At 48.4% G+C, this 57,671-nt stretch carries 41 protein-coding genes, 1 pseudogene and 1 riboswitch (1 of these 43 cut by a window edge); of the genes and pseudogenes, 18 read left to right on the top strand and 24 right to left on the bottom strand.

The features are described 5' to 3' along the window. Window positions 1–386 precede the first annotated feature (386 nt). The 3 genes from AC6I7T_RS33010 to AC6I7T_RS33020 all read right to left on the bottom strand — a co-directional run bounded on the left by AC6I7T_RS33010 (window position 387) and on the right by AC6I7T_RS33020 (window position 3,936). A complete protein-coding gene (locus AC6I7T_RS33010) occupies window positions 387–1,124 on the bottom strand; it encodes a mechanosensitive ion channel domain-containing protein (protein ID WP_497794986.1) in 738 nt (245 codons plus the stop codon). A gap of 257 nt (window positions 1,125–1,381) precedes the next feature. Continuing rightward, window positions 1,382–2,383 (bottom strand): hypothetical protein, encoded by a 1,002-nt coding sequence (locus tag AC6I7T_RS33015; protein ID WP_497794987.1) that lies wholly within the window; start codon window positions 2,381–2,383, stop codon window positions 1,382–1,384. A 389-nt stretch (window positions 2,384–2,772) separates the two neighbouring features. Beyond that, window positions 2,773–3,936 carry a glycoside hydrolase family 27 protein gene (locus AC6I7T_RS33020; protein ID WP_497794988.1) on the bottom strand — a complete coding sequence of 388 codons (1,164 nt, stop codon included), beginning with the start codon at window positions 3,934–3,936 and terminating at the stop codon, window positions 2,773–2,775. A 323-nt stretch (window positions 3,937–4,259) separates the two neighbouring features. On the opposite strand from AC6I7T_RS33020, the gene AC6I7T_RS33025 reads away from it, so the two are divergent. The 5 genes and pseudogenes from AC6I7T_RS33025 to AC6I7T_RS33045 all read left to right on the top strand — a co-directional run bounded on the left by AC6I7T_RS33025 (window position 4,260) and on the right by AC6I7T_RS33045 (window position 11,401). Next, the gene (locus AC6I7T_RS33025; RefSeq protein ID WP_497794989.1) at window positions 4,260–4,844 is read left to right on the top strand and encodes an RNA polymerase sigma factor; all 585 of its coding nucleotides are present in this window, start codon (window positions 4,260–4,262) and stop codon (window positions 4,842–4,844) included. Then, a pseudogene (locus AC6I7T_RS33030) lies at window positions 4,844–4,963 on the top strand (zf-HC2 domain-containing protein); the annotation flags it as partial. The gene AC6I7T_RS33025 and the pseudogene AC6I7T_RS33030, both read left to right, overlap by 1 nt. A gap of 267 nt (window positions 4,964–5,230) precedes the next feature. After that, window positions 5,231–6,703 carry a hypothetical protein gene (locus tag AC6I7T_RS33035; protein WP_497795564.1) on the top strand — a complete coding sequence of 491 codons (1,473 nt, stop codon included), beginning with the start codon at window positions 5,231–5,233 and terminating at the stop codon, window positions 6,701–6,703. A 1-nt stretch (window position 6,704) separates the two neighbouring features. Further along, window positions 6,705–9,896, top strand: coding sequence for a TonB-dependent receptor (locus tag AC6I7T_RS33040; protein ID WP_497794991.1), 3,192 nt, complete (start codon window positions 6,705–6,707; stop codon window positions 9,894–9,896). A gap of 77 nt (window positions 9,897–9,973) precedes the next feature. Further along, window positions 9,974–11,401, top strand: a complete 1,428-nt coding sequence (locus tag AC6I7T_RS33045) for a PhoPQ-activated pathogenicity-related family protein (RefSeq protein ID WP_497794992.1) — start codon at window positions 9,974–9,976, stop codon at window positions 11,399–11,401. 109 nt (window positions 11,402–11,510) lie between these two features. Here AC6I7T_RS33045 and AC6I7T_RS33050 read toward each other — a convergent pair whose 3' ends face one another. Next, complete coding sequence (locus AC6I7T_RS33050) at window positions 11,511–12,023, bottom strand: hypothetical protein (RefSeq protein WP_497794994.1); 513 nt, start codon at window positions 12,021–12,023, stop codon at window positions 11,511–11,513. A 587-nt stretch (window positions 12,024–12,610) separates the two neighbouring features. On the opposite strand from AC6I7T_RS33050, the gene AC6I7T_RS33055 reads away from it, so the two are divergent. Together AC6I7T_RS33055 and AC6I7T_RS33060 are read left to right on the top strand one after the other, a co-directional pair. Beyond that, entirely contained in the window at window positions 12,611–12,841 is a 231-nt protein-coding gene (locus AC6I7T_RS33055; RefSeq protein WP_497795562.1) for a carboxypeptidase-like regulatory domain-containing protein, read from the top strand. A gap of 746 nt (window positions 12,842–13,587) precedes the next feature. Further along, a complete protein-coding gene (locus AC6I7T_RS33060) occupies window positions 13,588–13,785 on the top strand; it encodes a hypothetical protein (protein WP_497794995.1) in 198 nt (65 codons plus the stop codon). A 14-nt stretch (window positions 13,786–13,799) separates the two neighbouring features. On the opposite strand, the gene pnuC is transcribed toward AC6I7T_RS33060, so the two are convergent. From pnuC to AC6I7T_RS33075, 3 genes are read right to left on the bottom strand one after another with little or no spacing between them, the layout of a single operon-like run. Then, complete coding sequence (gene pnuC / locus AC6I7T_RS33065; protein WP_497794997.1) at window positions 13,800–14,393, bottom strand: nicotinamide riboside transporter PnuC; 594 nt, start codon at window positions 14,391–14,393, stop codon at window positions 13,800–13,802. Further along, window positions 14,393–15,559 carry a phosphotransferase enzyme family protein gene (locus AC6I7T_RS33070; protein WP_497794998.1) on the bottom strand — a complete coding sequence of 389 codons (1,167 nt, stop codon included), beginning with the start codon at window positions 15,557–15,559 and terminating at the stop codon, window positions 14,393–14,395. Before AC6I7T_RS33070 ends, pnuC begins: the two co-directional genes overlap by 1 nt. Before the next feature lie 14 nt (window positions 15,560–15,573). Further along, the gene (locus AC6I7T_RS33075; protein WP_497795000.1) at window positions 15,574–17,919 is read right to left on the bottom strand and encodes a TonB-dependent siderophore receptor; all 2,346 of its coding nucleotides are present in this window, start codon (window positions 17,917–17,919) and stop codon (window positions 15,574–15,576) included. A gap of 68 nt (window positions 17,920–17,987) precedes the next feature. Further along, window positions 17,988–18,084: riboswitch (TPP riboswitch) on the bottom strand. Between the two features lie 711 nt (window positions 18,085–18,795). Here AC6I7T_RS33075 and AC6I7T_RS33080 point away from each other — a divergent pair. After that, window positions 18,796–21,879 carry an Ig domain-containing protein gene (locus tag AC6I7T_RS33080; RefSeq protein WP_497795002.1) on the top strand — a complete coding sequence of 1,028 codons (3,084 nt, stop codon included), beginning with the start codon at window positions 18,796–18,798 and terminating at the stop codon, window positions 21,877–21,879. A 105-nt stretch (window positions 21,880–21,984) separates the two neighbouring features. Here the strand turns inward: AC6I7T_RS33080 and AC6I7T_RS33085 are convergent, their stop codons facing one another. From AC6I7T_RS33085 to AC6I7T_RS33095, 3 genes are all read right to left on the bottom strand, one after another. Then, window positions 21,985–25,146 (bottom strand): PAS domain S-box protein, encoded by a 3,162-nt coding sequence (locus AC6I7T_RS33085; RefSeq protein WP_497795003.1) that lies wholly within the window; start codon window positions 25,144–25,146, stop codon window positions 21,985–21,987. A gap of 77 nt (window positions 25,147–25,223) precedes the next feature. Further along, window positions 25,224–26,441 carry an HDOD domain-containing protein gene (locus AC6I7T_RS33090; protein WP_497795005.1) on the bottom strand — a complete coding sequence of 406 codons (1,218 nt, stop codon included), beginning with the start codon at window positions 26,439–26,441 and terminating at the stop codon, window positions 25,224–25,226. Beyond that, on the bottom strand, window positions 26,438–28,741 hold the full coding sequence (locus AC6I7T_RS33095) for a PAS domain-containing sensor histidine kinase (protein ID WP_497795006.1): 2,304 nt from the start codon (window positions 28,739–28,741) through the stop codon (window positions 26,438–26,440). Before AC6I7T_RS33095 ends, AC6I7T_RS33090 begins: the two co-directional genes overlap by 4 nt. A gap of 525 nt (window positions 28,742–29,266) precedes the next feature. Here AC6I7T_RS33095 and AC6I7T_RS33100 point away from each other — a divergent pair. From AC6I7T_RS33100 to AC6I7T_RS33125, 6 genes are all read left to right on the top strand, one after another. After that, the gene (locus AC6I7T_RS33100) at window positions 29,267–30,172 is read left to right on the top strand and encodes a response regulator (RefSeq protein ID WP_497795007.1); all 906 of its coding nucleotides are present in this window, start codon (window positions 29,267–29,269) and stop codon (window positions 30,170–30,172) included. Window positions 30,173–30,672: 500 nt separating this feature from the next. After that, window positions 30,673–31,527: a universal stress protein gene (locus AC6I7T_RS33105; protein ID WP_497795008.1), complete on the top strand. Its 855-nt coding sequence runs from the start codon at window positions 30,673–30,675 to the stop codon at window positions 31,525–31,527. 801 nt (window positions 31,528–32,328) lie between these two features. Continuing rightward, on the top strand, window positions 32,329–34,875 hold the full coding sequence (gene glgP, locus AC6I7T_RS33110; RefSeq protein ID WP_497795009.1) for an alpha-glucan family phosphorylase: 2,547 nt from the start codon (window positions 32,329–32,331) through the stop codon (window positions 34,873–34,875). Window positions 34,876–35,147: 272 nt separating this feature from the next. Continuing rightward, the gene (locus AC6I7T_RS33115) at window positions 35,148–35,858 is read left to right on the top strand and encodes a sugar transferase (RefSeq protein WP_497795011.1); all 711 of its coding nucleotides are present in this window, start codon (window positions 35,148–35,150) and stop codon (window positions 35,856–35,858) included. Further along, entirely contained in the window at window positions 35,858–37,042 is a 1,185-nt protein-coding gene (locus AC6I7T_RS33120; RefSeq protein WP_497795012.1) for a glycosyltransferase, read from the top strand. The genes AC6I7T_RS33115 and AC6I7T_RS33120 overlap by 1 nt, the downstream gene beginning before the upstream one ends. Before the next feature lie 4 nt (window positions 37,043–37,046). Next, a complete protein-coding gene (locus AC6I7T_RS33125; protein WP_497795013.1) occupies window positions 37,047–38,153 on the top strand; it encodes a glycosyltransferase family 4 protein in 1,107 nt (368 codons plus the stop codon). Between the two features lie 36 nt (window positions 38,154–38,189). On the opposite strand, the gene AC6I7T_RS33130 is transcribed toward AC6I7T_RS33125, so the two are convergent. The 5 genes from AC6I7T_RS33130 to AC6I7T_RS33150 are packed head-to-tail and all read right to left on the bottom strand — an operon-like array spanning window position 38,190 to window position 45,324. Next, the gene (locus tag AC6I7T_RS33130; protein ID WP_497795015.1) at window positions 38,190–39,038 is read right to left on the bottom strand and encodes a glycosyltransferase family 2 protein; all 849 of its coding nucleotides are present in this window, start codon (window positions 39,036–39,038) and stop codon (window positions 38,190–38,192) included. After that, window positions 39,035–40,324 carry an oligosaccharide flippase family protein gene (locus AC6I7T_RS33135; protein WP_497795017.1) on the bottom strand — a complete coding sequence of 430 codons (1,290 nt, stop codon included), beginning with the start codon at window positions 40,322–40,324 and terminating at the stop codon, window positions 39,035–39,037. The genes AC6I7T_RS33130 and AC6I7T_RS33135 overlap by 4 nt, the downstream gene beginning before the upstream one ends. Beyond that, the gene (locus tag AC6I7T_RS33140) at window positions 40,305–41,585 is read right to left on the bottom strand and encodes a hypothetical protein (RefSeq protein WP_497795018.1); all 1,281 of its coding nucleotides are present in this window, start codon (window positions 41,583–41,585) and stop codon (window positions 40,305–40,307) included. Before AC6I7T_RS33140 ends, AC6I7T_RS33135 begins: the two co-directional genes overlap by 20 nt. Further along, window positions 41,582–42,826 carry a GumC family protein gene (locus AC6I7T_RS33145; protein WP_497795019.1) on the bottom strand — a complete coding sequence of 415 codons (1,245 nt, stop codon included), beginning with the start codon at window positions 42,824–42,826 and terminating at the stop codon, window positions 41,582–41,584. The genes AC6I7T_RS33140 and AC6I7T_RS33145 overlap by 4 nt, the downstream gene beginning before the upstream one ends. A gap of 8 nt (window positions 42,827–42,834) precedes the next feature. Continuing rightward, complete coding sequence (locus AC6I7T_RS33150; protein ID WP_497795020.1) at window positions 42,835–45,324, bottom strand: SLBB domain-containing protein; 2,490 nt, start codon at window positions 45,322–45,324, stop codon at window positions 42,835–42,837. Window positions 45,325–45,575: 251 nt separating this feature from the next. Here AC6I7T_RS33150 and AC6I7T_RS33155 point away from each other — a divergent pair, with 251 nt between their 5' ends. The 4 genes from AC6I7T_RS33155 (at window position 45,576) to AC6I7T_RS33170 (ending at window position 47,875) form a co-directional block, all read left to right on the top strand. Beyond that, window positions 45,576–46,622 (top strand): hypothetical protein, encoded by a 1,047-nt coding sequence (locus tag AC6I7T_RS33155; protein WP_497795021.1) that lies wholly within the window; start codon window positions 45,576–45,578, stop codon window positions 46,620–46,622. Beyond that, complete coding sequence (locus AC6I7T_RS33160) at window positions 46,623–46,925, top strand: hypothetical protein (protein WP_497795022.1); 303 nt, start codon at window positions 46,623–46,625, stop codon at window positions 46,923–46,925. It abuts the gene before it with no gap. Between the two features lie 79 nt (window positions 46,926–47,004). After that, entirely contained in the window at window positions 47,005–47,364 is a 360-nt protein-coding gene (locus tag AC6I7T_RS33165; protein WP_497795023.1) for a cupredoxin domain-containing protein, read from the top strand. 1 nt (window position 47,365) lies between these two features. Beyond that, window positions 47,366–47,875: a c-type cytochrome gene (locus AC6I7T_RS33170; protein WP_497795024.1), complete on the top strand. Its 510-nt coding sequence runs from the start codon at window positions 47,366–47,368 to the stop codon at window positions 47,873–47,875. 53 nt (window positions 47,876–47,928) lie between these two features. Here AC6I7T_RS33170 and AC6I7T_RS33175 read toward each other — a convergent pair whose 3' ends face one another. The 9 genes in view from AC6I7T_RS33175 to AC6I7T_RS33215 are tightly spaced (at most 20 nt apart) and all read right to left on the bottom strand, a layout consistent with a single transcriptional unit that may run on beyond the window. Continuing rightward, a complete protein-coding gene (locus tag AC6I7T_RS33175; RefSeq protein WP_497795026.1) occupies window positions 47,929–48,999 on the bottom strand; it encodes a radical SAM protein in 1,071 nt (356 codons plus the stop codon). Beyond that, entirely contained in the window at window positions 48,996–50,198 is a 1,203-nt protein-coding gene (locus tag AC6I7T_RS33180) for an amidohydrolase family protein (protein ID WP_497795028.1), read from the bottom strand. The genes AC6I7T_RS33175 and AC6I7T_RS33180 overlap by 4 nt, the downstream gene beginning before the upstream one ends. 2 nt (window positions 50,199–50,200) lie before the next feature. Next, on the bottom strand, window positions 50,201–50,917 hold the full coding sequence (locus AC6I7T_RS33185) for a class I SAM-dependent methyltransferase (RefSeq protein ID WP_497795029.1): 717 nt from the start codon (window positions 50,915–50,917) through the stop codon (window positions 50,201–50,203). Then, window positions 50,914–52,377 carry a B12-binding domain-containing radical SAM protein gene (locus tag AC6I7T_RS33190; RefSeq protein ID WP_497795031.1) on the bottom strand — a complete coding sequence of 488 codons (1,464 nt, stop codon included), beginning with the start codon at window positions 52,375–52,377 and terminating at the stop codon, window positions 50,914–50,916. Before AC6I7T_RS33190 ends, AC6I7T_RS33185 begins: the two co-directional genes overlap by 4 nt. After that, window positions 52,374–53,378 carry a class I SAM-dependent methyltransferase gene (locus AC6I7T_RS33195; RefSeq protein ID WP_497795032.1) on the bottom strand — a complete coding sequence of 335 codons (1,005 nt, stop codon included), beginning with the start codon at window positions 53,376–53,378 and terminating at the stop codon, window positions 52,374–52,376. The genes AC6I7T_RS33190 and AC6I7T_RS33195 overlap by 4 nt, the downstream gene beginning before the upstream one ends. Before the next feature lie 2 nt (window positions 53,379–53,380). Next, window positions 53,381–54,214 carry a class I SAM-dependent methyltransferase gene (locus AC6I7T_RS33200; protein ID WP_497795034.1) on the bottom strand — a complete coding sequence of 278 codons (834 nt, stop codon included), beginning with the start codon at window positions 54,212–54,214 and terminating at the stop codon, window positions 53,381–53,383. Further along, on the bottom strand, window positions 54,214–55,623 hold the full coding sequence (locus tag AC6I7T_RS33205; RefSeq protein ID WP_497795036.1) for a B12-binding domain-containing radical SAM protein: 1,410 nt from the start codon (window positions 55,621–55,623) through the stop codon (window positions 54,214–54,216). The genes AC6I7T_RS33200 and AC6I7T_RS33205 overlap by 1 nt, the downstream gene beginning before the upstream one ends. Further along, window positions 55,620–57,134: a B12-binding domain-containing radical SAM protein gene (locus AC6I7T_RS33210; protein ID WP_497795037.1), complete on the bottom strand. Its 1,515-nt coding sequence runs from the start codon at window positions 57,132–57,134 to the stop codon at window positions 55,620–55,622. The genes AC6I7T_RS33205 and AC6I7T_RS33210 overlap by 4 nt, the downstream gene beginning before the upstream one ends. 20 nt (window positions 57,135–57,154) lie before the next feature. Next, window positions 57,155–57,671, bottom strand: partial view of a B12-binding domain-containing radical SAM protein gene (locus AC6I7T_RS33215; RefSeq protein WP_497795038.1) — the final stretch only. Its footprint extends 995 nt past the window's final position; the window shows 517 of its 1,512 coding nt (coding positions 996–1,512); its start codon lies beyond the right edge, outside the window; it ends in the stop codon at window positions 57,155–57,157.

Here is a 57,671-nt window from a genome sequence, read left to right on the forward strand (position 1 = left end):
AGGTTGAATTTTCGCTTCTATTATACAGATTCCAAATAAGTTGAGTCGGAACTGCTATTCGGAGGTGGTGTGATTCAGGGCCAGGATGTGAATATTTCAATGCAGAAATCGGACTGTAAAAGGGCCTGGCAGACAGACTTGCTGAAAACGTTTCACAATGCTCCCTCCTTTTGATATTTGGGGGATTATTTATTAAAGAAGAGTAATTTTTCCAGGGACCGCGACAGAAATACATTGTTTTGACTACGAATCGGATTGCATTGCTCCCCTTTGAAAATACTGTTTCCTAAATACCGTTTGTAAACCTCGAGCCCATTCCGCTGCAATTTAGAGCTATACGAAATGGGCCGTGGAGAGCATGCAAAGTAGCGCCTAGGACATTTCCCCTAGCCCTTTACTGAGGGCCGTAGGAGTGGCATCGACGTAACTGCTTCTTTCACATCTTTGTTTTCGCTAAAGAGCTGAATCAGAGCATGGGTCACCTGCTCATCCGTTTCAGCCGCCTGTTTAATTAGAACAGGGAATCGAGCCCATAATTGGAGTGCTCCGCTATCGAACTGTAGACGGGATTCGACCTTTGGTAGCCGAATGGATGTGTGCATCCACTGCTCGATGCTCTTTTGTTGCTGTTCGATTCGTTCCCGATATTGGCCATAAACAGAATCCAGTATTTGTATGATGGACTCGGAAGCAAACTTAAAATTGCCGGTTTCGGAAAGTTTAACTGTGAGTTCATGCCAAGCATACTCCGTCCCGGGAAGTTGCTTGTAAAGTGGCGAACCAGCCTGAAATAGAACGGCATTCGAGAATACCGCCACTCGTCCTGTAGGATTCAGATCGGTTCCTGTTCCGGCCAATTCCATCAGATAAAAGCGTACTAATCCGACTTCGATGACATCGCCGGTGACACCTGCAATAGTGATGCGGTCTCCGATTTTGATGCCATATCGTCCAATGATGAAAAAGTAAGCAGCTACTGATAAAAGTATTGTCTGTAAACCGACAGCGACACCAGCCGTAATGAATCCAGCAAAAGTTGCTAGTGAATTGAATTGTGTAATGAAGCCGAAAACAAGAACGATTGAAGAAAGTACTCCAACGACCGCTCTGCGCAGAACAATCAATTGCCGGCGACGCCGAGGGTCGCGAATGTATCTGTTCGTAGCTCGCGTCCAGAGGAAGCCCATGCCGGAAATAAAGGTGAGAGCAATAGCGATAGCCAGGAGTCGCAGAAGGAGTGCCTTTAGGAGTCCCTTGTATTCGCGATCGACGGCGGCGCGCCATGCTGTGAGATTTGCCTGATTCTGTTCGAGAACAATAATCTCTTGTGCTAAGGGAATGCTGGCTGAGCTTACAGCTTTGAATGCTGTGGTAATGGCCTTTATGTTTTCTGCATCAGTCTTTTTATCATTAATCCCCGGGGACTCTGCGTCCCGGCTTGGAGATGGAGTCGGCGTTGATGAGGTCTGAGGCGAACTGGCGATTGCAGAGGTTGTGCTAACTGACGGGCTCTCTGCATGAGTCCCCGAACAATACTGGTAATCGGAGTGCGAAGATCTTGGGCCTGTTGGTGAAGTGAATTGTTATCACGAATTAGGTCGTCGAGCGAGTGGCGGGTTCCGCGAAGTTGGAAGAGCACAATGGTCTGACTGGTAACACCGGCAGAGCGAACTTGATCGAGAGAAGACACTTGTTCAGTGATCGGAGCAGTTTTGCTGTCTAGCTGTGGAACTGAGCGCTTTAAAGTTGCTATATCTGAGGCAAATCCTGTGGAACCTCGAGCGTCAGAAATGTCGAGGATTTTTTGTAATGCATCTTTGGCGGCAACGTTTAGGTCGAGTGTGGCTTTGAGCTCTTCTTGTTGTTCCTTGAGTGCTGCTTCGTCTTTTGGTCGCGCGGAGAGAAGCTTCTTCTCTATCGTTTGAATCTGAGCTTTGAGTTCTGACTGACGCTGTTCATTCCGTTCTATGAGAGAGCGGAATTTTTGCTGCTCGGCGGGGGCTTCCGGATTAGTAGCATTTCCCTTGTGGTTCTGGTAAGCAGTCATCAGGTCAGCTTCAGCTTTTGCCGACTGGAATGCGAGTTCCGTAGCTCGTGAGGTCAGGGTTACAGCCTGGTTACGGTAAACAACATCGTTTGGTTCACCAACTGCCTGGACCGGTCCCGATGTCGCCCGATAGAGGCGTATGACAGCATTAAGATGTTTGACAATTTCCTTACTTCGAATCTCAAAATCGATGGGTTTCTGCGGTTGCTGGGAAAACGAATACTGATTACCAATGAAAAGGCCTACAAGGATAGTTCCCGCGATTCCACATATAACGCTTGTTCGACCTATCCAACTTGTCTTTGTGGTGCAATTGAGTTCTTTCTCTGCCGACATAATCTTTCATTACCCATGAAGCAAGACACTGGGATGTCGTTTACCTCGGATGGCATTCGACAGGGATGCGAGTCAATATTTTCTATATCAACTGTTGTCGCTGTGAGGCCCGGTTCTTCCATGTGTCTGCTGCAAATTTCTACTTCTCAACACACCCTTTGAGCCAATTCAGTAAGAATAAAATGTTTCAAGATCCGATCATTTAGCCAAGAAGGTGTCAAGATCGGTATGGTGCTCTTTCGTTATTGCTGTCGTCCGAAACTGAGCTATTTTTGATTATATTCTGTTTGGAAGAAGAGCTCAGCTCTGATCGCACCACAGAGCTGAACAGCCTCAATTCTTATTGGCAGCCGGAGACTCAATCCGGTGCTTTAGAGCGAACAAATAGGTCAGGGCAGGAAATGCAGATTCGGTTGCAATTTCAGCAAAACAACACCATGAGACTGCACTCTGGCTATAATCATATCCTCTGCGGAAGGAAGATCTCGGTGTTCCCAGAGATCACGGACTTCTACACTGTCGAGAAGGCCCAGTTCTCTCAGGAGAATATTAGCGGAGAGCTCCGATTCCCCTTTATTGAAGAAGGCAACTGCAGTGCTTCCCCCTGTCAAAGGTTTGGCCCAAACTTCAAGTGGGCCGTCTGCAAGAATTCGATGTCCTTGAACACCGTAGGGATCTTGATCGATGGCGATGACCTCGCGATTCGTAAGAACACTACGGGTTTTTTCTGACATTCTTGCCAAATCATTACCTGCGATCAGAGGTGCCGATAGCATGCACCAAAGACTCATGTGCGACTTATTTTCTTCAAAAGAGAGATCTCTGTTCCCAACCTCCAGCATGTCCGGGTCGTTCCAATGTTCGGGTCCTGCAAATCGTTCAAGTCCTGCTTGCCCGAATCCGATGGCATAAATACTTTCGACATACGGGGCAATATCTCCCGTTGTACGCCACAGTTGAGCACCGGTTGTAGGTCCCCATTTCCAAATTTCGTGCATACCATAGTTACTAAGGCTATAGACAATGGGGCGGCCGGTGGCCCTTAAGGCTAAACCCATTCGTCTAAAGATCTCAGGCTGTTGAGGGTATGGATATACGGTTTTTGCGCTACACCAGTCGTACTTAAGAAAGTCGACTCCCCATTCTGCAAAGGTTTTGGCATCGATCTCTTCATGCTGATAGCTGCCTTCCTGTTTTGCACATGTTTGGGGACCGGGAGAGGAATAGATTCCAAACTTCAGTCCTTTTGAGTGCACATAATCGGCAAGTTTCTTCATGTCGGGAAACTTGCTATTGGGAAATAGCTTACCTTCAGCATTCCTGCCACCCTGCCAGCAATCATCGATCACAATGTAGCGGAAACCAGCTTCACGCATTCCATTGTTTGCCATCGCGTCTACCTGAGCCCGGATATCTGTCTCAGTAATATTGCAGCCAAAATGATTCCAGCTATTCCAGCCCATTGGTGGTGTAGGTGCTAACGGGGTTCGCTGGAGCTCTCCGGCAATTAAAGAGGATGAAGACGTGATGAGCAGAAAACAGAGCCACCGCATCAGATACTTCTGCAATATTCTTCCGGCGATCTCTAGCCAGGAGAATTTCGTGTCTCTGGGGTTATCAAACTTGAGCATAGATCGGAGACGATGATGAATGAAAAAATGGGGACAACTCCAATGGCGTCTGTGATCATTTTCATCGTTAATTTACATAGTCTCTCTAGAGTTTTCCTCGCGGGATGGGTCGCTGTTTGATGGAATTGACAGGTCTGCTATTTATGTCAATTTGTCATCACCTTTTCACAATGCACTTGTCCCTTTCTTGATCTTCTCAATCGTCTTCAGTTCATACCGAACAGATATCAGCGGGAAAGAGTGCAATGGACGCGGATAGTCATGTAGATGCAATTCCGGGAAATTATTCCGAGCAATATGTGGAGGCTCGGGCCCGAGCAGATGGCGTCGAAGAGTATGTGATTGCGCTCTTTGAAAAGCATCGAGCCTCAGTATTCAGGCATGTAGCGATGATTTTGACAAGTGCCGCAGAGAGCGAGGACGTGACACAGGAGGCTTTTCTTCGACTGCATCTGGCCCTTATGGAGAAGAAGAGGATCGAGGATATGAAAGCGTGGATCTTCAAAGTTGCACATAACCTTGCTCTGGACCGTATACGAACAGCAAAGGCAGTAAATTCTCTTTCTGAAGAAGCTGTTTTAGCGAAGGCCGAAGCAAGTACGGGGCATAAGATTCCGAACCCCGAGCAGGAGCTGTTAAGTAAAGAACGTTTCGAACATCTCCATAATGCCATTCTTCAGCTTTCTAGCCGGCAAAGAGAGTGCCTCAGCCTAAAGGCCGAAGGATTTCGATATCAGGAGATTGCCGAGATTCTCGGTATCGGTCGTGCTTCGGTTATTGAGAACGTTCGTCGTGCAATGTCTCGTCTAGTAAAGGAACTTCAATTCTGATGTATGAACTCCGGTTGTTCCATTTCCGTCACCCGTCGGATACGGCTCTTGTCCAATATCTAGACCAGGAGCTTTCAGACGAGCAAGCGATCAGAATATCTTCTCATCTGGAAGACTGCCTCTCCTGTCAGAGTCGAGTGGACGAATATCGGCTATGCGGTTTGCGTTTTCAACAGTATCGGGAAATGATGCTCAACCGTCTCGGGGATCCTCCTCAAGAGTTTCGGAACTTTGGTCAATTGCTTGCTGCCCAGAGGCGAGAGCTGATATGCAACCACAAAAGCAGATATCAAGGTATTCTTGATCAATTTAGAAATTGTCTAGGTGGGATCAGGTCAACACCTATTCAGAGCGCTTTGGCTGTAACTGTGATGGTAGGAACTATTATGGTTGCCGTCTGTTGCCTACTATTTCGCGGTGGAGAAACTGTTTCTGCCAAGGAGGCTTTGCATCAAGCAGAGATGGCAGATAGCCGCTTACTAAGTTCTGTCACCAATCCGGTGGTGCACCAACGAATTGCGATCCATATTCAGGGAAAAACATCTGAGTGGGAAATATGGAGAGCAGCAAAGGCCAAGAAGACACATGCACAATGGGGGGCTACGGCCAGCTCTAGACAAGAACTTGAAAGGATCTATCAAACTAATCATCTGGATGTAGAGCAACCTCTTTCCGCGCGAGGTTTTAATAGCTGGCGTGCTTCTCTCTCTCAGAGAAACGAGCATGTCAACATTAATACCAAAGAGCAGTTGCTCCAGATATCTACTAAAAACGAACAGGCCTTTCCGGGACAGATTAAGGAGATGGACCTCATTGTTCGCCAAGAGGATTGGCACCCTGTCAGCGAAATAATCCGTGTTCAAGGAAGTACGGGAAGCAATATTGAATACAGCTTGCAAGAGATGAGTTACGCCGTACTGCCGATGGATCAAGTTCCTGCTGCGATCTTGGCGTCGATAGGTGCTATTCCTGCGACTCCGGGTACTCTGTTCTCTTCACAGTTTTCGCTTCATGCCGCATATCCCAGCAGGCCCAGTGAGCTACAACTGCTAAAGAGTGAGGTTGAGCTCAGCGAAGCTCTTCATCGGCTAGGGGCTGATACTCAAGAGGCTCCTTTAATCCACCGTAAAGAGAATCAGATTCAAGTCGAACTATGGACGGAGGACAAACATCGACGAGACGCAATAGAAGAAGCCACGAAGTGTATTCCTTATGTCACTATGGCAATACCAGAAGCAGAACACACGCTCAATTCAGAACAGACGAAATCTCTTCTGGCATCTGCACCCCACGCTTCCTACTTGACTACACCTCCTCTTGTTAAGGAGCTTTGGAAATACTCTGGAGGGGTTGAAGAGGCAAATAACCATATTGCTGCCATAAGCGACACAGAGAGAGTGCTATTTGCCGAAGTGGCTGCGCTCAACAGGCTTTCGCGGGAATACCCCGAAGAGAAATGGAAACACCTATCTCCACAGCTACAGGAAAGCTTGAATAGCATAGTCTTTGATCACGTAAATGCTATTCAAAGAGAATCTAAAAACTACTTCGCCCTACTCTCTCCAGTACTGGATGCGATGCTTGCAGAGCAGAGAATAAGTTCTCCCACTGAGGCTCATCGCCATGACTGCTTCTCTTGGAGAGTGGCGGCCAATCAAATCCAGGAAGATTTACCCCAGTTACAGCTTGCTTTCCGACGGTCTTTTATCGAAGACCATGTCGAGAGTGCAATGGTGAACCTTTCTGCTGAACAACTATTGAAACAGTCGAGCACTCTTCGGATACGAGTTCAATCAGAGCTGAGAACGCTCTGTGATTCTTCCGTACACAATTCAAGCCATACAACGGAAAAGGATTAACATGAAGAAACGTATCTTGCTGGTTCTTGTTTTCCTGTGTCTTTCCCCCGCCATGCGTGCTCAGGATGCGGCAGAGTTGTCTGGTCTAATTACCGATCAGACCGGAGCTGCAGTCTCTGGTGCAGAAGTAAACCTTGTTCGTCGTGATACGGGTACATTGCGCATCACCCGTTCCAACGATCGGGGTCTGTATGCACTTCCGGGACTGCAGCCTTCGGTTTACGACCTGGAGATTCGGAAGGCCGGTTTTCAATCGCAAACTCAAACCGGCCTTGTAATGAATGCTGGAGATCGAAGCCGGATCGATTTTGTTTTGAAGGTTGGTTCTAGCTCGTCGACAGTTAATGTGACGGGAGAGTCAAGCGTTGTCGAAACCACCGGTACCCTGCAAAATACAGTCGGACGGGAGCAAATCAACGAGCTTCCATTGAACGGCAGAAATGCTGCTTCTCTGATTGAACTCTCGCCCGGTATGGGGGCTGGTGGAACGGGGGATTCACACCAGATAGGAACCTATCCAAATGCAATGGCGATTTCTTCGAATGGTGGAAGAGCAGATGGAGTCAGCTACTATCTGGACGGCGGTGTTAATAGTGATCCATTTACAAATGTGAGCAATCCGTTTCCCAACCCTGACGCTCTGGAAGAATTCAGTGTGCAGACGAATAATTTCAGCGCAGAAAATGGACGGGCTACTGGGGCTGTGGTGAATGTCATTACACGATCTGGAGGGAATGATTATCACGGTACCGCCTTCGAATACATCCGTAATGGAGCGCTAAATGCCCGTAATTATTTCAGCACAACGAAAGACACCCTGGATAGGAACCAATTCGGCGGAACGTTGGGTGGACCAGCCATTCGGAACCGTTTCTTTTATTTCGGGTCGTATCAGGGGACATACATCAGTACATCAAATACCACAGGAAGTGCCTATGTCTTGACTGAAGCACAACGGCGAGGAGATTTCTCTTCCTGGTTGGCAGGGAATGATCCAACCTATTTGTATTATCCAGGTCATGTTGGTGAAGCTGCTTATAGACTGCCTGGGAATATTATCCCCTCCTCCTATCTCAGTGATACCACGAAGAACCTTCTGAAATATATCCCGACAGCTTCAGATCCAAGCGGATTATTGTACTTTACCGTGCCTGCTGAGAAACAACATGAGAATCAAGGTATGGGACGGTTGGACTATAACTTTAATGAGAAGCAACGGGTGTATTTTCGTTACTTTCAAAGCCGGTATGTAGAAGACCCAATCATGGCGGGAACCAATATCCTTGCCTCAAGCCATGGGGCGAAATTTATGAATCAGGTGGCCTCAGCTAGCTTGACATCGATTCCTACTCCCAGCTTAACGAATAATCTGATCTTTAGTTTTAATCAGACAGATGCAAATATCATCAGTGCTGCTACTTTTAGTGCTGCAGATTTGGGATCAAATATTGCGCATTCCAATCCTCCGGGACTTAAGGTAGTTGTTAACGGATATTTTAGTTTCAATACCAGAGAGCCCGGAGAGTTCAATCGCTACAACTTTCAGATGTCGGATGTAGTGCATTGGAACTATGGGAAAAATGAGTTCGCATTTGGAGGCGACTATCTGAGAATGAATGTAGATATAAGCAACCATTACGGACAAAATGGAGGCTTTTATTTCTACCCATCGTTTACCGGAAATTCTCTGGGAGACTTAATGATTGGCATGCTCACCGGTTTCCAGCAAGGTGGAGGCGAGTATGCAACCCGGCGAGGTAACCTTGGCGGAGGATTCGTTCAGGACAACATTCGTCTTAATAATCGATTGAGCTTCAATGTCGGCGTTCGCTGGGATCCATATGTTCCTTATGCAGATCAGCAGGGGCGGACTTTGTGCTGGAGCCCCGGGAAACAGTCAAAAAGATTTGTATACGCCCCCTTGGGTGTGCTTTATGCCGGAGATAGAGGTTGTTCTTCCGGTGGGAGTGAGTCGAGTGTTTGGCAGTTTGATCCGAGGTTGGGAATCTCCTTTGCCTTGAGTCCGAAAACAGTTCTGCGCGCTGGAGCGGGATTGTTCTATCAGCCTCCCTTCGTGGAATCATTTAACAACATGGTTGACAGCGCACCATTCAGCCAGCAGGAACTGATCTACGCCACCACATTTTCCAATCCCTATGAATACGCCGGTGTGGCGAATCCCTTTCCATCCTCGTTTGCGCCTAGCAAGCCGGCACGCGATGTAGCATTTTCGCTACCGATGAATACAGTGAGCTTTCAAAAGGATTGGAAGCCGACGCGAGTGACAAGTTGGAATCTGACCCTGGAACGAGAAGTTACAAATGCAATTCATACACGGTTGGCCTATGTCGGCTCGCAAGGAAGTCATCTGAGCTTCAATACCGATCTCAATGCACCGATCTATTCTCCTGGAGCATCGCAAGACAACATCCAAGCACGCCGGCCCCTGCAGAATTTCGGAACCGTTATTATGGATACCTCGGGTGGCACTTCAAGTTATCATTCTCTGCAGGTCTCTATGGAGCAAAAGCAGCTTCATGGAGTTAGCTTTGGGGCGAATTACACCTGGTCCCGTAGTATCGACTGGAATTCATATGCGACGGACCTCGATGGGGTCTCGATTGTCAATCCGTGGAAGCCTTGGGCCTATCGTGGGGTTTCTGATTTTAATGTCCCACATCGGTTTGTTTTTAATGGTCGGTGGCAATTGCCCGCTCCCAATAGCGGTTGGAGAAAAAGAGTCCTTGGTCAATGGCTTGCAACTGGCATCTGGACGTGGCAGAGTGGTTCTCCTCTTAACATCAGTTCTGGAGATGACAATTCCATGACTGGAATCGGCAATGATCAAGCAGATCAAATTGCAAAGCCTCGTTATACCTCAGGAAATAAAAAGCAACGGATTATGGAATGGTTCAGTACGGATTCCTTTACGACAAACGCAGTTGGTACCTTCGGAAATACTGGCCGTAATACTCTCATCGGTCCGACAAAGATTAATATCGATATGGCAGTCAGTAAAGGCATTCCAATCCGTGAGAGATATATCGTGAATCTCCGTTGCGATGCTTTCAATATATTCAATCATGCCCCTCTCGGAAGTCCTGGAACTACAGTAGATTCCGGCGGGTTCGGCAGAATTACCAGCGCTGGTGATCCGCGTATTCTGCAATTGTCAATCAAGCTGGTGTTTTAGATAGAGGCAGAAAAGAGAAAAGCTTGCAATCTTCTGTCTAGTAATGACAAGAAATCCAACAGGAGAAATATAAGAAAATGGTTGTTCGCCGGTTACTGTGCCTATGGGTTTTGTGTATCAGCTCCCTCTTTGCATTTGCTGAAGCGGGTTCTTCTGATTTTTCTACGGTACTGGATCGCTATGTTCACCTGCCGGATAATCACTATGGGTATGAACTGGTTGATAAGACCGGTTCTCCGGAATACACGGCATATCTACTTAGGATGACGTCGCAGCAATGGCGCAATCAGGACGAGGTGAATCAAAGCATTTGGAAACACTGGATGATCATCTATGTTCCGAGAACAGTCTCTTACAGCACTGGGATGTTGTACATCGGAGGAGGGTCAACGAGCGAGGAACACCCAAAGCCGGATGAGACATTGAGTGCAATTGCTACCAACACCCACAGCATAGTTTCCGAATTGTATAACGTCCCAAACGAGCCGCTTACCTTTGCGAGTGACTCATTTGGACCCCGAACAGAAGACCAGATCATCGCCTATACCTGGAGGAAGTTCTTAAGCACCGGGGATTCCTCTTGGCCTCTACGGTTGCCGATGACCAAGGCGGCAGTACGTGCAATGGATACCATAACGTCATTTGCATCAACCAAAGAGGCGGGAAGTCACCAGGTCAACAGCTTTTTCGTTACAGGTGCGTCAAAACGCGGCTGGACTACTTGGACGACTGCAGCTGTGGATTCAAGAGTAGTTGCGATTGCACCCATGGTGATCGATGTACTACATGTTGTTCCATCCTTTCGTCATCACTATAGTAGTTACGGATTTTGGGCTCCAGCGGTGAAGAGTTACTTCGATGAAAGTCTGATGGATGATTTAAATGGCAAAGGCTTTGACAGCTTAATGACCATAGAAGATCCTTATTCTTATCGAGATCGGTTTACGATGCCCAAGCTTCTGGTTAATGCTGCCGGAGATCAATTTTTCCTCCCCGATTCCTCTCAGTTCTATTTCCGCGATTTACCAGGGGAAAAGCATCTTCTCTATGAGGCAAATGCAGATCACTCACTCCGAGGTTCTGATGCGTCCAAAAGTATAGCCGCCTTTTACCTGTCCATATTGCATGGAACAAAAAGACCAAATCTTGAATGGAAATTTGCTGAAGATGGATCGATAGAAGTCAAAACCGATGTCACTCCGATTCAGGTGAAGTTATGGGAGGCTACAAATCCGAAGCATCGCGATTTCCGAATAGAGGCTATCGGACAGGCGTATCATAGCCACCCACTTCAAGAGGAGAGGCCCGGTTCTTATGTCGCGCGTGTGCGGCCGCCTGCAAAGGGTTGGACAGCTTTCTTTGTAGAAGTAACCTATAAGGGCGAAGGGGGAGAGCCGCTGAAGTTTACAACCGCTGTCCGCGTTCTTCCCGATGTCGAGAAATATGCTTTCCCGGAGAAGGGGAAATCCGTTATGCAAACGCAATCTGAGGCTGCCAGCTATTGAAAATTGCCGCCATATACCAAGAACTTGGCTCCATGTTGATAAAGGGGCATGGAGTCAAGAAGCTTTACTATGAGACGAAGCGCCCAGGGCTTAACGGCGCTTCACACTCCTAGACATATGACAACGAATCATACCAATCTCTCCACGGAGGATTGATGGTGATGCTTTGCTCGCAGAATATACAACGCTCGAAACGCTGGAATTTTGTCTGACCGTTACCTGACAGTTGAATATAGAGATTCAAAAATCCGATTGCCGGCCAGTGGAGATGCTCCTGAGGAAAGATCGTTAGTCCATGACTCAGAGCATCAAAATGTTTTTCGAGATTTGTCAGTTCCGCTGGAACAACAACAATACCCCAGAGATCGCGGCATTCTTGGTTACTTGGGGGATTTTGAAACCCTTGGAAGTAGTGTAGAGTTCTTGAATTACTTGAGGTAATGATAGTTCGACATTTACTCCAGGCTTCTCGGACCAGGCCACGCTCCTTCAAGTGAGTGGTTTCCAGTTCTTTTCCACGAAAGGAGAGGGAAGCCGTAAGCTCTGGATCTACCAGGAAGCCTGTCCAACTGGACTCCTGCTCGTTGACCTGATAAGTTGTTCGTTTCAAAAGTCGTTGCATGACATCTCATCCCCGTACTCTATTCACAAACTGACAACGTGCTACCAGTATTGGTCATCCTCGAATTCGTTTAACTTTGCCACTCAGTCAGATGCGGATTTAGCCTACATCTCCCCATTGCTGGCTTAAATTACAGCACAGCAATGACAGATTGTTCAGGGTGTCGTGTACCCGGTGCTGAGTGGACAATGACAATATAGACGCTCTGTGAATAAGAGGCAAAGAGAATCGGTTTTCTGCGATGTATTTTCGAGAATTGCATCATGCCTTGTGCATAAAACGCAAAACAAAACAGGTACAAGAGTTTTGACTGAAGAGGGAGTCTAGATTGTATTATTCAGGATGCGCCAATAGGCTATTCTTCTGAACAAATGGAGGATGACACACGCGGTTCGTGCATACGTTGTGACATAAAGCGCGATGTGGATCATGGATCAAATGTAGACACTGGCTTCAGTAACAAGTTTCCCTACGTATATCGGGAATTGCCTCATTTCGGTAATTCAATAACAGTTCTCTAACGAACCCCCGTTCATTGTGCTAAAGGATGGTTTTCATGAAGCGATCTTTAGTCCTGCCGTTTTGTAATTTTTGTTGTTGCATTATCTTCATTCCCGGTCAGTAGGAGCAGAGTTGCTGGCTCAGCTGCTCATCCGTCAGGTGCGGCCTTACTGGATGTGTCTGTGACCATTACAGATGAAAAGACCGGATCTCGGCGTGAAACTGTAGCCGCTGCAAACGGGCATTATACCTTTACTCAATTATTGCCTTCCACCTATCGGATAGTTGTTCGCCGCATGGGATTCGCAAACTTATGAAGAATCGAATATTATCCTTCAAGTTAGTCAAGAACTGGTTCGTCATGTCAATTTGCAGGTTTCGGGCAATAATACCACTGTGATGGTAGATTCAGGAGGGCTTGCTACTGTAGATACCAGAGTGCTCGCATCGGAATGAACGTCAGCGAAGGAGAAGTAGCACAGCTTCCTTTGAACGGATGGCAAATATCACAACTCTATTCACTCGTACCCTGCGCTATGAATTGTGAGAATCCTTCGATAATATTCGTTTCAGCGGTCGTTTCCTGTGGGACAGTACGCCACAAGTAATCCGTTGCTTGCTGTAGTAACTCTAGTGGGTCCGAACAGTGTTGATGAAGATTCAGGTGGCCTTCGTTTGGACTATGTCTTCAACAGCCGGTTTCATCTTTTTTGTACTATTTTAGGGATCAAGGATTTTCTTCCCAAACTCAGAACTCGATTTTGAGCAAATACAAAAGGGCGGGATACCGGTTCAAGGCTGTCGAAAAGTCTAAAATTATCATTAAGTTGAACGAAAACCAGAGAGGAAGCATCTGAGTTTGTAGGTGCGGTTTTGATTTGCCTAAAAATAGGATTGCCAGTCGGTTAAGCAAGATTTTTGGCTTTAGCGACTGGCAAGATCGAAAGGCTTGTTCATGGACATTTCTTTCACCTTACCTCTCCACTCAATTCCTCTATGGTTTCTCATCCTGTCCCTTTTCCTTCCGCGTCTATGTATCTTTGTCGCATGGCTGCAGCATAGTATGATTCACTTTATTCCCTCTGCAGTCGGTCTGATACCCATCATCCTCTGGGTGATTGTTCCTCGCATTCTGATTCTTCTCTGGATATATCAGGATCAAGGCATCACAATCTGGTTCCTGCTACATGTCATCGCTTTGCTTTGTGCTTGGGGCGGAGGTGGTACACGTGTGGTCCGCAGACGGGTTGAAGTTGACTAGAGCAGGCCTTGAAATTAAGCGCCGAGAGTCGAAAGATGTGATTCGCTGGATGCTTGTAGCGAACGTGTCCAGGATCTGAACCCGATAATGGCGAGGACGACGAAAATTGCGTAGAGTCCTGCAGTGAGATCGAGATGCTTGTACAGATAGACTCCTATATAGGTTATGTCTACCGCAATCCACATTATCCAGTTGGCGACATATTTTCTCGTGGACCAGAATTGAGCTACAAGGCTAAAACTGGTTAGGGAAGAGTCCATGTAGGGCAATGCGGCATTCGTATAACGGGCCATAACACTGCCAAGCAGCAAGCTACCACAAAGGCCCGCAGCAAAGCCTGCAATCCACCCCACCAACGAAAGGTTTTCGACTCGGACTGTTCCTTCTTCCTGAACTCCATGTTTCCAATGCCACCAGCCATAGGCACAAACAGCTACATAGACGCATTGTAGGAGCATGTCCGAATAGAGTCTGGTTCTCCAGAAAACGACAGCATAAAGGGCACAGGACAGAATCCCCGCCGGCCAAGACATAAGGTTCCTCCGGGTAGTGAGCCATACACCCAAAACGCTCAGAATGACTGCGATGATTTCCAGGGGAGACATCATTATTGGCTTTCACTCCGATGGCGCGGTCTGTCTGCCCAGGATTCCAGGTAGTCGAGAAGTTCTTGGCCTACTTCTGTATGAAACCATTGAGCGTGTCCGAGAAAATAGCCGTCCCAGGCAAGGGAAGCTTTCTCCGGTGACATTAGTTGACTGAGAAAATAATCAGTTTCAGAAAGTGCGAACTCCGCATGGATCAATGGCATTAATGCAGCCACGGCTTGAGCCTCTTCGCTATAAAGTGGACGTATAGCTTCATAGCCATTGAGGAGCGCATGGATCTGATCGAAGTGAATTACATTTTTTGCTTTGCGATCTATTTCCAGCCAGTCAACACCGCTTCGTTCGATTGCGGTAGCTATGTCATGAGCTGCGTTTGTGCGGTCGGCAAGACCGAAGTCAATAATGCAGGTTACTTCGGCTTCGGACGAGTCATCACTCCAGAGAAGATTCGTTCCGTGCAGGTCGTTATGAGTCCAAAGTGGAGTGAGAAAAGACAACCAGGGTTTGAGCTTGGAGTGAAAAGGAAGCAGCAGTTTTTCGGTTTGTTCCCGCCAGTTTAGGGCTTCAAGATAGTGAGAGAGCTTGGGACGAGATTCGATGTAATCTTCAAGCTTTTGCCATGGATTCTGCTGCGCAAAAATTGTGAAGCTCGTAACCAGGCTGCGAGCTTTACGGGCTGGAGCCTGGTAGCCTTCTGCGGCATTGTGTAATTTCGCTAACGCTTGACCTGCTGCATAGGCTTGGTGACAGCTATGAAAGGGAATCCAGGATTGTTCTTCGCAATAGAGATCCAAACCTGGAGCGAGCGAATGTACCTCGTAAGTCCATTCGCCTGAGGTGACTACAGAATCGCCATTCTGATCCAGGAGAACCTCGGGTACTCGGCCCCCATGTGCATAGAGATATGCAAGAAATCGATGTTCCTCCAGAAGTCCTTCGCGATCGCGAACCGAACAATGGTGCCGCTTGATGAAGTACTCGCCTCCCGGAGTGGCAGCCAGACTGGCTGCCGAAAAAGGACGCGGGCTCTGGGATAGCAGTTCTCGAGCACCTCCGGCACAGGGGAAGAGTCTCAAAATGCGGTCTGCTTCTTCCAGGGTGAAAGGTGGCCATTCCGGAGTCATCCAATCACCCATATAACCCAACGTCTTTACTTCTGTAGTCATATATGTCTTTGTCATTAAAACAGATATTGGGCGGAAAGACGTACGGTTGCGGGTGCGCCTACGTGAAGGAATGTATCTCCGTAGCTCGCTCCCGTATCCTTCCAGTATCGCTTGTTTCCAATGTTGTCCGCATAGAGGCGAAAAGTCATCCGGCTATGGTCCTTCTGCGGGGTGTAGCGCAAGGCAAGGTTGAAGAGATTGTATCCGGGAACACTGACCAGATCGTCTCTTGTGGCGGCCTTGCGTCCGGTGTAATTCCATCCCGGGACGAGGAATAAACCTGGGACACGAGGAACGGACAGGTCCGCCGTTACTGAAGATCTGAAGTGTGGAAGGTTAATGATCTGTTTGTTATCGAAGGACGGTGTTCCTGTGTTGTCGGATAATCCCTGCATCGCTGCCATGCTTGCCGTGAGTCGAAGCCAATTTGTTGCAGTACCTTGGGCACTGAGCTCGATTCCGCGGTGTGTCTCTCTGCCTTCCCTGACAAAGTGCAGCCCGTCGCTTTCCTCCTTTGGATAGAAGAAAGGGGCACGCATGCGAAAAGCGGCTGCAGTGAGCAGGAGCTTGTGGCCAGGGGCATATTTCACGCCTGCTTCCGCAAGCCGGGTAAAGAATGCAGGCAGAAACTCATTGGAATTTACCACCCAGAATGGGCTCTGCGGTCCGAGAGATAAGGCTGTACTGTAGGTGACATATGCGGTGAGGGAGTTGGTTGCGCGATAAAGAACCGAATACTGGGGTAGCCAGCTTTCCTTTCTATCCTTTGCCCAGTAGTGTTCCCCGGAACCTGGGTCGGTCTGCTTAAAGTTGTCGCGAAGTGCGTTGTACTGTCCCCCCACAATGAGGTCAATTCGTGCAGGCAGATGGATATGATCATTCACAATTAACGCATACTGATGCGCATCGTTTGCTGGAGTTGCACGTCCGGCCTTGTTGGGACTTGGTTGAAATTGTTGTAAAGGCTCATAAACATTGTCATTTCCGACCCAGTCATAAACCGAGGAAGGCAGATTGACAGCTCGTCTCATCAAGCTAGTTCCAACCACTAAATCCTGGCTGATTGCCCCAGTCTTCCACTGGCCGCTCAGGATACCCTGGAGTTGATCATTGACGCGCAATTCGCCGGGACTGCGGTAGTCATAGACGGCATAGCTGCCGTCCTTGCAGAAAAACCAATATGGAGTACAGCGATAGTAGTCTGCGCTATTGGGATCGACTGCTGAGCCATAAGCCCAAGCCGCATTGTCGTCTATAAGGGAACGACTGCGACCCACGGTTACGTATGCTTTCCAGTTTCTGGAAAGATATTGATCTAGTCGAATACTAGTGTTAAAGGCATCAAAAGTGTTTGGCTTCGTCCAGGACTGAGCCCCCAGCATTGTCGAAGGAAAGATGTGTGTTGGGACGATTGTTCCACCAAGCAACTGATATCCGCTCAGCGAGCGCTGCACCAAGTGCTGATACTCAAAATTTCCACGCAGAATTGTTTGCGTTGCCAGCTTCCAATCGGCCGCAAGAGCTCCAAATTCTCGGGAGCCATCCGCATGGTCCACATAAGAGCGGATGTGTTCTGCTCCCACGTTGGTTCTCAGCCCCAGTTGTTGTTTGCGTCCAAGGAAGTCACCCCAATCGATGTGCCCCAAGGCCGTTCCCCTGTGATCTGTAGCCAGTTCTACGGAGCGAATCACTGCAGGGCGCTTGGTCACATAATTAATGATTCCTCCCGGAGTGGTTACGCCAGCCTGTAGCCCGGCCAAACCGTGAAGAAACTCAACGCTTTCTTTGTTTTCGAGCGGAACCAACTGTTCTCCGGCAATTGTGATTCCGTTAATGCGCAAGCCTGTGGCTGTATCAATAGGAAATCCACGAATTTCGACACCTTGGAACCAACCAACAGGAGCGTAGTTTTCACCGACGGCCGCGTCGTTTTTGATGACATCCGTAAGCAGCCTGGCTTGCTGATCCTGTAATACGCTGTGGGTTATGACGAAGGTGGAGGAGGGAATCTGCTCAGCAGGAGCTTCTTCAAAACCAGCTAGAGCTACCTTGGAGGGCACATACGTCGTCTCTATTTTCCCTTGTACAACCACAGTGTCAGTGCGTTTCGGGAGAGATACCTGCCTGGATGCTTCCGTGGATAGTGAATTTCTGGGGGAGGGATCTGTGTTTTGAGCAATAACGGCTGTATGGCCTAATAGCAACGCCAGTGACATCCATACGGCTTTTGTGACGTGGAAGGAGATCGATAGTTTTGCCGAGGAAGAAGAGGAACTGAGGGTAGAACCCTGGCGCTCATCGCGCAAGCAAAATGGGGAAAGAAAGCATGAGATCTGAGTAAAAAACTTTGAACTGTGCATGAGAATCCTCTTCTTTACAACAAACAATGAACAGGAGAGCTCAAGCTACAGTTCACGAAGGTTGAAGTCCTTCGTCCCGAAAAGCTTCCCACGCCGGTATTATCCGGATCGGGTCAGAGGGTATATTCTCAGCCCCACTCTTGTGGAGCACCCCTGTTTCACTATCAATTCAAACACTAGTCGCCCGAACTTGCAAATCCGGGTGCGATTAAGGCCTTGATATGGAGTGATTTTAGGCTGGCCGACAGATTCCCAAAGAAGGCCCGATGCCAAGCTCCTCTGACAAGGAATCTCTGCTCTTTCCTCTGTCTCGGATGAATCCTATTCCAGACAAACAATCGTGGAATTCGGATCGCCTTCTTTATTCTCGAATTCTCAGATCCAAAACGGGAGTGTTCTGCCCCTTGGATGGAGAACTCGTAAGAAGACGGCATGGCTATGCCTTCTTGGTTATGAGTATGGGATTTATTAACTCAAGCATAACCCGATGAAGCTTAAGTCATAGACTCAGCATGTTTTCTGCAACACAGATGAGCCTATGTCGGAGATGAGTTAATTGTTCCCGGCAACTTACATAGGTAGAGTATTAAGAAATATTAATGCAAGGCGGCTATCCGATACCTAAGCGTCACATATTTCTCTTTGATCATATTTGTTCAGATGACTGCTACCAAACTTAAGTAATGTTGGCAGCCATATAAGTCCTCGTGCTATTGTTTCCCCACCAATACCAGGAATAGAGACAGGGATTCTTCATGGAGTCTCCCTTGAGTTGCGCATCATCCCTCTGCTGGGGATATGCGCCGCCCCCATTCGGAATTTGTTGTTGTAGCTGTTTTGTGCTTTGTTTCTCCCTCCGAGGAGGTAAGTCGCTCGGTGGGCAATGATTCTGCGGAAGTTTATGCCGGAAGTGTCGGATTGGGGTGTTTTATGTTTACACGAAAACTATTTTGCTTCTTGTTAGTTTTTACTGCGACGTTTGTCGTAGCACGTGAAGCTCAAGCAGCTTCTTCACTTATAATAACTACCGATAATCCACCCAATGGGCAAGTTGGCCTCGCATATACGACTACACTGACAGCGACTGGAGGATCTTCTCCTTACAAATGGTGGGTTTCAAATGGGTCACTACCATCAGGAATTAAATTAAGCTCGAACGGAGCATTATCAGGAACGCCAACGAAAAGCGGCACATATTACATGACGTTTGGTGTTGCAGATTCTGCGCGCTCTACTCAAATAAATTATTCTGCAATGCAGATTACCGTTCAGAGCGTAGTTGCCCCATTGGCAATTTCTACTGCTAGTTTGCCAGGTGGCACAGTCGGGACTGCTTATTCTGCGGCACTCGCTGCTAAAGGTGGACGGCAGCCCTACAAGTGGTCTCTGGCTTCTGGCTCGCTGCCAGCGGGAATTGGCTTAAGCAGTGCTGGAAAACTTTCAGGAACGCCAACCCAAAGTGGTACCTTCTCGCTCGCCGTCAAAGTTGTTGATTCCTCGTCTCCTGTCAAGACAGCACAAACATCTCTTACATTAGTCATACAGAAGGCCGTTTCACCACTGACAATCTCCACAACTACTCTTCCAGCTGGCACAGTTGGATCGGCATACTCCACCAGTTTTGCTGCGAATGGTGGCACTACTCCTTATACCTGGAGCGTAAGCTCGGGATCCTTGCCAACAGGATTGGCGTTAAGTTCAACCGGTGTGTTGTCAGGAATGCCGACCCAGAGTGGGACTTCCTCTTTCGTTATCAAAGTCATCGACTCTAGTTCTCCTGCGAAGACAGCGCAAGCATCGCTCACATTAGCTATACAGAAGGCCGTTTCACCACTGGCAATCTCTACAACTACTCTTTCCGGTGGCACAGTTGGATCGGCATACTCCACCAGTTTTGCTGCGAATGGAGGTACCACTCCTTATATCTGGAGCTTGAGCTCAGGATCCTTGCCAACAGGATTAACGTTAAGTTCATCCGGTGTATTGTCAGGAACGCCGACCCAGAGTGGGACTTCCTCATTCGTTATCAAAGTCACCGATTCTAGTGCTCCTGCGAAAACCGCACAAGCATCCTTCAGTTTGGCTATCCAGAAAGCTATTTCGGCACTGACTATAGCTACAACTAGTCTTTCCAGTGGTGCAGTCGGGTCAGCATACTCCACGAGCTTTACTGCGAATGGTGGAACTACTCCTTATACCTGGAGCGTAAGCTCAGGATCACTACCAGCAGGATTGACGTTAAGTTCAGCGGGCGTTTTGTCTGGAACACCGACCGAAAGCGGCGCTTTTAATTTCGGACTTCTGGTGACAGATTCTTCCAGCACGAAGCAGGATGCATCAGCGAACTATACCTTGCAGATCAATGCGGCTGGCAGCGGGACAACCTGGTATATCCGTCCGGATGGAGGAACCCGCTATTCTGATAACAAGACATCGGGGCAGTGCAATGGAAAAGCAGACGCTCCGTATCCAGGTAGTGGAATCAATCAGAATTGCGCATTCAATGATTTCCGTTATCTCTATACCGATGGAAAAAATAAGGCATGGGTAATTGCCGGTGGGGATACAGTCATCGTTCGCGGCGGCCCATGGCGTCTTGGCCAAGATGCCGCTGGAGGAGACTTTGGCGACAATCTGGGCTATGGATATCTGGCATACAACCCTGTCATTCCTGCTGGAACTGCCAGCAGGCATACTCGTATTCTCGGAGAGAACTACGCTACTTGTAGTACCAGTCCTAAAACTCAGCTCTTCGGTGGTGGAGGAGTTTATTCCGTTCTTTATCTAATAGGTGCACAGTACGTCGATGTGCAATGCTTTGAACTCACAGATCATTCACAGTGCCAGAATTGTATTTATTCAGTAGATGATTATGCCAAGAATGGCCTCATGACCGATCTGACGACAAAGAATATATGGCTGCAGGATCTCAATATCCATGGATTCACGAATAATGGCATCGATGGAATGATTGGTGGAGCCGTCACCGTCAACAATGTACGTATTGCCAATAACTCACTAGCGGGATGGGAATTTGATGACGGAAGTCGCTCATCTTCGGCAAGTGCTGCTGTGAACGCCAGTCACCTCACGGTCGAATGGAACGGGTGCAACGAGGAGTATCCGATCACTCATAACTATCCTGCCATTTCGTGTGCGGATGACAATTCTGCTGGTTACGGCGATGGCGTGGGTACACCCGATACGCAGCTGAATTTTATTTGCGACCACTGCCTGTTCCGGTACAACACTCAGGATGGACTGGATCTATTGCATGTGTCTGGTTCGAATATTACTGTCACGAATTCAGCCTCCTATGGAAACATGGGGCAGCAATATAAACTGGGTCCGATGACGAATATTGTCTTCCAAAACAACTTGGCGGTTACAAATTGCAATCGGCTATCGGCACCTATTGGAGACATTTCGCCTAACTTTAATGCATCGCTTTCAGATTATTGCCGTGCTAATGGCGACGGAATTACCATGGCAGTTCAGAACGGCGGTACTCTTAATTTTGTAAACAACAGCATTGTTGGATATTCGAATGTGACGCTGGATATCCAATGCGGAGGCAACAGCTGCAGCTCCAGTACACTCATCTTCCGCAATAATCTTATGCGCGGATACACTAATCCGAAATACAACAATGGACAGCAACCGGCATTCGCCTATTTCTCGTCGGGTGTCAACTTCACTCAACGGGATCACAATATTATCTACAACCTGAAAAACAGTGGATGCCCTTCAACCGGAAATGCTAACGAACTCTGTGTCGATCCAAAACTCGCAAATGAGCCGACTAGCATGTCTGCTGAAGGTACACTCGATGATTTCGATTTCCATCTTTCGCCTGACAGTTCGGCAATCGGCTATGGTGCATCATTACCAGGGATAACGCTGGACTACTATGGCATCACGCGATCCAATCCTCCAAGCGTAGGGGCAGTCGAAAAATAGAGTAGAACCATAACGGGAGCACGATTACAAGATAAAAGCAGGTGTAAAGTGGAAGGTTTAGACCCTCACTTTGCACCTGTTTTTTTAGTGTGAAATGAAAACAATCTACTGGGAAGGCTCAGTGCCGAGTGGCAGGCGTATAAAGAAAACAGTTCCTTGTCCCTCTTCGCTTTCGAACCAGATTGTTCCACCATGACGTTCCACGATTACGTTGTGAGCTAAAGCCAGCCCTTGTCCCGTACCTCTGCCAGGTTCCTTTGTTGTAAAGAAGGGCTCGAATACTCTAGCGCGAATGGTCTGTGGTATGCCAGCACCCGTATCCGAAATTGCTATTTGCGCATGATTGCCGATTCTAGAGGTGCTAACTGTGATTTTGCCTTTCTTTCCGGGATCATCTTGTATGGCTTGGGTGATAGCGTGAGCTGCATTTGTAATGAGGTTGAGGATTACCTGATTGAACTGACCTGCATGGCAAGGTACTAAACCAAGATCAACTGCAAAAGACGTTTGAAGTTCAGCGACATATTTCCATTCATTTCGGGCAACTGTAATTGTTATTTCAATTGCCTTATTAATATCGATAGGAGTCTTCTCCTCTGTTCCTGGGTGAGAAAACTCCTTCATGGCCTGAACTATCTTCGTTACTCTTCGAATTCCTTCCAGCGATTGTTTGATGGCGGATGGAATTTCGTGGCTCAGATATTCGAGATCTGCTGCATTACAGGCTTTCCGCAACTGCTCCAGGATCTCGTGATCGAGCTCTTGCGCAGAAGTTTGCGTGGGAGAATGCAATATAGAAAGGATTTCCTCTAGAGAAGCCCACGCCGATTCAAGGAATCTGGTATTGTCTCCGATGTACTGCATCGGGGTATTAATCTCATGCGCAATACCTGCAGCCAATTGGCCGATCGCTTCTAGTTTTTGGGCCTGACGGAGTTGTGCTTCCATCGAGAGTTTTTCTGTAATATCTTCGTTGAGTCCTAGAAAGTGAGATATTTCGCCTTGCTGGTTTTCAATTGGCCGAATGACTGAAGATTCCCAATAAAGATCTCCGCTTTTTTTGCGATTATGAAGGATCCCCCGCCACTCCTTACCGGAGGTAATGTTTGCCCATAACTGCCGGTAATCGTCTGAAGACGAGTATCCCGATTTCAAGATGCTGGGCTTTTTCCCTAGCACTTCTTCTGCGGTATAGCCGCTCGACTCACTGAACTTCTGATTGACGTAGGTAATTGTCCCTGTGAGGTCGGTTATCACGATAGATGCCGGGCTTTGTTCGACAGCTAGCGATAGTTGCCGCATCATATTTTCGGTCTCTTTGCGCTCAGTTATATTGCGGAAGGTCCATATCCTTCCGTAATATCTTCCTGCATGGCCTAGAACTGGCGATGAATAACGTTCCAGGATTGTGCCATCAATCAATTCAATCTCGTCGAGACTTGTTTCATCTCGATGTGCATACAGGTAACGAACTTTCTCCGCAAAGCTTTCAGGGTTCTTAATGCAATCTCTAATGTATTCGAAAAGTGGCTTATCATCGTTTTTGTCAGAGATGAGCTGCGGAACGTTGAATAGTTCCAGAAGCTTCTGGTTTTGAAGAAGCTTTTTCCCTGCATCGTCGACGATCAGAATTCCATCCCCTGTTGAGTTTGTCTGTGCTTCCAGGAAAGCTGTCTTCCATCGCAACTCTTCTTCCGATTGCTTTCGTTCCGTGATGTCTGCGCCGACGATCAAGAGCTCAGAGTTCTCGCACGTAAAGGGTCTTATCCAACGTAGGGTTAGGCCCAAAAGCCGCTCTTCTCCGTTTCTTTCGAACCTCAGGTGATCCAGGCGGACAGGCTCGGTCTTAGTTGAGAAGAACCGGATAGCAGAATCAAGCTCATTACCAATCCACTTAATTCCACATTCGCTGAAGTGTTTTCCCGAAGCATCATTCTTTGAGACGCCAAACGTTTTTTCGGCTGCATTATTCCAGCGCTTAATAAAACCCTCGGAATCGAGGCCTATGAGAATCGAGGGCACTGAGTTGATAAAGAGTTCTGCTTCTCGATGTGCATTACTTAGTTCGTTCTCGGCGGCTTTTCTAGCGGTAATGTCCACAAATGTCACCACAGCACCAATGAGCACTCCATCATCTACGATAGGGCGTGACCAGTACTCAGAAGCGAACAAAGTCCCATCGGCACGCCACATCACCTCATCTTCAACATGAACAGAATGTCCTTGGGCTAGCGTAGAAGCAATGGGGCAGTCCTTCTTCTTATAAGGAGAACCATCTTGATGTGCACAGTGAATCAAATCATGGGCATTTTTACCCAATACTTCATTGGGTGTCTGGAAACGAAGAACTCTCAGGCATGCAGTATTACAGAAGGTAAAGTTGCCTTGTAAATCAAGTCCGAATATTCCTTCAGCTGTAGAATCAAGAAGTAGCTGAAGGCGTTGCTCACTGTCTTTTAGTCTTTTTTCGGCAGCTAAACGGTCATCTACTATCCGTCCGATGACAACAATGCGCTCAATCTCTCCTTCACTGCTGCGGACTGTACATCCATGTGTTTCAACATAATGGTATGAGTCATCCGCAGCCCGCATCCGCACTACAGCAATGCTACCGTTTTGCGTTTCTCTAAGCACATCGTCTACCGCGTGAAAGACTGTAGCTCGATCATCTGGATGGATGAGATCGAGAGAATACTCTCCTACAAGTTGTGACACCTGGTGACCAAGTTGAGACTCTACCGTTGGGCTTGCATAACGGATAATGAAGCTGGGGAAGTCCAGGAGAAAGATCAAATCGCCAGCATTTTCTCCTACTGTGCGGAATAGGGCTTCACTGCGTCGCAGGGCTTCTTCAGCAGCCTTTTTCCGTGTAATATCTTGAATATGTCCTGCAATGACGATGCTTCCATCTGGAAGCCGTACTCTTGTGGCCGTCAGCTGTCCCCATATAAAGCGTCCTGACTTGTGCAGATATCGTTCTTCGAGCTGGTAGCTGGTGATTTTCCCTTCCACGAGTTGTTGGAACGAATGCATCGAGATTGAGATATCTTCGGAATAGATCAGCGATGCTAAGCTACGGCGCATCAACTCCGTTTTATTGAAGCCCAGGAGATTACATAAGGCGTGGTTTACACAAATCCAGTTTCCATTGCTTTTCAGGATGCCCATGCCGATAGTAGCTGTGTGGAATGCTAATTCGAACAGATCTGCGCCATTGGATTGCGTCATATCGGCTAATGATCTGTCTAGGTTTTGTTCTGGCAGCATGGTAACTCCCTGTCCAATGTGTCCAACCGTTTCGTTGGACAGTTACTAGCAAGTAATCGGTCCTCGTTCCTCATTCCTCATGTGGCGAGATTGGAAGATCTTGCAAGATATTGACGTGCCTGTTCCTTCAGTGAAGGAAATTCATTAAGAAGTCCCATGGAGTCGAGTGCTAGACGGTCATCTTCACTAAGCTCAGATCGGGGTGGGAACGTTGGGTTGTCTTCAAGTTCATGTGCTAGGAGGTCTGCAAGATAGATAGCTGCCGAAATATCGAGGTCCGGATGAGATATTCGAGTTGGGTGATGATGGTGAGCGATCGATTCCACCACAACGCTGTTGATACCCCATAAACCCAGAAGATAAGCTCCGACCTCCGCATGGGAGGTTCCCAACATCTCCTCCTCTGCTTCGTAGCGGCGGCATTTATTCTTTTCCACCAGAGAGAGTATGGAATGAAATTGGTCGGGCAACTGGCTAGCCAGGATCAGCTGCCCAATGTCATGTAATAGTGCGGAGATAACCACTATTTCATGCTTCTTGGAATCAAGCGGGAGCATATTCGTGATGGAAGCGGTGCGTAACGCATGTTGTTGCATCGTTTCAAGAATCGATTTATGAAAGCGCCAACCAGGTGCAAAAGTCCTGAAAATGTCCGATGTGAGTGCCAGATTCTTGATTGTTTCTACTCCTAGATATGTAACTGCACTCTGAATGTGTACTACCCTATGAGATATTCCAAAGAAAGCACTATTTACAAGCTGCAATATCTTTGCCGCCATTGCCATATCCTGTTCGATGATCGCGGCAATTTCTTCAGTTGACGTTGAGGGGTTGTCAACTGCGCGAGTCAGGTTTTCATAAGTACTGGATAGGGAAGGCAAGTTAGCAACTGTGCCGACGATCTTCCGAATGGCCGGGGTGCTTAGGACTTCCTGAAGGGTACAGACTCGCTCGATAGCTGTCACTAATTCATCGGCTTGACACGGTTTACTCAGGACCTGATGGGCAACTGAAACGGCATGGGTAGATAAACTCGGTTCCGAATAACCAGAAAGAATAAGACGTGCGGTATCAGGCGCAATATCTCGAACCTGTTTGAGCAATGTGATTCCGTCCATCTCAGGCATCCTCATATCCGAGATGACGACATCGAAGCTGCTTGTTTCAAGGGCTTGCAATGCGGCGGCTCCGCCAACTGCAAACTGCATGTCCCAGCGATGCCGGTTTGCGTAAAGCATTCGTCGGATTCCGTCCAGGATCCTGGTTTCATCGTCTACAAATAGAATGCGTTTCATTGCGTTCTGGCCTTTTCCATGTGGGCATCCTCTGCCACGGGAAGATTGATAATAAACGTCGTGCCTTTGCCTTCCTCTGTCTCGAATTCTAGGGTGCCCTGATGATGATCTACGACAACGGATCTGGCAATAGCGAGTCCCTGTCCCGTGCCTTTCCCGATTTCCTTTGTGGTGAAGAATGGATCGAAAATTCGAGACCGGATTCCTTCGGGAATTCCGGAGCCAGTATCCTGTATGCGGATTTCCGCATAAGGCGGAAGATACTGTGTCTGAATCGTGATCAATCCCTTAGTTGTGTTTTTAGTCTTTACCTTGTCGGCGATTGCATGGGCTGCATTAACAATAAGGTTCAAAATAACTTGATTGAATTCATCAGGTTGGCACGAAATAGGAGGAAGGGAAGAGTCGAAGGACGTCTCCATATCGGCTATATACTTCCATTCTGTCCGCGAAACGGTGATTGTGCTTTGAATCGCGTGATTTAGATCCATGGGAATCTTATTCTTTGTTCCTGGATGAGAAAATTCCTTCATGGCGTTGATCAAAGTGGAAATTCTGTTGATACCTTCAAAGGCCTGTTCTATTGCTTTAGGAATTTCTTCTAAGAGATAGCTTACGTCGATGCGCTCCGAAATCGCCGCGACGGCATCGATTGCTTCTTTGGTCAGAATATTTGTTTTTATCGCATCCGCCAGTTGCTCATAACAGGCAATTAGATGAATGAGATCCGGGAATATATCTTTCAGAAAACGTACATTATCGCCGATGTACTGTGCTGGAGTATTGATTTCGTGGGCGATGCCCGCAGCAAGTTGGCCGACCGATTCCAGTTTTTGCGCATGGAGCAGACGGCACTGTAAAAACTTTCTTTCGGTAATGTCCTGGCTCATCCCTTCATGGCGTACGACAACCTCATTTTGCCGTATCACTCGGATGCTTGACGACATCCAGATCTTCTTCCCATCTTTGCATAGAGCCTCGCATTCGAAGTTCTTTAAACACTCCATGGTTTTCAAAGATGAAGCGTATAAGTCACGATCTTGCAGATTTGCAAAGATCTGGCTAAAGTCGCTCCCGACAATAGAGAGGAACTCTTCCGGCGAAGAGTATCCCAGAAGTGTGGCCATTGCAGGATTGGCGGTCAGTATGCGTCCGTTTGGCAGGGTCTGGAATATTCCGACAATTGCCTCGTCAAATATTTCTCTGTATTTTCGCTCTGCTTCTCGAACTGTGTCCTCAGCCCATTTTCGCTCGGTAATATTATGTCCGATACCCGCGATCCCTATCACCTCGCCATTTGTGTCTCGCAGAGGTACTTTGGTAGTCAGGTAATGAATTTCTTTACCGGTGGTACTATCGATCAGCTTTTCTTCATGTCCATATAAAGGAATTCCGGAAAGTATTAGCTGTTGTTCGTCTGCGAAGAACTCTTCAGCAAGCTCGGCTGGAAAGAAGTCGAAATCTGTCTTTCCGAGTAGGTCCTCGGGATCTTTTAGTCCAACAGCATGGGCAAGAAATACATTAGCGACCAGGAACCTGCTTTGAATATCTTTCACGTACACGAAATCTGGGATGTTATCGATAAGCGAACGAAGCATATTCCGTTCGCTCCCCCTTGCCAGATGGGCTTTGTCCAGGATTTCATCTTCTCGATTTCGTAAGATTGTACGAACCCACGATCGTATACAGAAAAACAAGGCGACTATAACCGCAATGAGTACGATCATTTCTAGAATTTCTTGAACCCTAAGAAGTCGATTGACAAAGGATAGTTCGTCGCGAAAGTCACTTGCCAGGTCGTTCTGTAGTGTTTTGAGTTCTATTTCTATAACGTCGTTTCCCCGGAATAGAATTTCAGGAGGTCTGGGGTCAGTTGGCGGAGTCCTGTTATTGGGGATTTGGTCTATTTGCAGTTGTGACTGAAGATTGAAGATTCGATGTTGTAATGAGAGAATCTGCCGCTGGCGCTGCTGTTTGAAGGCCATTGCGTGGCCTGCAGCAGCGAGAGCTGAAATTGCAGTGAGCGCTTCGTGATTGGCGCCCTCCAGATCTATTCTGTTTTTTGTCCTAAGCGCTTCATTGTACTGGCCTTTCATGCGAACGAAAGCCATGGCCGCTTTCTCTGAATTGAGTGCTGCAGGGAAAATCGAAAGTGAAGCATCGCTGATATGTTTGCGCACAGCGGACGCCGTCCACAGTATGATGGACAGAATTCCAACCGCTCCAAGTGTTGCAACTGCAATACAGGCTTTGATCGGATTGGAGAGTTGAGAATGAGGCTTCGGGGTACTCGATTGCATATGAGCCTCGCTCCGATCATCCTTTCGATTGGGATCTAGGTAAGGACGGCCAGCCTGCGCAGTTAGCCATCGCTGTGCACTCTATCGGCTTTATGCACAGCTTTCTTGAGAGATCTATTTTGCTTTATTTAGGGCGCGGAATAGGTAGTCCAAATGTGGGATAGCAGTGTGCATCTTGCAGTGGCTACTCTGAGGTTAAGCATGGCAGCTGTTCCTAAATGGGCTCCGCATAGACATCTTCTAAGTCTATGAAATTACTTGATAAGAGGTATTGCTTAAGGATAGCTTGCTGGGTGTGAGGATCCGCCGTGCCATTACCGGAAAATTTTGCGGAGACGGGGTGGATTTCAGTATAGGGCAATGGTCGGGAGAAGGTATCATCCCGGTAACTCGACCAAGTCATATATTTAAGTGGGCAACTGGAGCTTTGGCCACAAGCAAAGAAATCGCCCGGAGACGATATTGGTAGCGTCACGAATAGAGAAGTGCGCTTCATGAAGCAGGTCGAATTGTAGGGGAACTATTGTGTCTGACAAGATACTTTTTGTAGACGACGAGCCGTGTGTTTTGGAAGGCTATGAGCGGCTATTGCGCAGAGAATTTCATGTGCATGTTGCTTTGGGTGGAGAGCTAGGGTTGCAGGCGGTCCAGGGAAAGGGGCCATATGCCGTTGTGGTCTCGGATATGAGAATGCCTGGGATGAATGGTGCTGAGTTTTTAGCGCAGGTGCGCGAAATAGCGCCGAATACTGTAAGGATGTTGCTAACAGGCCATGCAGACGTAAATGCCGCGATTGATGCTGTGAATAAAGGAAACATTCTGCGTTTTCTGACAAAGCCTTGCGAAAAGGAAGTTTTGATGGAGGCTCTGAATTTGGGGCTAGCCCAATATCGTTCGATAAACGAGGAGAAAGATCTTGTCAGAAAAGCAAAGGTAATAGAGCATGCCACATCGGTTCGCAGCAATAAGGATATCTGCCAATGGGACAATTTTGAGGGACCAACCGGCTTGCCAGGGCCTTCGCAAGCCAAGGCATATTTAGCTCCACGGCTTGGAGCTGATCGTCAATGCTATATCGTGCTGCTCAAATTTACGGCCTTACGGACCTTGGAGGAGCGTTACGGGGAAGAGGCTTTTGGCGATTATCTGAATGTAGAGGCCCAATATTTGATGCAGGCATTGCGCTCAGATGATCGGTTGTTCCACTGGGGCCGGGATATTCTCATGGCGGTACTCCATCGGCAGATCTCTCTAGCATCTGTGCGGACAGAACTCTATCGTTTGACGGCAGGGAATCGAGAGCATGCACTAGAGATCAACGGAAGAAGAGTAATGGTTACAAATACAACGGTATTCGATGTACTTCCTGCATTTGAGTTTGCATCTCTCGATGATATCCTGTTGGCCTTTGATCCCAAATTGACGTCTTAGTTTGTGTCATACTGCTTCATCTTTAGCGTTTATTGCCGAGTTGAACCGGTGTTGTATGATCAGTGGCGTTTAAAACAAAAGTGTGTCGGACAAGGTTCCTCCTTTCGTCAGAACGGCGGAAGCACAAACTGGAATTGCCGCGAAACAAGCCACCTCGTTTCCCCAAAATATCGTGGTTACGGCTGCTGAATCTGCTTATGGAATCGGTCCGTTCATTGTGTGATTCTTGCGCTTGCAAATTCATATGGACGAGATCAGCTGTGCTGCAATGCGGACTGCGTGATTCCTCGAAAAGGATTCTGCTTGCTTCTCCCCTTCGCGTTTGAATATCATAATGATGAGTGAGGTAGTATCGCGTAAAGGCATTTGAGTTGTTGCCATCATCGGTGACGGCTATGCGGCGTGAAGCCGCGTAAGGAATCCTCTGTTTGGGAATTCCGGCGCACTCCATACTACGTTGAACGTAGCCGGTATTGGGCAAGAATGTGGGCTGGCAAATCATGAATACCAATATTCCGTTACGGTCAATACTCTTATCTACGAATATTTCCGACATTGAATGGCTTCTTCCTTTTGTCCGGTCATTGGCAAATGAGAGTGGCGCGGCTATCAAAGTTCTTCATGTGATCACCGGCCTCAATGGTATGACTGTAGATCCGGGTGGGCTCCCTTATTTTTGCCCGGAAGGTGCTGCTGATGCCTTAAAGGATCAGTTGGTGGAGTTTTGTTCAAGTCCCACGGATCCACCTTGCGAAGTATTGATACGTGTCGGAGATCCCGTTTCCGAGATTCTTGCTGTGGCAAAGCAAGTACATGCAGACATGCTTGTGATGGGGACAAGAGGGCATCGAGGAGTTGAGAAATGGATTCTCGGGTCGATTTCTGAAACGGTTCTTCGATCATCACCTATTCCTGTCATCACTGTCGGTCCGAATGCCCGTATGGCCGCGGCTGCAGGAAAGCCTGTGACTTCGTTACTCCTAGCGACAAGTCTAAGAGAAGACGCCTCCGCAAATATTACGCTAGCCTACAAATGGAGTAAGCGACTTCAGGCCCGATTAACGCTTCTGCATGTAGTGAAGGAAGACGGAAGAAAAGACAAACTCCTGGAGATACAGGCATGCGAGGACAAGCTCAAGTCGCTACTCCAGGGAATAGGCTGCAAAGACGGAGAGGTGGAAATCAGGATTTGCAGTGGGAAACCTACTAAGGCCATTCTCTCAGCCTCAGCTTGTGTCCATGCCGTTATTCTGGGGGCCAACTCCAATCCAGGATTGGGGCGATTGGCTCCAGAGGGTACGTCCTATCAGGTTCTTCTTGATGCCCGCTGTCCTGTCATAACGCTTCACAATTAAATAAGGCTTATCCATTTGTTCGCATACCAGTGGCGTGTCATCTCATCGCGAGAGATGACACGCCGCTAGAGCATTCTCATGCCCGTTTAATTATCGATTGGCGTTTGGCAATTTATTGCAAACTGGAGCTCGATAGACCTGTCTTTGAAGTTGTTGGCTTGAAGAGAAACCTTCACCTCTATCTGTCAGCGGCATGCATCGATGCAGGTATGATCCAAGGCCTCCCCTTGCCAGATTGGGGCCAGCCGCTGTTTGAAATGCTCAGTTATATATTCCGAATAATTCTATCTTGTTTCTTACCCCCGATGATGACCGACAAACGATAGCTATATTTTCTTGCAGGCACCTCTGAGCGCAAACGTGGCTAAAGGTTCCGCGTCTAATAGATGTGGCCTTGTTCGTTATGTGAGCCAATACACATCGTAATCGTCGATCTCACCATTTGTCGGATCGTAAATCAAAACACAAATGGTTGTGACAAGAACTTACCCGGATGCGCTGAGGATGAGACTGTTTCTATATCTGTGCTGGATGTTCTCTTAATAAATCGAGAGTACACTGGCTTGTTGCTATTAAATGCCACATCACATCAACCATGATTAACAAGAGCAGGTGAATATAGGATGAGTACCTTCGCAGAAGCTCGACAGCAACAAGTTCAAACATAATCTGGATAAAAGCTGGAAACCTGTCTGGAAAGGATTGGAGGCACTGTTTTCTCCATTCAAACTGTATCTCGTCAAATATTGAATCTTCTAGGATTCATGAGCATTGTAGGAATACAACCAGGAAAGGAATTTCATGTCAGAACCGGCGAAGCTGAGGAAAGCTTTGGAGAATATATCGGGAGCAGAAGAGCTAGGTGAACTTGCCCTTGATATGCGTTGGTCCTGGAGTCACGCTTCCGACACATTATGGGGAAGAATTGATCCTGAGCTATGGGAAATTACGCATAACCCGTGGGTTATCTTTCAAACGGCTTCTCCTTCGAAATTGCGGACTCTCTTGAATGACAAAGCTTTCAAAGATGAGGTTGACAGACTTCGAGAGATGCAACTGAAGGCCGGCACCTCTATAGAAGGAGCTGATACATCAGCATGGTTTCAGCAGTCTCAGCATACGTCGAAGCTCAGCTGCGTCGCGTATTTCAGCATGGAATTCGGATTGAGCGAAGCCCTACCCATCTATTCCGGAGGATTGGGGAATGTCGCAGGCGATCAGTTAAAGGCTGCCAGCGATCTCGGTGTACCGGTGATTGGCGTTGGGCTCCTTTACCAGCAGGGGTATTTCCGTCAAATCATCGAGGCCGATGGTTCACAGAGAGCTGTCTATCCATACAATGATCCATCACAGATACCGGTTTTGCCTTTGCGTGACAGTACAGGGGAATGGTTGAGGGTCCGTGTTCAACTTCCTGGCTACGCCGTTTGGTTAAGGACCTGGGAGGTCAGAGTAGGGCGAGTTAGATTGCTTCTTCTCGATAGCAACGATCCTGCTAATCCTCCGGCCTATCGAGGTGTAACGAGTGAGTTGTATGGTGGCGGGACGGAATTACGTCTTCAGCAGGAGATTGTTCTTGGGCTGATCGGATACCGCATGCTGCATATTCTTGGTATACATCCCGAGGTCTGCCATCTGAATGAAGGGCATGCTGGATTCGCGGTCTTTGAACGTGCTCGCGTATTTATGGAGGAATCCGGCCTGTCGTTTGAAGAGGCGTTGTTAGCCACGCGGGCAGGGAATCTCTTTACTACCCACACGCCTGTAGAAGCCGGTATCGATCGTTTTCCTGCATCTCTTGTCGAAAACTATCTGCGGGAATATGCGACCGAGCTCTTGCATATTGATGTCAAAGATCTGCTGGCCATGGGGCGGAGTAATCCGGGAGATCCCAATGAGCCGTTCAACATGGCCTATCTTGGAATCAGGGGCTGTGGTGCAGTAAACGGAGTAAGCCAACTGCATGCCGAAGTCAGCCGAAAAATGTTCAGTAACTTGTTCCCAAGATGGCCTATTGCAGAGGTCCCTGTAGCTTGTGTTACGAATGGCGTGCATGTGCCTAGCTGGGATTCGAGTGTATCGGACGATTTATGGACGAAGGCCTGCGGTGCTGACCGATGGCGTCAAAATCTTGGAGACGTAGAATCCCGGATTCGTACGGCCTCCGATGAAGATCTATGGAGAATGCGATGTGCCAATCGAAAGCATCTTGTCGAAGAGGTGAGGCGTCGTCATCGGAGACAAGAGCACTCTATTGGACATTGGTCAGAACCAGAACGCGGCGTTGAAGATATCTTCGATCCAAATATCCTGACGCTGGGCTTTGCCCGTCGGTTTGCGACCTACAAGCGTCCAAATCTTCTTCTCCGTGATCCCGATCGTCTGATTCGTATTTTGACCTCCGCTCAAAATCCAGTACAGCTGGTTGTCGCAGGAAAGGCTCATCCTCAGGATAGGGACGGGCAGGCGATGATTCAGCAATGGGTTCAGTTTGCTCGCAGGAGTGAGGTTCGTGCACATGTCGTTTTTCTTAGTGACTATGATATGAGCCTCGCAGAAGAGCTTGTGCAAGGTGTAGACGTCTGGATCAATACTCCTCGCCGTCCTTGGGAAGCATGTGGGACAAGTGGAATGAAAGTGTTGGTTAACGGAGGGTTGAATCTGTCCTCTTTGGATGGCTGGTGGGCCGAAGCTTATGATCCGTCGCTCGGCTGGAAGGTCGGAGATCATCAGAGCTATAGGAATGAATCGGAACAGGACGTTGAAGAGGCGGATCAGTTGTATTCAATCCTTGAAAACGAGGTAATTCCTCTCTTCTATCGCCGCGATTCTTCAGCTGTTCCTTCTGATTGGGTTGCCATGATGAGAGAAAGTATGGCACGCCTCACCGGTCAATACTCAGCAAATCGCAGCGTGCGTGAATATACGGAGAAGTTCTATTTACCCGCAGCCAACGTTTACAGGCAGCGCACTCAGAACAAAGGAGAATTAGCCGTCAAAATACGCAGATGGCAATCTGCATTGCACTCCCACTGGAAAGAAATACATTTCCATAGAGCAGATTCCTGTGAACAGAATGGCAGTTTATTCATTCGTGCACAGGTTTACTTAGGTGCTATTCCGGCGGAACACATTCGCGTCGAAGCCTTTGCGGAGAATCCTGAAGGTGCTCCATCGATTACAGAGATGGTTCCTGTCTCAGAGTTGGTCGGTGTAACCGGCGGATTCATTTTCCAAGCAGAGCTTCCAAATTCAAGACCGGCTAGCGATTACACGATCCGTATCGTGAGCAATCTCGATACACTGGCCACTCCGCTTGAAGAGCCAATGGTTTTGTGGCAACACTAGAGCTTGTGAGAGTATTTGCTGGATACATGGATAGACCGCTTCACTAAAAATGCGTCCGTCCAAGAGGGTCTGAGCGCGGTTTTTCCGCCAAGAAGAGCCGCGCTTAGCATCTCACTCCGGTTCTTAAGAAACGGAGTGAGCGGGGGCTTCATCGGGCGGAAAGCATCGCTATTTCGTCTCGACAGGCTTTTTATCTGCCAAAGACAAATTGATGACATCTTCGTGACATCTTTGTTCCTGCTTTCTATCTACTCTAGTTTCGAGAGGGAGAGATGGCGGGCGATATCTATTCTGCAGAAACCTGGAATTCAAGTTTCGGAGATTTTAATCCAGACTTAGCTGATTCCTTATCTATTCCGGTAGGCTCTGTGCGATACCGCATTGCCAAACGAGCACTGGATATATTTCTTGCCATTCTGCTTCTTCCCGTTATTCTTCCTGTTCTCTTGATACTGGCGGTTTTCATAAAGTTCACCTCCCCAGGACCAATTTTTTATAGACAGACGCGAATCGGGCAGTATGGACGGCCATTTCGTCTGTGGAAGCTGAGAACCATGTGGACGAACAGTGAGACGATGCTGGCTCTTTATCTCTCACAGAACCCCGAGGCGGCAACACAGTGGAACCGACAATACAAATTACGAAATGATCCAAGGGTGACACCTTTTGGCCATTTCTTGCGAAGAACAAGTCTGGACGAAATTCCTCAGCTATTCAATGTTTTACGAGGCGAAATGAGTTTCGTGGGCCCACGGCCGGTTATCGATGCCGAAATGTCCCGTTACGGTGGAGGCTTGAAGCTTTGTCTCTCCGCAAAACCTGGACTGACGGGGCTCTGGCAAGTGCGTGGACGTGGAAGGGTTCAATATGAAGTTCGTGTTTCTCTAGATTTGGAATATGTAAGTACCTGGTCTCTTGGAAGGGATCTCATACTGATCCTCAAAACCTTTCCTGCTGTGTGGAGTGCAGAAGGGGCATTCTGATGTGGACGAAAAACAGCGCCAGATGGCCCCTTTCATCAAGGAAGCGACCACGGATCGCAATAGCTCACCACTGGTTTGTCACATGGGGTGGCGGTGAGAAGGTGGTTGAAAATCTAGCCGAGATTTTTCCATCGGCAGATATCTTCACGCTTCTTAGTGATCGCCAGATTCTCCCTTCAAGACTCCTCAACCATCGTATATCCGAATCCTTTCTGCAAAAGATTCCTGGGGCGAGGAAGTTTCACCGCCACCTTTTACCTCTTTATCCCATTGCCACAAAACGGTTGGATTTGACTGACTACGATTTGGTTATAAGCTCTGATAGTGGACCCATAAAAGGAGTGAAAACAAGCCCAGGCAGCATCCATATTTGCTACTGTCACTCACCGATGCGGTATTTGTGGGATCAATACAACTCATATGCTTCTGCCATGAAGGGTGTTACTCGGCCTCTGTTCGAACAAGTTGCTCCTCGCGTGAGGGAATGGGACTTTTTAGCCGCGCAGAAGGTTACTCATTTCTTGGCGAATTCTCGATTTGTAGCGCAGCGCATCCACCAATATTACAGGCGGGAAAGTAAGGTGGTCTATCCCGGTATCGATACCTCACGGGGATGGATTTCAGGAGAAATTGGCGACAGCTATCTGTTCGTCGGGCGCCTGGTTGAATACAAAAGGGTAGATCTATTAATCGAGGCCTGTAATAGATCGGGCCGTAAGCTTCGCATCGTCGGCACGGGTCCAGAGGAGAGGCGCCTTCGAAGTATGGCGGGTAATACGATAACCTTCTTGGGCTATCTGGATACTCCGAGTTTATGGCGTGAGTATGCAAGATGTAAGGCATTTCTTTTTGCGGCTGAGGAAGATTGCGGCATCGCACCACTGGAGGCCCAATCGTGCGGCCGGCCCGTTATTGCCTATGGGAAAGGAGGTTCTCTTGAAACGGTTGCCGCTTGGGAGGAGGGGGTCTCACCATCACAGAAGGATGTTTCAGGCATCTTCTTTTATCAGCAAACCGCGACTGCCATTGAATCAGCAATACGTACGTTCGAAAAGATAGAGAACATCTTTTCTCCTGAGGTGATTCAATTACGTGCACGTTCCTTTGATACTTCGCATTTTGTTGCGAAGATTCATGAGTTTTTATACACGGTCGCTCCGCACATTATGGAATTCGGAGCCTGAAATCATGCTCGGCCCGGCTGTGTGTCTGGACGCCCGCTGGTTGAGAAGCGGCATCGGCAGATATACTCACGGAATACTGCGAAATATCAAAAGGCATCTTCCGGATGTTGATTTCTGGTGTGTGGCTAACACCTCGTCACGCAATTCGGTCAGTCAATTCTGTGACAAAGTTTTGCTTGCGGATACTGAGATCTATACTCTTTCGGAGCAGCTAGTAGTACCTTGGCTCGCTCGGCAGGCGGATATCTTTCATGCTCCTCACTACAATGCTCCCATTGCCTGGTCCAAAAAGTTGGTTGTTACCATTCATGACCTGAATCACATCCTGGATGCTCGATATCGTAATACCTGGAAATCTAAAATCTATTCGCAGCCGCTGCTTAAATATATATCCCATCGTGCAGACCGCATTATTACTGTCTCTGAGTATTCTCGTACAAAGATCATGGAACACTTGCATGTCGAGAGTGAGCGAATATCTGTCATCGGTTGTTCCGTGGCTCCTGTCTTTCATCCTCTAGGGGAAGAGGAGATTTCGATGCAGCTCCGTGCTTATTTCAATGAAGTGAGACCGTATTGTCTATTCGTCGGAGACATGCGTTCGAATAAGAATCTCCCTCTTCTTTTGCGCGCTTTATCTCTGTTTCGTATGAGGCGCAAAGAAGTTCCAAGAATTGTTTTTGCGGGAGGAGATAACTGCGGCTGGGAGAAGCTCTTTGCTCTGGCGGCGGAGCTTGGTGTTTCCAACGATATACTTTGGTTGCCTACTGTCTCCGATGATGTGCTTGTGGCTCTATATGGAGGAGCTGAGATGACGATTATGCCGTCATTGGAAGAGGGCTTTGGCCTGCCTGTCATTGAGTCAATGAGTTGTGGCACTCCCGTACTTTGTGCCAACGCTGCTTCTCTACCAGAGATAGCTGGTGGTGCAGCGCTGCTATTTGACCCATACTCGCCTGAAGATCTGTTTACAAAAATCGAGCATGTATTGGATTCAACGGAAGTGCAGCAGAGGATGATATCACTTGGACTTAAGCGAGCATCTTCATTCACGGTGGAGAAGCAGGCCATCTTGCATTCTCAGGTTTATTGTGAACTTCTTGGCATCTAGACAACTCGAACAGCGTGTGTATTACGGATGTGGGTCCTAGAAGAGGTATCCAATGAGACGTCCGGCAAAGCTGGCGATATAAAAAAGCGATCTTTGAGAGCGGCCTCGAAATAACGAGTAAAAAGCACCACCCAGAGCGCGCATACATGTTCTAAGAACCTGGTTAGTTGAGTATTGATGCTTTTTTAGCAGATGGCCAAAGCCGCTTCCATAGAAGAAGCCTCTTGCCAAGTCCAACCGCGCCTGTCTCGGATCTCGATTAGGATGATGTACAAACAGGTTGTGCTCGTACCATCCTCGTTTGCCGGCTGCCAATAATCGAAGTCCGTAGTCCGTGTCCTCTCCTGAACCATAAAACCCGGAAGAACCTAAGCCAAGATTTTCATCGAAAGGTCCAATCACCCGAGCAGCAGAAGCTCGGACGAAGAGACCGAATGAGATACATGCGCCGAGGACATTACTCCGATTGACTTCTCCTGAGAATCGCGGCCATCTGGCTGATGAGAGTTTCATCTGTTCGTCACGTGCACAACAGAGTAAGAAATCATGGTCGTATTCATCAAACCAGGCGGAAATATCGTTCAGCAGTCCATCCGGATACCAGCAGTCATCGTCGGGAAAGGCTAGAATCTCTCCCTTGGCATGGAGCGTGCCCAGGTTGCGTGCGCGCGAGAGCCCTTTACTTGATCGTAGCCAGACGTAGGGAAAAGGAAGATGCATCGCCTCAAGCATGGAAAGAAGACGGCAATCGGAATTCTGATCGATGAAAATTACTTCAAATGAGTCAAAGTGTTGGCATGCTAGAGAGCGTAGGAGAGGTTCCATTTCCCGGGTTCGTCCTAGCGTGGCCACGATGAGCGAGAAACGAGGGCTGTCGGCACTCATCTTGCGGCTCCTTCCGTAGCAGGCAGAATGGCTGCTGTCGAACTTCTTTGCAGCGATAGCGTGAGGAGCATAGCCAACAACAGAACGATGTATGAAATATCTGTTGCCCAGGCTGCTCCGAAAGCATGCCAGTGGGGAAGCAGGTACAGATTCAAGACGATATTGGTGATCATGGCCGAAGTAGTTGAGATCAATACTCTTCGTGAAAGCCCCCAGGCTATCATCGCATTGCAGAGATAGGAAGTAACGAAATCGAGTGGGAGAATAATGAGCAATATGCGCAGCAGTGGATAGGAGGAAAGGAACTCCTGGCCATAGAAGAGCACCAAAAGACGTGGTGCAACAATGTTCAGAAGGACGGCCAGGAAGGCTCCGCATAAAAAGAGCACCAATAGCTGTCGTTTGAGCGAGAGCAGAGTACGCTTCTCGGGAGATTGCTTTGCCAGTATCGGGAAAAGACTTTGAGTCAATAGATAGTAGACGGCCAGTAACATGAGAATGAGGCGATAGGCGGCATTGTAGAGTCCAACATCATGGCTGCTGGAGTATGCACCCAACAGAATAAGGTCGATGTTATTAAAGGCTTGGTTGAAAAGAAGAGCCAGTCCCATCGAGAGTGAAGCACGCCAGCTGATCTGCCTCTGAAGTTCCAAATCATCCCGTCTACAATTCTCCGATATAGGTAAGAAAGCCTTCCCCCATAATCTCCATAGCAGATAAGCTGCACCCAGGTACCCGCCTGCATTTCCAATGGCAATTGCTATGACGTCCATGTTTGAGCAGAGTACGAGTGACACGCTTATCAGAAGGGTTAGGAGGGAAGCAGAGGCCCTCCATATCGACATCCATCGAAACGCCTTTAACCCCCATGCCAACCAGTCGAGTGAAAAGGCATATCCGGCCATAGAAAGAGCGAAGAGTGAAACAAGTTTTCGAGCGTCATGAGGGATTGGACCAAATTGTCCATAGAGAAATCCGGCAGTGACCACCAAGACCATCATGTATATGCGTTTTTTTTGAATGCCTCGCAAAATTGCAATCACCTGCTCAGGGTTATCTGCTATCAGCCGGGCGCCGATATGACGAAGTCCTAGATCAATTCCCAACATGAGATAGAGAGCTAATCCTTGAGCAAGCGCAAAAGCACCTGTAGTTGCTACTCCAAACCTGTGGCTGACAAATATGAGGAGCAGAAGATTGCAGAGACGGGATACTCCTTCGCCCATAGCGAGGGAAAATAACGAGGGGAAAAGCGCGAGAATCTTCCTATGTAGGCTGTCGAACAAGACCGCCTCCATTCAGGGCATAGGTCTGTCGGGTGTGCATGTTGCAATACAAAGCCGCAATTGCGAGAAATGCGCTTTCCCATTTCCAGTTTGATTGAAGACTATTAGCCAGCAGGAGACCAAGAAATAACGCTGCTCCAGGGATTCCACTGTGCCGCCATAGCGTAACGAGAAAGAGTACACACCCGGCTGCAATCAAGGTGAAGCCTGCCACGCCCCATTCGGAGAGAATCTCCATTATGGAGAACTGCATGGTTACGGAAGCAGGGAAGTATCCCGTTTCCGCTGCATACTCTCCATACCTTCCCGGTCCGAGTCCGAAAAGAGTCATTGGGGGTTCGGAGGTAAGAAGCGTAAGTGCATAACGGGTGTGAAAAGTGCGTTCCCCGATACTGCTTCCATTGATGTACAGTGCGGATGAGGTGCCGGCAAATTGCTGACCTTTTACAGATATCGACCGAATGACCAGGCCAGAGGCGAGGGCCAAGGCCAAGAGAAGAATGGGCCAGAAGTACCAGGACTTTTGTCGATTCAGCGAAGGTAGTGCCAGGCCTAGTCCCAGCGCTGCTCCCAGAAGCACCTGGTCTGTTAAGGACAAAACTGTTCCGAGGATGGAAACCCAGATTCCTAGTTTGATAAGAAATGATTTGTACCCACGTCGCCATCCGCACAATAGGACGATTGTTGCGGAGAACATGAATAATCCAAAAGGCGGCGCTTCTATAAAGAGTCCGCCCATGCGAGGAACGGGAAAGCCATCTACCCAGATTGCCTGACGTAAGTAATAGATGCGTGCATATGTTATGGTTGTTGCATTTGCGGGAAGCTGTCCAAGAACAATTCCGTACAGGTACAGGCCGGAAATCAAAGCGAGAATGACAGCTGCAGCCGTGCAGCGGAAAACCATTTTGGGATTCTGATAGAGAAACCAACATCCAGCAATGGTCCAGACTAGAAGCAGCCAATAGCGGATAGGCTCACGCACAATGTCATAAAGCAACGGCGTCGGACGCAAGAGAAGCCCGGAGATCATGGCGGGCACAATTGCAATAGCTAGTCCTACGCCCCAGAGGAAGGCCGGCCGCAGCTTATCGGAAAGAAGCTCTCCCCAGCGTGGCAATAGAAGCAGAAAAGCCATTGTTCCCAAAAGCAAACTAGGATCAATCCATAGGGTATTCTCCAGACCTAGCAACGACTTTGTCGCATAGCTCACAGGCATCAAAGTGATTGCTGTGCCAAAGAGTGTATCTGCTGTCTTCATAGCTGGGCTTTTGCTGCCAATTCTGCGCGAATTTCTGCTATACGGCGACTATTGTCTGGCTGGGCTGCCGCTACTTTCCATGTCTCACGGAGAATTGCTATACCGCAGCCGAAGAAAAAGAAGAGTACCAATGACAAGAGAATAAGCAGTATCCGAGGTGGCCATGTCTTCTTGCGAACTGGAATTGCATGATCGACAATCTGTATCAACGGAGGAGACTTGGCCTCGTCGACGCGTGCAATCTCATATTGCTTTGACAAAAGTTCATTGAGTGCTTCATGGTAACGGAGATCGCGGACCTTTCGTAGATACTCAAGGCCAGCTTGCGGAGCTTTAGACGTTGGAACAAGACTATTTTCTGAAAGGTTCGCGCTGCTACCTTTCTCGAGTTTTTCTCGCTGCTGTCGCAGAGCTGCGATTTGTGTTTCAAGATTGAGCACAGTGCTATTCTCTCCGGTCGCAATCGAGCGCAGCGATTGAAGTTGCACCTCACGGCTGGTGATTTCGGCGCTTAGCTGGGCTATTGAACGCAATGTCAGGGCTGTTTGGCTGCCTAGCTCAAGGATGCCGGTTTTTTCCTGCAACTGTTCCAGCGCCGTCTCGGCATTTGCGAGCAGTGGACGCTCTTCCGCCAACTGCTGCTCGAAAAAGACTCTTCGTTGCGAGGCTTCCGTCAGAGCCAGTCGTTTGTTTTGTTGATACAAGGACTCCGCATATCCATTTGCCATATCTGCAGCGCGCTGTGGATCGTGATCGTCGACGGAAATGCGAATAAGCCAGCCCCTGGTCGCTTCTATTCGTGTGTGGCGTGCGAGAGCTTTCCAAGTGCTGATTGGATTTGAAGTGTGGTAAACATGCTCGAGATGAAATTTACCAATTAGTTCATCTGCGACCGTACGGCTATTGAGAATTCCAATATAGGTATCTTGCGATGACCTTACGGAGAGTCCACCCTCCATTCCGCCCAAGCTCAGATTGGAGAGCATGCTGATTTGCCCAAGCAATGCCGTTGACAGCGAAGAGGATTGCTGTGGCGGGAGAATGATGGCAGTTGATGTATAGCTTGCGGGAACAATAAAGACGACCAGCGTAGTCAAAAGCGCAGCTCCTAGACTGCAATAGGCAATGAGTAGACGCTGCCGTACGAGCATCAAGACAAATTCCAGAACATGTCTCTTCACTGGGGCTTCTGTCGCAAAGCCGCTATGGTCGAATGAGGATGAAAGCTGATTCTGATCCATATTCTTCCTCACCGAATCACGTTAACCGCGGCTGCTCCGAGAGCAAACTGCGAGAAGATCGAAGACCAATCGGTCAGGCCCCGCAATAGCGTAGATTTGTTGATCTTTTCCGGAACGACGATGGCATCGCCGGGATTCAATCTGGCTGATTGCAACGATCCCTGATGACGAACATGCGAACTTGTGCTGATCACTGAGCCATCCGCGCGTATGACAAACATGCGGCTTCCGTCTGCATTTCTGGTAAATCCTCCCGCCAGATCGAGATAATCTTTCGTGTGAGAAGAGGCTTTATATAAAAATGAGTTCTGGTCGTACACCGCTCCGATGACAGAGATATTTGATGGGATGGATGGGACAAGGAAGGCGTCTCCGTCCTCCAGCGGAATATCGGGAATGTCGGCAGAATTGCTTGCGTCCGGGCCTATCCCCAAAACAATTCTCCCGGTTGCCTTCAACTGCCGAAGCTTTGTTATCAGTGTTCGTTGACTTTCAATTGTAGCTGCGGTAACAGCGGCTTCCGCAGGGGTAATGACAGATCCCGACTTGTTTGCGGCTGCTCGTTGAATGTCTGCGTCGAGACGAGTTGCATAGTCATCTAGTCTGGCCTGCTGCTGTATCCGTGTTGATTCACGGGAAAACGTAGATCCGTACAAATATGCCTGAGATGTGAGCCCCCCGGCACGCTCTACAAGTTGGCGTAAGGTTTCTCCCGGATGAACACTATAAACACCAGAAGACTGGAACTCTCCTTCCAGTCGAACGAGCTTTGTTTGCCGTTGTTGCGGAACCAGAAAATCTGCCTGAGAAAAGATTGTGACGATATCTCCCGGATGAAGTTCCATGTTCTCTTTGTCATCTCCCTGTAGAACTAAACGACCAAGATGAAACGGGAACAGAGAGCTTGTCAGGTCATTTTTGTTCAGACGTTCCACGACCGCATAATCCCAATCAATCGTTGGGGTGGTGGGGCCAACGTGATTCTTGTCGGAAACAGCAGATATCGGTTCCTTTGTGGCGTCATCTGGCTTTGCCTCGTCATAGCTGGAAGAAGGGGCTAGCTTATTGAGATGCTGCGTTGCCATTGCCTCCGGTGTTGTGGTCTTTGAATCGGAAATAGAAACCTTGTCTGCTATTGGCTCCGATAGCGGTTGACCTAAAGAGTTATGCTGCTTCCAGTATTGCCGGGTTAGGAGAGATTCTTTGTTAGGAATCAAGTCGCGAATCCGCATTCCAGGATGCCAGGCAAAACGGCCAGGATTAGCGACGTTTCCTCGCAGGGTGACAGCATTGTTGTATTTGGGAACGACGGAACGTATCCAGAGAATATCCCCATCCTGAAGTTTTGTTTGAAGACCGCTGCCACTAAGGGGGACGTCTTCTACATGTTGTCCATCCTGTCCGTTGAAACGCTCTAGTTGTGCAAATTGATCGGTTGCCAGAGCAGTGAGACCTCCCTCCATGTCAAGCAGACCTCCCATCGTTTCACCATGCTTGATCTCGTAGATCGCTGGTTCGTCTACACTGCCAGCGAGGGCAATTCGAGGTCCTGCAGGTGGAATGTAGATGATGTCTCCCGGCAGGATACTGATATCTGACGACCGGTCACCTTTCAGCAAAAGCCCGTATAAATCTACTTCGGCTACAACTCGTGAATTTCGTTTTAGCTGGATCCTGCGCATCGATCCGGATGCACTTGGACCACCTGCAGCAAACAGAGCGTTGACAACAGTGCTAAGGGAACTAATGGTGTAGGTGCCAGGCCTTCTCGCCTTTCCAACCACAAAGACCTGTACCGAGCGCAGATGCCCCATCTCGACACTCAGATGAAAACGTTGAAAGACACGTCCAATCTCTGAGGTGAGAAAATCATTGGCATCCGCGAAGCGAATTCCGGAGACTTGTATCTGCCCCACGTTGGGGATGTAGATATAGCCGCTTCGATCAACCGTTCGGCGCAAATTGAAAGTGATACTGCCCCAGGATCTCAGTAACAATTCATCCCCAGGACCGATCACGTAATTTGAAGGGACCGGGGCATCAGCTAGTGGTGCAAAAGTAGAGGGGACATCGAGGAAAAGGCTGCTTCCATAGAGAGGTAGCATTTTGCCGAGAGAACCCTCTACGAACCTCTGAAATTCTGTCGGGAGTTCGGGAGGAAAGGTCTGATGTTGCACCGTACTGGGGAACGATTCTCTGGACGTTGGCTGCGGTGCTAGCCTTTCCTGGCGGTCGTCGTTGCTAAAGTCAAAGCGATAGATGCTGTCGTCAGTCCTATTAGGAACTGTGGATGTGACAGAATTTTGTCCTGATAAGGTATTTGCACATGCAGGATCGAAGACGGCAGCAGGTGTTGAACAGTTTGGAAGTGGGGAAATCTGGCTATTATCTGGGCCATTGTTGATTCTTCCCTGTTGGGTCTGCGCTTCTGCTATTTCAGGGATACCACTCAGCACCAATGTCAATATCAGCAGCATACCCGGCAATTTTCGATTCATCTGAAACACTCGGACTTACTCCTCGATCCAAGAAGGTCGTAAGCCAACGATAGCCAACTTTCTGTGGCGTAGAAAGGGGAGAATGGTGGAGTGACAAAACAATGACAACTCCCTGACAAGGAGCATATGAGGACGTTTCTATACTGCAGGAGTAATGATCTTCTAGCTTGCTTTGCTACCTTGCAGCCCTCCGATCTTAAAACATGAATGGCGAATTAAGCAGAGTTCTAGAGTCTTGAGGAGTAGAGAAAATGACGCGATTACGATGGATATTAGCGTGCCTGATGCTGATGCCCTCACTTCTATCTGCACAAGAGGGTGACATTAAGCAGAACAGTGCCGGATATATCCCAGTTATATCCGGAGGTATGGGATATGTCACAAATGTCAACGGGGGAATCAAGAGTCTTGAGCCTCAGATTAATCCCGTGTTACTTCTGCCTTTGGGCAGACATTTCGAAATCGAATCACGTACCGAATTTACCGGGTTCTTTCAACGAAAAGACCAAAATAAAGGCCCCTATAGTGGAAAGGTCTTCAAAACCGTTGAATTTGCTGAACTAAACTGGCTGGCTGATTCCCATGTAAATGTTGTCCTTGGAAAATATCTTCTGCCCTTCGGTATGTACAACGAGCGCCTCGGTCCATTCTGGATTCGCAATATGCAGGATTTTCCAATTACTGCCTCTATTGGAACCAGGACAAGTGGTGCCGGCGATGGCTTCATGCTTCGAGGTATGGCAACAGAACATCCTGGATGGAGCATTCAATATGCCAGCTATTTTTCGGCGCGGAGTGGCATTAATCAGCTTGGCGCCGCGAGAACTGCTGGCGGAGATGTGAGTGTCTATTTCCCCAATAAGCGTTTGGAGGTGGGTACTTCCTACCAAAGATTTCTTCAGAAAAAAGAGATCAATTCTGAAGCCGTTTACCTGTCGTGGCAACCACATGCTGTCCCAGTGGATGTGAAGGCGGAATTCGATCAAAGCTACTATGGGCGAGGCTATTGGCTTGAGTCGGCATACATGCTAAGTCAGGTTCCCAAGGGAAGGCGTTTCTTCGAGCACCTGCAGGTAGCTGCACGGATGCAGCAATTCTATGCACAGCACGGCGGAGGAAACTCACTTCCGTCCGCCGACACGCAGAAGTTTGATTTTGAAATGAACTACTACTTGAGAGATAACCTACGGCTGGTATCCAGCTATGGTCGCCAATTTAGCTCACAAGGCAATCTCAATGCTTGGAATATTGGATTTACACATCGCTTTTTGTGGCCGCTGTGGCCGGGGAGGAAATAAGTGAAACTTCGCGATATGCGCTTGAGTGCCCTTGCCCTTATGGTGCTGGCAATTGCTGGCTCACTTTTGTCTATTACCAAGATTTGTTTTGCTAGTGATAAGCCAGCGGCTACAGCAGCCAAGGCTCCAATTGATTATCAAGCAGAAGGGGAACGGCTATTCGTCGCTCATTGCTCGAGATGCCACATGGCTCCGACGAGCATCTCCCCCCGGATTACAGGTACGGTGCTAAACCACATGCGGGTAAGGGCAAAGCTGTCGAATCGTGATGAGCAAATCCTGCTGAAATTTATGGCTCCATAAGCATTATCTTGGCCTGATGTATGCCTCGGTATGGTTGTTTCGAAACTCCAAAATTTTTTCCAATAAGGTGAACGTAGACATGTTATTCCGTATAGCTAGCGCGGCAGTTATTGTGGGCCTGTTGTCTTCCTTTGCAGGTGTGGGGAGTGCGGAGCCGTCCATCCAGACGATCACGATCAAAGCAAAAAGGTTCTCCTTTTCCCCTTCGGAGATTGCCTTGAAAAAGGGCGAACCGGTAAAACTTTCCCTTACTTCAGACGATGTTCCTCATAGCTTGGTAATAAAGGAACTTAACGTCAACGCAAATATCGCTAAAGGGCATTCAACTGAAGTGACCGTTACTCCGGGACAAACCGGGGATTTCAAAGGTGTCTGCGGTCGGTTCTGCGGCATGGGACATGGTTCGATGCGGCTTATTGTGCATGTTACGGATAAATGATATGAAAAATTCCTTGTTCTCATCCGTGGTGCTTGCGTTCGCTACTTGTTTCAGTGGTTGCAAAGCGGCGCCTCCGAAGAAGGTAGAAACCGCTACCGTACAGTGGGTTAAACACCATGTCACGGTCAGGGGTAAGAAAGTTACGAATCCTTTGCCCTCAACTGCGGAGAACATAGAGGCTGGCCGCCATGTGTTTGGCTACTACTGCGTAGTGTGTCATGGACGGGACGGACAAAACACGGGCGTTCCTTTTGCCGCAAGTATGTCTCCTCCAGTTCCATCGCTTGCCTCGAAAGAAGTTCAAAGCTATTCGGATGGACAGCTGAAATGGATTATCGATAGCGGAATCTTCCCTTCGGGAATGCCTGCTTCAAAAGGAATGCTGGGTGATGACGAAATGTGGCAGATGATTCTGTATATTCGTCATCTCCCTAAAGCTGGAAGTCTTGGCGAACCGCGAGCTTATAGCGGAGAGGAATACCCTGAGGAACCCGAGGCCAAAGGGCGCTAGTTCCTTGGAACAGGGTAAATATTCAGAGTGATTTGACGGCTGGTTTCCAGCCGTCATTTTTGTTGTTGATCAACTTTACTCGGGTCAGTGTAATGTAACGAGCAAACGCAATTGCGACAAATAGGATCTGTGGCAACATTAAGGTTTGCACGAAAGCGCAACGCCTCTTTATTGTTCAACACTTCCAGGAGAGTCGAGTCCTTCAGATTGCCGATCGGTGGATGAAAAAAACATGGACGTACTGTTCCGTCAGCTTCGATGACGGAAGAGACCCAGGGCGCGTTACAGAGAGGCGCTACTGCTGGTACCAAGCCAATCCGGCTACGAAATTGGTCAGCGATGCGGTGTAATTTTTCCGGGTTCTCCTTAATGAAATGGCTCGAGAAAATCTCCGGCTGCTCACGCGCAAGCTTGTCGATAGAAGAAGTAAGAGCGTCAATCTCTTTCTCATCCAAGTGAATTGTCGATTTTCTTGCACTATTCCATCCATCAAGGCGGTTAAATGCCACTGAGGTGGTATCTGCAGCGAGGAAGGAAATGGAATCTAATTTTAGTTGTTTCGCAGTTTCGACAACTTCTGCCAGCACGTTGTAATTCGACTTTTGAATAGTACACCGGGCGTGAATCGGCATAGCCGGATTTTGATGCCGGACAGCCATAACTCCTTCCTGCAGGAGTGCAAAGGCATCTGGAATCCGGCGAATTGTATTATGGACCGACGGTGGGCCGTCCAGGGAAACGATGATATCCTCTACTCCGTTGGCGACAAGCGCAGCGAAGTTTCGCAAGAGCAATCCAGTTGAGAGCAAAGTGATCCGAATCCCTTCCGCTCTGAGAAGGGACAAGATTTCTTCAATACCATCGTGGAGAAGAGGCTCTCCGCCGGAAAGAACTACCCAACGTACCCCTAAAAGGCGGATCGATGCAAGATGCGGTTCAAGATCGGTACGCTGTAGCTGTCGCGTTTCACGTATCTTCCAGATGTCGCACATTATGCATCGACAATTGCAGCGATTGTGAGGATATAAAATAAGTATAGGCAACTGCTCAATCTTCTGTTTATTGCACTGCTCTTCGGTGAGATTGAGAGTGGTATTGATTGAAGGAATGACTATTGCGGTCAATTTAGTATTCTCCTTCCCTCAAGTGCGCAAAGACCATTTCCGTTGTGCTCAACTTCCCTGATAAAGCTACGAACAGGTGCAGGCAGAAGACGCTTGATCGAACCGATCTGTACTTCTTCCAGATGATAACGAAGACTGAGCGGTACACGTGGAGCAAACTCGGTTGAAAGCAGCATGACTTGGCCATTTACAAGTACACATTCAATATTCTCAAAGGTGGAGCTGAGTAAAGTTTCGGCAGGTGATTTGCCCTTATCACGGATTGCAATGATATTTGCCGGGGTTCCCAACGCGAGACTACCATGGTTAGGATTGAGGCGCAGAGAGGTGGCAGCTCGCGTTGTAACCATTTCGTAGAGAAGGTTCGGAGAAATTCTGCTTGTATCGTATGCAAAGCTCATCTCGTCGAGGAGGTCCCCCGTTGCGGTCAGTGGCGAGTCACTACCAAGACTCAAAAATGGATAGCTAGCAGTCGTTTCGGGACAGAGTGTCCTGCCAAGTGTGAAAATGTTTGAAGAAGGACACCAGACAAGGGAAACTCCAGCTGATTCCAGTACTCGCAGATCCGCTTCTTTCGTTCCGACGGCATGAATCAGGACTAATCGTTCGCTCAGAGGAAGATGATGGGTTAGCCGTTTGAAGTCCAGGAAGGTTTCTGAATCTGTTCCTTCTGCGAAATGGATAAGGAAAGGCCAATCGGGAGTTGTTTGCGAAAAGCGGCGTTCGGCATCCTTTGGGTCTTCCAGAGAGTGCGCCCATCCGTATTCCGACACCACATGTACTGGGAAATCGGTTTCAAAGACTTCCTTCAGATAGGGATTATGATGAGCTACGGTTGTAACTCCGCAAAGCAGGTTACGCAATCCTCCGAACCATAGTCGAATGGCCTTCGGAATGGAGAGCAGTTCGCAAAGTGGAGAGTCATTTGGGTGATAGATGTCATCCGCCCATTTTTGCCAGTTCGGATAGGTGCCATTTCCCAGGCGAGGGAAGAGTCCGAATTCTAGATGGTCATGCGCATTGATAAGCCCGGGGAGCAAGAGGTATCCCGACATGTCGAGATATGGGGTAGCGCGTTGCCGTGGTATTCCGTATTGAATTTGGCCTTTCTGAATCAGGAGATCCTTTGGCATCCTGTCGTTGGCACTCAGCGCAATATGTCCTCCGAAAATTTGAAGGTCTGTTTGGATGCGATTCATTTTCAATTCCGGGCAAGGATTTGGAACGATCCTTTTGTCAATCCCAGGATGTAGATTGCAGGGAATTCTTGGGCTGTAGAGAACAGATCTTCGCGTTGAGCACGAAGAAAGATAGTGTGTTCGGAGTCTCCAAAATATGGCTCCCTGGAGAATCTCATTGAAAAGCCTGCATTGACCAGAGTACAGCGCAAGTCAGTGAGCGTGTAGGCACAAGTTTCTATTTCATAGGTAGACTCTTGCATTCTAAAAGTAGTGCGCCAGCCACGTGAACGTGCCTCTGGATGCAGATCGGATAGTACGACGGTACCTCCTGGTCGAAGCACTCGATAAATCTCTTTAATCAGGACATCATGCAATTGCACATATGAGAGCAGAAAGGATGCGATTACAAAATCCACGCTTTCACTGGGAAGAGGCAACGTATTTGCATCGGCCAGATGTAATTTGACAGACTGAGAGCAAGTTCTATGGGCAACTTCCAGCATTGCTGATGAACTATCGATCCCACGTATGGAGGCTGCCCCTAGAATATCAAGCTTGCGTAACCATCTTCCTGTTCCGCAGCCTACGTCCAGAGCATCCTGTATACGCACATTTGCGAGATCTGGTAGAAGAATGCGCTCTTCTAACGCGATCAACGGATTATCCGTTGTGTCGTACGTACTAGCCCAGTGCTGGTATGCCTCTTTCGGATTCAGTACTGCGACAGGCCTGCTCATATGCTCTCCACCTTCGGCTTGCGTAGTTGTATCCAGCGATGTGCAAGTTTTAGTTCTGCGGGAAAACCATAGATGTGGGTTAGATAGCGCCAGGAGCTAAGTGCTTTCAATAGGCTTCTGCTCCATTTGGGAGCGCGGATGTCTTGTACTGTGGGCCATCGGCATGCAACCACAGTTTCAAAGTTATCTATTAACTTACGTGTTCTTGTTTTCATCCATGGTGTCGCAGGATTGACCCTGATAGTGAAGTCATACCAGCGGGGAGTTGCCCATTCTTCTGGAGTGAGAGGAAAGTCGATTTTACCCTCGATATCCCCATACATTTTCTCTCGTTGTGGGACGGGGGTGTAGTGCTGAATAATGATCTCGGATGAGGGATTCAGCCGTTTGATTTTACGAACAAATGCCAAGGTTTCATGCGTATCTAGTTCTGGAGCATTGGGATTGCCGATTACAAAAGAGAACTCCGGAATTATGTTGTAATCTCGAATCCGCTTTGCCACCTCTAGGGTTTCTGCTGTCGTAATTCCCTTATTCATTTCCTTCAGAGCCCAATCTGATCCGGATTCTGCTCCGAAGAAGATCATTGCGCAGCCTGCTTTGCGGACGAGTTCCCATGTACTATCGGAATAACGGCTCATAATATCGACACGGCCTTCACACCACCAGCGAAGCTTTAGCGGTATAAGCCGTTCCATTAGTTCGCGGGTATGATCTTCCCTCATGAAGAAGTTCATGTCGTAGAACTGCACCCCATCTATGGCGTATTGTTCGATCAGGTGCCGAAGGATCGCTTCCGTTCTGGCCGGAGACTCCATCTTCTGACGGTTGCCAAACGCAGGTCCTATTCCGCAAAAGCGGCATTTGAAGGGACAGCCTATACTCGCCTGGTGAGCAGCTGTGCGTTTGCCAAAATAAGAAGGACGCAGATATTGCTCTACAGGAATACTGTGGAAAGGGCTCCAGGGAAATGCGTCAGGGCCGAGCATCGGCCTTTCCTGGTTGTAGCGATGGACTCCACCAGGGCCTTTGTAGCTCACTCCTGCAACTGAAGAGATATCTCGTTGACCTCGTACTACTTCGATCAGTTCGAGTAAGGTGTGCTCTCCCTGTCCTCTGACAGCATAGTCGACATAGGGAGCATTTAACGTTGCGTCGGGATAGATGGAAGGGAAGTAGCCTCCCCAAACGATTGGAACTTGGGGGAATCTGCTGCGTAGCTGTTTGCATGAGTTCATAGCTGCAACCATCTGCGGCCCGGGCATGACGCTTACACCTAAGAGCTCTACGTCAAAACTCTGAATAAGTTGCGAAATCGTTCTATCCGGATCTGTATCCAGATTCCCATCGACAATCCGGTATTCTTCTTTCCCTTCTAAAACTGCTGCAAGTGCCAATATCGATAGAGGGAAGCGGCGATTCGCCGGACGTGTAGCACGAGGATAATAGAGAATGATCATACTTCTCTCACCTGTCCGAGATAGATATAGAATTTGGACGGTTCTCGCTGGCCTTTGATTTTTGCTTTCCATGGCCGCAAGGCCCAGCTTAGTCCATACCAGGGACGGTATATCTTCCAATCGATGTTTAGGTCTTCCCAAGATTCGATCATCGATGGAGTCAGAAAATCCTGACTCAAGTTGTGTTGAGAGTGGAAGCCGAACTTTTGTTCAAAGTTTATGCGTCGCTCCGCCTGCATGAGTTTGCCACTCTTGTGATCGTTATAGGTCGGAGAGTCAATAATTAGGATCTTGCCTCGCTTCGTCAGGCAACGCAATGCCTCGGAAAGCGTCCTTCGATAATCGAAAGAATAGTGAAAGGAAGCATTGAAGACTACAAGATCGAATTGGCCCGCAGAGAAAGGGAGGCAATCCATCGACGCCTGAACACGGGGGAAGGATCGGAAGAGCACTGGCTGATAATGACGCGCAGCTTCCAGCCCATCCCACGGGTTTGTTGAAAGATCGACGGCCCAAGGATAATGATTGCGCAAGGCAAGGCGATAGCTGAGCCACCCATTTCCTGCTCCGATATCGAGAATGCGAAGCCCCTGAGGTTGTTCTGCTTCGATTTGCGGAAGGATATGTTCTTCGAGAGTACGATAGCTCTTTGCCCTAATCTTCCATTGCCACTGGAAACGGCCAGTGAGGTCACAAAAGGGAAGTGCCAGGTAGAATGCTGCCTGCTTCGATCCGCGTCCTTCAAGCCGGCGAATTCCTTCATACTCACGCAGGAACGCTGCGTGAAACCCCATCTGTTTTGGAGTAAGTGTTCTCCAAACACCTCGAATCTTCTCGATGCGAAATCTGCAATGTGGACATACCAGAAGATCCGAAGCAGAACCGGAGTCATACATCTGGCTCTTTCCCTGGAGATGGTTGCAATGAGGGCATTGAAAGCTAATGCTTTCCTCAACTGCGGGTTGGATATTCGTGCAGATAGCCAGTTCGGCAGCAGACATTCCTATGCTTCCTTTCTCACAAACTCCATAAGAATGTGATCCCCAATCGATCGAGCTATTGGGCGTTTCCGGATCTTCTCGTCCAGTCGTCCGAGAAAGTGCAAGGCACGAGAACGATAGCTGAAAATGGGTTCGACATAGGATGGTGGAACGGCGACTCCAACCCCTTGCCATTCGGCGAGGGAGAATTCCGGAGCAAAGAGCTTTCTTAGCTTTGCAACAGACGGATAAAGAACGCGGATCTTCTTTTCACCAATTTGTGCGGTCGATCCATTCGGGTGCAGCCTTCGTACGGCCTTTGAGAATTTTGCGTGGCACAGAAACCAGAGGAATTCCCAGAGGCAAAAATGGTTAATCATACATACCAAGATCCGTCCACCTGGACGAACATTCTTGGCGAGGCCGGAGACCACTGCCCTGAGATTATCGCTGCAATTCAGGCTGCCGAAGTTTGAAAATGCTCCGTCGAAGAGCTCTTCCCCGCACAGATCGTTCAGATGCTCATTCGCACATACCTTAAAAGAGAGAGAACTTGTATGGCTCTTCTTGTCAGCTTGTGTCTGCGCTACGTGAATCATTGCCGACGATTCATCACATGCAAGTACGGAAACACCTTGTTGGGCTAGATGTAGCGCGTCGTATCCGGTTCCGCATCCTAGCTCCAGGATGCGAGTCCCCGGACGAAAGAATCCTTCCATTACCGACCATACTTGAAGACGTTGCATATATCCGATTTGTGAGTGGGTAAATATTCGATCGTAGTCTTCCGCAAGTCCGTCAAAAGCTCGGGAAGAATTCGAAGCCGAATCGTTTTTGTATAAGGAGAGAATCGCCACTAGGCTATGCTTCCTTGCTTGTAGTCGCTGTACAGTGTCTTACGTTCTTCCTGAATCAATTGGGACAGATTACTGATGAGACCTTGAGTGTCGGTTTTCGGATCGGAGGATTGCAGCCGACTTAATTCGACTTCGTGACGTAACAGTCGGTCGGCAACACTATAGAACTCGCGTGAGTGCCGGCCCCTGATGTCGAACTCTCGATCGGAGGTCTCTGCCCATGGTTTGAGTTGTACCAATCGTGACGAAACCTGTTTGTAGTACGGTGTGCCTTTAATGGGGTAAGAGACAGTAGTGAAGAAAATATCTGGATTGGAAGCACGAACGTGACTGATAGTCGCTTCGATATCCTCCAACTCTTCACCTTCATATCCCCACATGAGAAACATGCCTGTCTGAATACCATAGCGTCGGCATAAAGCAATCGATTCCCGTACAGATTCCACCTTCACACCCCGCTGCATTGCATCCAGGAGTCGCTGCGATCCGCTTTCCGAGCCAATCCAGATGCGGAAGCAGCCTAACTCGGCGAGTCTGGCTATTACTTGCTCATTGAGACGGTCCGCGCGGGAAATACATTCGAAGGGAATACGAAGCCCACGAGAATGTATCTGTTTTGACCACTCCTCCAACCAGCCGTGGTTGATAGTGAATACATCGTCGGCAATCCAAAGCATATCTGGCTGGTATCGCTCTTGAATCCACGCTAATTCATCTGCTACCAGCTGTGGTTTCCTGCGGCGATGACTCTGTCCAAAGACTTGATGGCTGCACCACTGGCAGCGAAAGGGGCAGCCTCGTGCTGTGATAATTGAAATTGAGCCAGTACCATGATGCTTCCGCCAGGTTTCAATGTAACGTGCCGTGTCGATCGACTCTCTGGCAGGCCAGGGTTGTGCATCGATATTGGCGATCTGTTCCCGCGGTGCAGTATGGTGAACAAGACCTGAGGCATCTCGAAAGGCGAGCCCTGAAATTTTGGATAGATCTGGGGTGGGTGTCTGACGGAAGGCCGCTAATATCTCCTCAACGGTCAGTTCTCCTTCCCCAAGAACGACAATATCTGCTCCTTCTTCCAGATATTCGTCAATATAGGCTCCCGGCTCTGGACCCCCAACAATGGTCTTCCATCCCGCAAGCTTGGCTTCCTTGAGGATTTTGACAACATTCGAGCGAGTCATCAGGTTGGCATAAATACCAAGGATGGACGGTGGCGTGGAATGAAGCCAATCGATCAACTGCTGCTTCGTGGAGAAGGTGCTGTCGAAAACCTCTACTGAGTATCCTTTCCTCTGCAGATGAGAACAGATGTAGAGAATTCCCATCGGCGGATATGGCTTCATGATTTGAAGCTCCTTGGGGTCCTCCATAAGGAAATATCCGTGGGTCAGTAATAGCTCGATTTTCATAGGCATTCACCTCCACATGAGAGTGCCTGCAATTCGTTGAATGTTCCATCGTCTGAAGGCAGGATTGGAAAGACCGTGGGAGCCTTTGTCCTGCAGGTCTTTTCGAGCAGATAGACCGATTCCCAAAGGGCTGCTAACTCTAGTTCTTTCGTCCGTGAGTTGGGACTTTTCCAGTTGTCCACTTCGGCGTGCAGCGCATTGCGTATCGCGCGATAAAATTCATTGGAATAGGGGGCCCGAAAGAGCACGCTAAGATCGTCGCTGTCAATCCAGTTACGTTTGTCTCCTAGCTGTTCTTGTACCCGTTCGTAAAACTTGGTATTGGGCAGAGGATAAGAGACGGAGATGCCGATATTGTAAGGACGGGTTCTGCGTACGAGTGCGATTGTCTGCTCGATTTCTTTCAGCCCTTCTCCTGGATATCCAAATTGTAGGAAAAGGCAGGGGTGGATGCCCGCGGCATGCAATCTATCACTTGCATTGACAATTGCATCAACTTTCAGTCCCTTCTGCATGGCATTGAGAACAGACTGTGCCCCAGATTCCGCCCCCATCCAGACTTCACTGCAACCCGCGCGTCGAAGAGCGTCAACTGTTTCTATCGACATCAAATCTGCGCGACTTTGTATCTTGAAGGAGATCTTGCAATCGTTTTGTTCCAAGAGCGCGGCGAACTCTTGTATCCAGTGCTTGTTTAGGCCAAAGATGTCGTCAGCGAACCAGAGATGTTGTATTCCATACGTTGTTTGTAACTGCACTATTTCTTCCACTACATTTTGTGCAGATCGCAGAACAAACGAGTTCCCATAGATTGGTTTGGCACACCAGTTACACTGAAACGGACACCCTCGACTTGTAGCGATATTGGTAGACCTGATCCCATGTGCTTTTTCCCAGATGGCGGAATAGCTTGTCATGGAGATGAGATCTCTTGCCGGGAGGGGGAGATGGTCGATCTCCTGCATCAGAGGCCGTGGTGCAGTATGTACGATCTCTGCCGTATCCGATCTACGGTAAACGAGTCCATGGATTGCCCACTCAGAGAGTTGCTTCTTTCTCATCACTGCATTTAATAACTCAATGAGAGTTTGCTCTCCTTCTCCGAGAAGGACAGCGTCAAAGCCATTACGCAGATAGGCTTCTGCATGATCGGCTGCGTCGGAGCCATGAACAAATACACGGCAGCCACGTGCCTTAGCTTCCGCCTGCATCTCCCAGGCGACCTCTCGCATACGCTCAAGACACATTTTTGAAAGATAGTTGAAACTATCTTCGTAAATTACCACCATTCTCGGGTGGTAGTAATCCAGCGCGTGAACGAACTTTTCGTCTGGATCTTCGAGCATCGAGTCAAAGACTGCAACTGAGTATCCGTGCTGGCGCGCTAGAGCCGCGGCATAGAGCGTTCCCAAAGGAGGATACGGCTGCTGACGATCAAACTGCTTACGATCGTAGGCAAGATGATAGGCATGCGTAAAGAGCACGTCGATTGATTTTTGCTGCTCTGCCATAACTGAATGCTGCTCCTGCACTAACACTCTGCTGGTTTCGATTCGAGTAACTTTGCATCCACCGCAGGCTTTGCCGCCTGCGATACCTGTTTCAGCTTCTTGTTGAGCCACAACTCTGCAGGTGCTCCATACAGATCGTGGTCAAGACGCCAGCGTGCCGGGAGACTCAATAGCTTTTGAGTTCTGCGAATCCAGGGTTTCCGTGTATCGGCTGCTATAGGGATACGATCGAAAGCAATGCGAAGGTAATCCCTCATGCGTTGCAGACGGTCATGCTGTTTCCCCTTAAGCCATGGCAGCACAGTGTAGCGTGGGAAATAGTCGACCCACTCCTCAAGAGAGTTCGGCACTTGAATGCCAATTTCCTGAGTGCGCTGCATGATAGGAGATCCGGGGTAAGGAGTGAAGATATTCGTCCAAAATTCACTTCCCGGAAAGCGACGGCAAACGTCCATAATGAAGCTGATCGTTTCACGACGTTCTTTGGGGCCTTCTCCAGGAAACCCAAAGATGATGTTGAAGGACGGTCGAATACCT

The sequence above is a fragment of the Humiphilus diazotrophicus genome (assembly GCF_059726315.1).

What these genes read in the sequence shown, in the direction of transcription:
- AC6I7T_RS33015 (WP_497794987.1), bottom strand. Translation starts at nt 2,383, where the DNA reads ATGTCGGCAGAGAAAGAACTCAATTGCACCACAAAGACAAGTTGGATA.
- AC6I7T_RS33020 (WP_497794988.1), bottom strand. Translation starts at nt 3,936, where the DNA reads ATGCGGTGGCTCTGTTTTCTGCTCATCACGTCTTCATCCTCTTTAATT.
- AC6I7T_RS33025 (WP_497794989.1), top strand. Translation starts at nt 4,260, where the DNA reads ATGGACGCGGATAGTCATGTAGATGCAATTCCGGGAAATTATTCCGAG.
- AC6I7T_RS33035 (WP_497795564.1), top strand. Translation starts at nt 5,231, where the DNA reads ATGGTTGCCGTCTGTTGCCTACTATTTCGCGGTGGAGAAACTGTTTCT.
- AC6I7T_RS33040 (WP_497794991.1), top strand. Translation starts at nt 6,705, where the DNA reads ATGAAGAAACGTATCTTGCTGGTTCTTGTTTTCCTGTGTCTTTCCCCC.
- AC6I7T_RS33045 (WP_497794992.1), top strand. Translation starts at nt 9,974, where the DNA reads ATGGTTGTTCGCCGGTTACTGTGCCTATGGGTTTTGTGTATCAGCTCC.
- AC6I7T_RS33050 (WP_497794994.1), bottom strand. Translation starts at nt 12,023, where the DNA reads ATGCAACGACTTTTGAAACGAACAACTTATCAGGTCAACGAGCAGGAG.
- AC6I7T_RS33060 (WP_497794995.1), top strand. Translation starts at nt 13,588, where the DNA reads ATGATTCACTTTATTCCCTCTGCAGTCGGTCTGATACCCATCATCCTC.
- pnuC (WP_497794997.1), bottom strand. Translation starts at nt 14,393, where the DNA reads ATGATGTCTCCCCTGGAAATCATCGCAGTCATTCTGAGCGTTTTGGGT.
- AC6I7T_RS33070 (WP_497794998.1), bottom strand. Translation starts at nt 15,559, where the DNA reads ATGACTACAGAAGTAAAGACGTTGGGTTATATGGGTGATTGGATGACT.
- AC6I7T_RS33075 (WP_497795000.1), bottom strand. Translation starts at nt 17,919, where the DNA reads ATGCACAGTTCAAAGTTTTTTACTCAGATCTCATGCTTTCTTTCCCCA.
- AC6I7T_RS33085 (WP_497795003.1), bottom strand. Translation starts at nt 25,146, where the DNA reads ATGCTGCCAGAACAAAACCTAGACAGATCATTAGCCGATATGACGCAA.
- AC6I7T_RS33090 (WP_497795005.1), bottom strand. Translation starts at nt 26,441, where the DNA reads ATGAAACGCATTCTATTTGTAGACGATGAAACCAGGATCCTGGACGGA.
- AC6I7T_RS33095 (WP_497795006.1), bottom strand. Translation starts at nt 28,741, where the DNA reads ATGCAATCGAGTACCCCGAAGCCTCATTCTCAACTCTCCAATCCGATC.
- AC6I7T_RS33105 (WP_497795008.1), top strand. Translation starts at nt 30,673, where the DNA reads ATGAATACCAATATTCCGTTACGGTCAATACTCTTATCTACGAATATT.
- glgP (WP_497795009.1), top strand. Translation starts at nt 32,329, where the DNA reads ATGTCAGAACCGGCGAAGCTGAGGAAAGCTTTGGAGAATATATCGGGA.
- AC6I7T_RS33115 (WP_497795011.1), top strand. Translation starts at nt 35,148, where the DNA reads ATGGCGGGCGATATCTATTCTGCAGAAACCTGGAATTCAAGTTTCGGA.
- AC6I7T_RS33120 (WP_497795012.1), top strand. Translation starts at nt 35,858, where the DNA reads ATGTGGACGAAAAACAGCGCCAGATGGCCCCTTTCATCAAGGAAGCGA.
- AC6I7T_RS33125 (WP_497795013.1), top strand. Translation starts at nt 37,047, where the DNA reads ATGCTCGGCCCGGCTGTGTGTCTGGACGCCCGCTGGTTGAGAAGCGGC.
- AC6I7T_RS33130 (WP_497795015.1), bottom strand. Translation starts at nt 39,038, where the DNA reads ATGAGTGCCGACAGCCCTCGTTTCTCGCTCATCGTGGCCACGCTAGGA.
- AC6I7T_RS33140 (WP_497795018.1), bottom strand. Translation starts at nt 41,585, where the DNA reads ATGAAGACAGCAGATACACTCTTTGGCACAGCAATCACTTTGATGCCT.
- AC6I7T_RS33145 (WP_497795019.1), bottom strand. Translation starts at nt 42,826, where the DNA reads ATGGATCAGAATCAGCTTTCATCCTCATTCGACCATAGCGGCTTTGCG.
- AC6I7T_RS33150 (WP_497795020.1), bottom strand. Translation starts at nt 45,324, where the DNA reads ATGAATCGAAAATTGCCGGGTATGCTGCTGATATTGACATTGGTGCTG.
- AC6I7T_RS33155 (WP_497795021.1), top strand. Translation starts at nt 45,576, where the DNA reads ATGACGCGATTACGATGGATATTAGCGTGCCTGATGCTGATGCCCTCA.
- AC6I7T_RS33165 (WP_497795023.1), top strand. Translation starts at nt 47,005, where the DNA reads ATGTTATTCCGTATAGCTAGCGCGGCAGTTATTGTGGGCCTGTTGTCT.
- AC6I7T_RS33170 (WP_497795024.1), top strand. Translation starts at nt 47,366, where the DNA reads ATGAAAAATTCCTTGTTCTCATCCGTGGTGCTTGCGTTCGCTACTTGT.
- AC6I7T_RS33180 (WP_497795028.1), bottom strand. Translation starts at nt 50,198, where the DNA reads ATGAATCGCATCCAAACAGACCTTCAAATTTTCGGAGGACATATTGCG.
- AC6I7T_RS33185 (WP_497795029.1), bottom strand. Translation starts at nt 50,917, where the DNA reads ATGAGCAGGCCTGTCGCAGTACTGAATCCGAAAGAGGCATACCAGCAC.
- AC6I7T_RS33190 (WP_497795031.1), bottom strand. Translation starts at nt 52,377, where the DNA reads ATGATCATTCTCTATTATCCTCGTGCTACACGTCCGGCGAATCGCCGC.
- AC6I7T_RS33195 (WP_497795032.1), bottom strand. Translation starts at nt 53,378, where the DNA reads ATGTCTGCTGCCGAACTGGCTATCTGCACGAATATCCAACCCGCAGTT.
- AC6I7T_RS33205 (WP_497795036.1), bottom strand. Translation starts at nt 55,623, where the DNA reads ATGAAAATCGAGCTATTACTGACCCACGGATATTTCCTTATGGAGGAC.
- AC6I7T_RS33210 (WP_497795037.1), bottom strand. Translation starts at nt 57,134, where the DNA reads ATGGCAGAGCAGCAAAAATCAATCGACGTGCTCTTTACGCATGCCTAT.